This window comes from Actinomycetospora sp. ABD4_176, assembly GCF_056311855.1.
In genome coordinates this window covers 3,276,079-3,329,840 of record NZ_CM149974.1, presented here as the reverse complement: position 1 = coordinate 3,329,840, position 53,762 = coordinate 3,276,079, and the positions used below count along the sequence as shown (strand labels likewise).

63 protein-coding genes (1 of these 63 running past the window's edge) are annotated in these 53,762 nt (G+C 73.4%); 31 read left to right on the top strand and 32 right to left on the bottom strand.

Annotated elements, in window-relative coordinates; all coding sequences use genetic code 11:
- Positions 1–198: 198 nt before the first annotated feature.
- The 4 genes from ACYX4T_RS16150 to ACYX4T_RS16135 all read right to left on the bottom strand — a co-directional run bounded on the left by ACYX4T_RS16150 (position 199) and on the right by ACYX4T_RS16135 (position 2,113).
- Complete coding sequence (locus ACYX4T_RS16150; RefSeq protein WP_476010311.1) at positions 199–600, bottom strand: hypothetical protein; 402 nt, start codon at positions 598–600, stop codon at positions 199–201.
- 215 nt (positions 601–815) lie between these two features.
- Positions 816–1,166 (bottom strand): hypothetical protein, encoded by a 351-nt coding sequence (locus ACYX4T_RS16145; protein ID WP_476010310.1) that lies wholly within the window; start codon positions 1,164–1,166, stop codon positions 816–818.
- A gap of 212 nt (positions 1,167–1,378) precedes the next feature.
- Positions 1,379–1,699: a hypothetical protein gene (locus ACYX4T_RS16140; RefSeq protein WP_476010309.1), complete on the bottom strand. Its 321-nt coding sequence runs from the start codon at positions 1,697–1,699 to the stop codon at positions 1,379–1,381.
- A 117-nt stretch (positions 1,700–1,816) separates the two neighbouring features.
- A complete protein-coding gene (locus ACYX4T_RS16135) occupies positions 1,817–2,113 on the bottom strand; it encodes a hypothetical protein (protein WP_476010308.1) in 297 nt (98 codons plus the stop codon).
- 436 nt (positions 2,114–2,549) lie between these two features.
- Between ACYX4T_RS16135 and ACYX4T_RS16130 the strand changes: the two genes are divergently transcribed.
- On the top strand, positions 2,550–3,428 hold the full coding sequence (locus ACYX4T_RS16130; protein ID WP_476010307.1) for an acyl-CoA thioesterase: 879 nt from the start codon (positions 2,550–2,552) through the stop codon (positions 3,426–3,428).
- 24 nt (positions 3,429–3,452) lie between these two features.
- Here ACYX4T_RS16130 and ACYX4T_RS16125 read toward each other — a convergent pair whose 3' ends face one another.
- From ACYX4T_RS16125 to ACYX4T_RS16115, 3 genes are read right to left on the bottom strand one after another with little or no spacing between them, the layout of a single operon-like run.
- Positions 3,453–5,090, bottom strand: a complete 1,638-nt coding sequence (locus ACYX4T_RS16125; RefSeq protein ID WP_476010306.1) for a flavin-containing monooxygenase — start codon at positions 5,088–5,090, stop codon at positions 3,453–3,455.
- The gene (locus ACYX4T_RS16120; protein WP_476010305.1) at positions 5,068–6,066 is read right to left on the bottom strand and encodes an alpha/beta fold hydrolase; all 999 of its coding nucleotides are present in this window, start codon (positions 6,064–6,066) and stop codon (positions 5,068–5,070) included. Before ACYX4T_RS16120 ends, ACYX4T_RS16125 begins: the two co-directional genes overlap by 23 nt.
- Positions 6,067–6,094: 28 nt before the next feature.
- Positions 6,095–7,009, bottom strand: a complete 915-nt coding sequence (locus tag ACYX4T_RS16115) for an AurF N-oxygenase family protein (protein WP_476010304.1) — start codon at positions 7,007–7,009, stop codon at positions 6,095–6,097.
- Positions 7,010–7,116: 107 nt separating this feature from the next.
- Here ACYX4T_RS16115 and ACYX4T_RS16110 point away from each other — a divergent pair, with 107 nt between their 5' ends.
- Genes ACYX4T_RS16110 through ACYX4T_RS16100 form a run of 3 tightly spaced genes read left to right on the top strand, consistent with a single transcriptional unit; the run spans position 7,117 to position 8,821 of the window.
- A complete protein-coding gene (locus ACYX4T_RS16110; protein WP_476010303.1) occupies positions 7,117–7,929 on the top strand; it encodes a TetR/AcrR family transcriptional regulator in 813 nt (270 codons plus the stop codon).
- On the top strand, positions 7,926–8,267 hold the full coding sequence (locus ACYX4T_RS16105; protein WP_476010302.1) for a DUF4873 domain-containing protein: 342 nt from the start codon (positions 7,926–7,928) through the stop codon (positions 8,265–8,267). Before ACYX4T_RS16110 ends, ACYX4T_RS16105 begins: the two co-directional genes overlap by 4 nt.
- Positions 8,267–8,821 carry a hypothetical protein gene (locus ACYX4T_RS16100; RefSeq protein WP_476010301.1) on the top strand — a complete coding sequence of 185 codons (555 nt, stop codon included), beginning with the start codon at positions 8,267–8,269 and terminating at the stop codon, positions 8,819–8,821. The genes ACYX4T_RS16105 and ACYX4T_RS16100 overlap by 1 nt, the downstream gene beginning before the upstream one ends.
- Positions 8,822–8,872: 51 nt before the next feature.
- Here ACYX4T_RS16100 and ACYX4T_RS16095 read toward each other — a convergent pair whose 3' ends face one another.
- From ACYX4T_RS16095 to ACYX4T_RS16085, 3 genes are all read right to left on the bottom strand, one after another.
- On the bottom strand, positions 8,873–10,402 hold the full coding sequence (locus ACYX4T_RS16095; RefSeq protein ID WP_476010300.1) for an FAD-dependent oxidoreductase: 1,530 nt from the start codon (positions 10,400–10,402) through the stop codon (positions 8,873–8,875).
- 10 nt (positions 10,403–10,412) lie between these two features.
- Positions 10,413–11,339, bottom strand: a complete 927-nt coding sequence (locus ACYX4T_RS16090) for an AurF N-oxygenase family protein (RefSeq protein ID WP_476010299.1) — start codon at positions 11,337–11,339, stop codon at positions 10,413–10,415.
- Between the two features lie 211 nt (positions 11,340–11,550).
- Positions 11,551–12,924, bottom strand: coding sequence for an FAD-dependent oxidoreductase (locus ACYX4T_RS16085; protein WP_476010298.1), 1,374 nt, complete (start codon positions 12,922–12,924; stop codon positions 11,551–11,553).
- Between the two features lie 207 nt (positions 12,925–13,131).
- On the opposite strand from ACYX4T_RS16085, the gene ACYX4T_RS16080 reads away from it, so the two are divergent.
- The gene (locus tag ACYX4T_RS16080) at positions 13,132–13,410 is read left to right on the top strand and encodes a hypothetical protein (protein WP_476010297.1); all 279 of its coding nucleotides are present in this window, start codon (positions 13,132–13,134) and stop codon (positions 13,408–13,410) included.
- Here ACYX4T_RS16080 and ACYX4T_RS16075 read toward each other — a convergent pair.
- A complete protein-coding gene (locus ACYX4T_RS16075; RefSeq protein WP_476010296.1) occupies positions 13,407–14,153 on the bottom strand; it encodes a class I SAM-dependent methyltransferase in 747 nt (248 codons plus the stop codon). The genes ACYX4T_RS16080 and ACYX4T_RS16075 overlap by 4 nt on opposite strands.
- A gap of 196 nt (positions 14,154–14,349) precedes the next feature.
- On the opposite strand from ACYX4T_RS16075, the gene ACYX4T_RS16070 reads away from it, so the two are divergent.
- Both ACYX4T_RS16070 and ACYX4T_RS16065 read left to right on the top strand, forming a co-directional pair.
- The gene (locus ACYX4T_RS16070; protein WP_476010295.1) at positions 14,350–14,592 is read left to right on the top strand and encodes a hypothetical protein; all 243 of its coding nucleotides are present in this window, start codon (positions 14,350–14,352) and stop codon (positions 14,590–14,592) included.
- A 76-nt stretch (positions 14,593–14,668) separates the two neighbouring features.
- Positions 14,669–14,932, top strand: coding sequence for a hypothetical protein (locus ACYX4T_RS16065; protein ID WP_274235032.1), 264 nt, complete (start codon positions 14,669–14,671; stop codon positions 14,930–14,932).
- A gap of 292 nt (positions 14,933–15,224) precedes the next feature.
- Here the strand turns inward: ACYX4T_RS16065 and ACYX4T_RS16060 are convergent, their stop codons facing one another.
- A complete protein-coding gene (locus tag ACYX4T_RS16060) occupies positions 15,225–16,826 on the bottom strand; it encodes an IS1182 family transposase (protein WP_476010294.1) in 1,602 nt (533 codons plus the stop codon).
- Positions 16,827–16,945: 119 nt separating this feature from the next.
- On the opposite strand from ACYX4T_RS16060, the gene ACYX4T_RS16055 reads away from it, so the two are divergent.
- A protein-coding gene (locus ACYX4T_RS16055) for an IS5 family transposase (RefSeq protein ID WP_476015295.1) occupies positions 16,946–17,832 on the top strand; the annotation gives its coding sequence in 2 pieces (ribosomal slippage) (positions 16,946–17,315 and positions 17,315–17,832; 888 coding nt in all).
- Here the strand turns inward: ACYX4T_RS16055 and ACYX4T_RS16050 are convergent.
- Positions 17,829–18,041: a DUF2795 domain-containing protein gene (locus ACYX4T_RS16050; RefSeq protein ID WP_476010293.1), complete on the bottom strand. Its 213-nt coding sequence runs from the start codon at positions 18,039–18,041 to the stop codon at positions 17,829–17,831. The genes ACYX4T_RS16055 and ACYX4T_RS16050 overlap by 4 nt on opposite strands.
- Positions 18,042–18,110: 69 nt before the next feature.
- Between ACYX4T_RS16050 and ACYX4T_RS16045 the strand changes: the two genes are divergently transcribed.
- The 4 genes from ACYX4T_RS16045 to ACYX4T_RS16030 are packed head-to-tail and all read left to right on the top strand — an operon-like array spanning position 18,111 to position 21,415.
- Complete coding sequence (locus tag ACYX4T_RS16045) at positions 18,111–18,899, top strand: FkbM family methyltransferase (RefSeq protein WP_476010292.1); 789 nt, start codon at positions 18,111–18,113, stop codon at positions 18,897–18,899.
- Entirely contained in the window at positions 18,896–19,609 is a 714-nt protein-coding gene (locus tag ACYX4T_RS16040; RefSeq protein WP_476010291.1) for a CDP-alcohol phosphatidyltransferase family protein, read from the top strand. The genes ACYX4T_RS16045 and ACYX4T_RS16040 overlap by 4 nt, the downstream gene beginning before the upstream one ends.
- A gap of 17 nt (positions 19,610–19,626) precedes the next feature.
- Entirely contained in the window at positions 19,627–20,094 is a 468-nt protein-coding gene (locus ACYX4T_RS16035; RefSeq protein WP_476010290.1) for an HAD family hydrolase, read from the top strand.
- Positions 20,095–20,098: 4 nt separating this feature from the next.
- Positions 20,099–21,415 (top strand): DNA polymerase IV, encoded by a 1,317-nt coding sequence (locus ACYX4T_RS16030; RefSeq protein ID WP_476010289.1) that lies wholly within the window; start codon positions 20,099–20,101, stop codon positions 21,413–21,415.
- A gap of 32 nt (positions 21,416–21,447) precedes the next feature.
- Here ACYX4T_RS16030 and ACYX4T_RS16025 read toward each other — a convergent pair whose 3' ends face one another.
- Positions 21,448–22,008, bottom strand: coding sequence for a TetR/AcrR family transcriptional regulator (locus tag ACYX4T_RS16025; protein WP_476010288.1), 561 nt, complete (start codon positions 22,006–22,008; stop codon positions 21,448–21,450).
- A 65-nt stretch (positions 22,009–22,073) separates the two neighbouring features.
- Between ACYX4T_RS16025 and ACYX4T_RS16020 the strand changes: the two genes are divergently transcribed.
- Entirely contained in the window at positions 22,074–23,135 is a 1,062-nt protein-coding gene (locus ACYX4T_RS16020; RefSeq protein ID WP_476010287.1) for a zinc-binding dehydrogenase, read from the top strand.
- Positions 23,136–23,186: 51 nt separating this feature from the next.
- Here the strand turns inward: ACYX4T_RS16020 and ACYX4T_RS16015 are convergent, their stop codons facing one another.
- The gene (locus ACYX4T_RS16015) at positions 23,187–24,350 is read right to left on the bottom strand and encodes an epoxide hydrolase family protein (RefSeq protein ID WP_476010286.1); all 1,164 of its coding nucleotides are present in this window, start codon (positions 24,348–24,350) and stop codon (positions 23,187–23,189) included.
- 164 nt (positions 24,351–24,514) lie between these two features.
- Here ACYX4T_RS16015 and ACYX4T_RS16010 point away from each other — a divergent pair, with 164 nt between their 5' ends.
- From ACYX4T_RS16010 to ACYX4T_RS15985, 6 genes are all read left to right on the top strand, one after another.
- Positions 24,515–24,766, top strand: a complete 252-nt coding sequence (locus ACYX4T_RS16010; RefSeq protein WP_476010285.1) for a hypothetical protein — start codon at positions 24,515–24,517, stop codon at positions 24,764–24,766.
- Positions 24,767–24,870: 104 nt separating this feature from the next.
- Entirely contained in the window at positions 24,871–26,487 is a 1,617-nt protein-coding gene (gene mdlC, locus ACYX4T_RS16005) for a benzoylformate decarboxylase (RefSeq protein ID WP_476010284.1), read from the top strand.
- A gap of 136 nt (positions 26,488–26,623) precedes the next feature.
- The gene (locus tag ACYX4T_RS16000; protein ID WP_476010283.1) at positions 26,624–27,637 is read left to right on the top strand and encodes an ABC transporter ATP-binding protein; all 1,014 of its coding nucleotides are present in this window, start codon (positions 26,624–26,626) and stop codon (positions 27,635–27,637) included.
- Complete coding sequence (locus ACYX4T_RS15995; protein ID WP_476010282.1) at positions 27,634–28,440, top strand: ABC transporter permease; 807 nt, start codon at positions 27,634–27,636, stop codon at positions 28,438–28,440. Before ACYX4T_RS16000 ends, ACYX4T_RS15995 begins: the two co-directional genes overlap by 4 nt.
- The gene (locus ACYX4T_RS15990) at positions 28,440–28,985 is read left to right on the top strand and encodes a dimethylsulfonioproprionate lyase family protein (protein ID WP_476010281.1); all 546 of its coding nucleotides are present in this window, start codon (positions 28,440–28,442) and stop codon (positions 28,983–28,985) included. Before ACYX4T_RS15995 ends, ACYX4T_RS15990 begins: the two co-directional genes overlap by 1 nt.
- A gap of 57 nt (positions 28,986–29,042) precedes the next feature.
- Entirely contained in the window at positions 29,043–29,756 is a 714-nt protein-coding gene (locus ACYX4T_RS15985; protein WP_476010280.1) for a DUF2267 domain-containing protein, read from the top strand.
- 51 nt (positions 29,757–29,807) lie between these two features.
- Here ACYX4T_RS15985 and ACYX4T_RS15980 read toward each other — a convergent pair whose 3' ends face one another.
- The gene (locus ACYX4T_RS15980) at positions 29,808–30,416 is read right to left on the bottom strand and encodes a maleylpyruvate isomerase N-terminal domain-containing protein (RefSeq protein WP_476010279.1); all 609 of its coding nucleotides are present in this window, start codon (positions 30,414–30,416) and stop codon (positions 29,808–29,810) included.
- Between the two features lie 192 nt (positions 30,417–30,608).
- Between ACYX4T_RS15980 and ACYX4T_RS15975 the strand changes: the two genes are divergently transcribed.
- The 3 genes from ACYX4T_RS15975 to ACYX4T_RS15965 all read left to right on the top strand — a co-directional run bounded on the left by ACYX4T_RS15975 (position 30,609) and on the right by ACYX4T_RS15965 (position 34,388).
- Positions 30,609–31,682 carry a tyrosine-type recombinase/integrase gene (locus ACYX4T_RS15975; RefSeq protein WP_476010278.1) on the top strand — a complete coding sequence of 358 codons (1,074 nt, stop codon included), beginning with the start codon at positions 30,609–30,611 and terminating at the stop codon, positions 31,680–31,682.
- Positions 31,683–31,775: 93 nt separating this feature from the next.
- The gene (locus tag ACYX4T_RS15970; protein WP_476010277.1) at positions 31,776–32,150 is read left to right on the top strand and encodes a helix-turn-helix domain-containing protein; all 375 of its coding nucleotides are present in this window, start codon (positions 31,776–31,778) and stop codon (positions 32,148–32,150) included.
- Positions 32,151–32,942: 792 nt separating this feature from the next.
- Complete coding sequence (locus ACYX4T_RS15965; protein WP_476010276.1) at positions 32,943–34,388, top strand: hypothetical protein; 1,446 nt, start codon at positions 32,943–32,945, stop codon at positions 34,386–34,388.
- A gap of 261 nt (positions 34,389–34,649) precedes the next feature.
- Here the strand turns inward: ACYX4T_RS15965 and ACYX4T_RS15960 are convergent, their stop codons facing one another.
- The gene (locus ACYX4T_RS15960) at positions 34,650–35,054 is read right to left on the bottom strand and encodes a DUF732 domain-containing protein (RefSeq protein WP_476010275.1); all 405 of its coding nucleotides are present in this window, start codon (positions 35,052–35,054) and stop codon (positions 34,650–34,652) included.
- A 714-nt stretch (positions 35,055–35,768) separates the two neighbouring features.
- Between ACYX4T_RS15960 and ACYX4T_RS15955 the strand changes: the two genes are divergently transcribed.
- On the top strand, positions 35,769–36,476 hold the full coding sequence (locus ACYX4T_RS15955) for a hypothetical protein (RefSeq protein ID WP_476010274.1): 708 nt from the start codon (positions 35,769–35,771) through the stop codon (positions 36,474–36,476).
- A 250-nt stretch (positions 36,477–36,726) separates the two neighbouring features.
- On the opposite strand, the gene ACYX4T_RS15950 is transcribed toward ACYX4T_RS15955, so the two are convergent.
- The 5 genes from ACYX4T_RS15950 to ACYX4T_RS15930 all read right to left on the bottom strand — a co-directional run bounded on the left by ACYX4T_RS15950 (position 36,727) and on the right by ACYX4T_RS15930 (position 39,654).
- Positions 36,727–37,095 carry a hypothetical protein gene (locus ACYX4T_RS15950; protein ID WP_476010273.1) on the bottom strand — a complete coding sequence of 123 codons (369 nt, stop codon included), beginning with the start codon at positions 37,093–37,095 and terminating at the stop codon, positions 36,727–36,729.
- 272 nt (positions 37,096–37,367) lie between these two features.
- Complete coding sequence (locus ACYX4T_RS15945) at positions 37,368–38,144, bottom strand: hypothetical protein (RefSeq protein WP_476010272.1); 777 nt, start codon at positions 38,142–38,144, stop codon at positions 37,368–37,370.
- 27 nt (positions 38,145–38,171) lie between these two features.
- Positions 38,172–38,561: a hypothetical protein gene (locus ACYX4T_RS15940; protein ID WP_476010271.1), complete on the bottom strand. Its 390-nt coding sequence runs from the start codon at positions 38,559–38,561 to the stop codon at positions 38,172–38,174.
- 17 nt (positions 38,562–38,578) lie between these two features.
- Positions 38,579–38,755, bottom strand: a complete 177-nt coding sequence (locus ACYX4T_RS15935) for a helix-turn-helix domain-containing protein (RefSeq protein ID WP_476010270.1) — start codon at positions 38,753–38,755, stop codon at positions 38,579–38,581.
- Positions 38,756–38,991: 236 nt separating this feature from the next.
- Positions 38,992–39,654, bottom strand: coding sequence for a hypothetical protein (locus tag ACYX4T_RS15930; protein ID WP_476010269.1), 663 nt, complete (start codon positions 39,652–39,654; stop codon positions 38,992–38,994).
- Between the two features lie 446 nt (positions 39,655–40,100).
- On the opposite strand from ACYX4T_RS15930, the gene ACYX4T_RS15925 reads away from it, so the two are divergent.
- Positions 40,101–40,256 carry a hypothetical protein gene (locus ACYX4T_RS15925; RefSeq protein WP_476010268.1) on the top strand — a complete coding sequence of 52 codons (156 nt, stop codon included), beginning with the start codon at positions 40,101–40,103 and terminating at the stop codon, positions 40,254–40,256.
- A 277-nt stretch (positions 40,257–40,533) separates the two neighbouring features.
- Here ACYX4T_RS15925 and wrbA read toward each other — a convergent pair whose 3' ends face one another.
- Positions 40,534–41,151: an NAD(P)H:quinone oxidoreductase gene (gene wrbA / locus ACYX4T_RS15920; RefSeq protein ID WP_476010267.1), complete on the bottom strand. Its 618-nt coding sequence runs from the start codon at positions 41,149–41,151 to the stop codon at positions 40,534–40,536.
- Positions 41,152–41,276: 125 nt separating this feature from the next.
- On the opposite strand from wrbA, the gene ACYX4T_RS15915 reads away from it, so the two are divergent.
- Together ACYX4T_RS15915 and ACYX4T_RS15910 are read left to right on the top strand one after the other, a co-directional pair.
- Positions 41,277–42,629: a PucR family transcriptional regulator gene (locus tag ACYX4T_RS15915; protein WP_476010266.1), complete on the top strand. Its 1,353-nt coding sequence runs from the start codon at positions 41,277–41,279 to the stop codon at positions 42,627–42,629.
- Positions 42,626–44,551 carry a homocysteine S-methyltransferase family protein gene (locus tag ACYX4T_RS15910; RefSeq protein ID WP_476010265.1) on the top strand — a complete coding sequence of 642 codons (1,926 nt, stop codon included), beginning with the start codon at positions 42,626–42,628 and terminating at the stop codon, positions 44,549–44,551. The genes ACYX4T_RS15915 and ACYX4T_RS15910 overlap by 4 nt, the downstream gene beginning before the upstream one ends.
- Here the strand turns inward: ACYX4T_RS15910 and ACYX4T_RS15905 are convergent.
- Positions 44,541–44,777 carry a hypothetical protein gene (locus ACYX4T_RS15905; RefSeq protein ID WP_476010264.1) on the bottom strand — a complete coding sequence of 79 codons (237 nt, stop codon included), beginning with the start codon at positions 44,775–44,777 and terminating at the stop codon, positions 44,541–44,543. The two genes, ACYX4T_RS15910 and ACYX4T_RS15905, sit on opposite strands and share 11 nt — an antisense overlap.
- A gap of 161 nt (positions 44,778–44,938) precedes the next feature.
- Positions 44,939–45,676, bottom strand: coding sequence for a tyrosine-protein phosphatase (locus ACYX4T_RS15900; RefSeq protein WP_476015294.1), 738 nt, complete (start codon positions 45,674–45,676; stop codon positions 44,939–44,941).
- A gap of 127 nt (positions 45,677–45,803) precedes the next feature.
- Here ACYX4T_RS15900 and ACYX4T_RS15895 point away from each other — a divergent pair, with 127 nt between their 5' ends.
- From ACYX4T_RS15895 to ACYX4T_RS15880, 4 genes are read left to right on the top strand one after another with little or no spacing between them, the layout of a single operon-like run.
- Positions 45,804–46,361 carry a GNAT family N-acetyltransferase gene (locus ACYX4T_RS15895; RefSeq protein WP_476010263.1) on the top strand — a complete coding sequence of 186 codons (558 nt, stop codon included), beginning with the start codon at positions 45,804–45,806 and terminating at the stop codon, positions 46,359–46,361.
- A gap of 6 nt (positions 46,362–46,367) precedes the next feature.
- A complete protein-coding gene (locus ACYX4T_RS15890; RefSeq protein WP_476010262.1) occupies positions 46,368–47,201 on the top strand; it encodes a GNAT family N-acetyltransferase in 834 nt (277 codons plus the stop codon).
- Between the two features lie 33 nt (positions 47,202–47,234).
- Entirely contained in the window at positions 47,235–47,972 is a 738-nt protein-coding gene (locus ACYX4T_RS15885) for a Clp protease N-terminal domain-containing protein (RefSeq protein ID WP_476010261.1), read from the top strand.
- Between the two features lie 32 nt (positions 47,973–48,004).
- Entirely contained in the window at positions 48,005–48,535 is a 531-nt protein-coding gene (locus ACYX4T_RS15880) for a hypothetical protein (protein WP_476010260.1), read from the top strand.
- Here the strand turns inward: ACYX4T_RS15880 and ACYX4T_RS15875 are convergent.
- The 7 genes from ACYX4T_RS15875 to ACYX4T_RS15845 all read right to left on the bottom strand — a co-directional run bounded on the left by ACYX4T_RS15875 (position 48,507) and on the right by ACYX4T_RS15845 (position 53,443).
- A complete protein-coding gene (locus tag ACYX4T_RS15875) occupies positions 48,507–48,938 on the bottom strand; it encodes a TIGR03618 family F420-dependent PPOX class oxidoreductase (protein WP_476010259.1) in 432 nt (143 codons plus the stop codon). The genes ACYX4T_RS15880 and ACYX4T_RS15875 overlap by 29 nt on opposite strands.
- Before the next feature lie 21 nt (positions 48,939–48,959).
- A complete protein-coding gene (locus ACYX4T_RS15870) occupies positions 48,960–49,691 on the bottom strand; it encodes an energy-coupling factor ABC transporter ATP-binding protein (protein WP_476010258.1) in 732 nt (243 codons plus the stop codon).
- Positions 49,688–50,452 carry a cobalt ECF transporter T component CbiQ gene (gene cbiQ / locus ACYX4T_RS15865; protein ID WP_476010257.1) on the bottom strand — a complete coding sequence of 255 codons (765 nt, stop codon included), beginning with the start codon at positions 50,450–50,452 and terminating at the stop codon, positions 49,688–49,690. Before cbiQ ends, ACYX4T_RS15870 begins: the two co-directional genes overlap by 4 nt.
- A 2-nt stretch (positions 50,453–50,454) precedes the next feature.
- Positions 50,455–50,811 carry a PDGLE domain-containing protein gene (locus tag ACYX4T_RS15860; RefSeq protein WP_476010256.1) on the bottom strand — a complete coding sequence of 119 codons (357 nt, stop codon included), beginning with the start codon at positions 50,809–50,811 and terminating at the stop codon, positions 50,455–50,457.
- Entirely contained in the window at positions 50,808–51,485 is a 678-nt protein-coding gene (locus ACYX4T_RS15855; protein ID WP_476015293.1) for an energy-coupling factor ABC transporter permease, read from the bottom strand. The genes ACYX4T_RS15860 and ACYX4T_RS15855 overlap by 4 nt, the downstream gene beginning before the upstream one ends.
- A 173-nt stretch (positions 51,486–51,658) precedes the next feature.
- Entirely contained in the window at positions 51,659–52,054 is a 396-nt protein-coding gene (locus tag ACYX4T_RS15850) for a VOC family protein (protein ID WP_476010255.1), read from the bottom strand.
- A 21-nt stretch (positions 52,055–52,075) separates the two neighbouring features.
- Entirely contained in the window at positions 52,076–53,443 is a 1,368-nt protein-coding gene (locus tag ACYX4T_RS15845; protein WP_476010254.1) for a cytochrome P450, read from the bottom strand.
- Positions 53,444–53,622: 179 nt separating this feature from the next.
- On the opposite strand from ACYX4T_RS15845, the gene ACYX4T_RS15840 reads away from it, so the two are divergent.
- On the top strand, positions 53,623–53,762 hold the 5' portion of the coding sequence (locus ACYX4T_RS15840; protein WP_476010253.1) for an isochorismate synthase. It continues 1,063 nt past the right edge of the window; only the first 140 of its 1,203 coding nucleotides appear in the window; its start codon is at positions 53,623–53,625; the stop codon falls past the right edge of the window.

Sequence of the window (53,762 nt, the reverse complement as noted above, 5' to 3'; positions counted from 1 at the left end):
CTGGATGGCTGGGGAGTACGCCCCCACGCTCGGACGGCTCAACGAGGTGGTCATGCCCGTGTTACCGCTTCTCGTCCCGATGCCCCCGATCGTGGGATGGAGATCCGGGAACACGGCGCCGATGCAGGACGCGGACAGACGACGGCCCGGCCACCCGTGGGGTGGCCGGGCCGTCGTGGTCCGCGTCGGGAGGACCGGTCAGGTGATGGCCAGAGCCTCGTCGGCGTCCGGGATCCCGTTGCCGTCGATGTCGTCGGGGTCGATGTCGACCTCGTCGCCCTCCTCGGCCTCGTCCTCGTCCGCGCTGAGGACGCTGACCTCGACGGTGTTGCCGCTGAGGTTGTCGTTGAGGATGTCGTTGCAGACGATGTTCAGGGCGTTGGCGCCACCGACCGGGGCCTGCGCGAGCAGGTTGCCGGCGAACGAGTCGCCGTCGATGCCGCCGTTGGCCTCGGCCGAGCCGCCGGTGACGTTGCAGGAGCCGGAGCTCTGGTGCTCGCCGTCGTGGTGGTGGCCGCCCTCGGTGGCGGAGGCGAACGGCGCGGCGGCCATCAGGCCGGCGGTGACGCCGACGGTGACGACGCCCATCTTCTTCAGCATGCGAACTCCAGGAGTGTCTGTCGGGGAGCGGGCGTCGGCCGAGCGGATGAAGAGCGCTCGGGCACGCCTCGGACGGCTCAACGAGGGCGGGACGTCGACGGCACGACCCGACGCCCCGGGTCGCCCGATCGAGGGACACGGTGCCGGGAGGGCCCCGACAGCACGAAGGCCCGGCCACCGCGTGGTGACCGGGCCTTCGGGGAGTCCGTCGGGACCTACAGCGGGAGCTCGGGCAGCCCGGGGAGGAGGCCGCCGCCGATCTCGACGTCGACGGTGTTGCCGCTGACGTTGTCGTTGAGGATGTCGTTGCAGACGACGTTCAGCGCGTTGGCGCCACCGACCGGGGCCTGCGCGAGGACGTTGCCGGCGAACGAGTCGCCGTCGATGCCGCCGTTGGCCTCGGCCGAGCCGCCCGTGACGTTGCAGTCCGAGCTCTCCGCGCCGTGGCGCTCGTGGTCCGAGTCGTGGTGGGAGTCGTGACCCGACTCGTGGGCGGAGGCGAACGGCGCGGCGACCATGAGGCCTGCGGTGACGCCGACGGTGACGACGCCCAGCTTCTTCAGCACGAGAACTCCAGATGGTGTCGGGGGAGCGGCGGCGGGACCGAATGGCCGAGCCCGCCTCGAACGGAGCAACGAGGACGGGACGCGTTGGTGACGTCCTCGCCCGGGCTGACGCCCGATCGGGGCGTGCGCAGGGACGATCCCGGAACGCACGAAGGCCCGGCCACCGATCGGATGGCCGGGCCTTCGCGGAGCTGACGGACGTCGTCAGGACCTCAGAGCAGGTCGAGCGCGACGTTGTTGCCGCTGAGGTTGTCGTTCAGGATCTCGTTGCAGACGATGTTGCCGATGTTGGCCCCACCGACCGGCGCCTGGGCGAGGACGTTGCCCAGGAGCGCGTCGCCGCCGATGCCGCCGTTGGCCTCGGCCGAGCCGCCGGTGACGTTGCAGTCGGAGCTGTCGTCGTGGTGGTGGCTCTTCTTCTTGTGGTCGTGGTCGTGGTCGTCGCTGTGCGCCTCGCCGGCCGAGGCGAAGGGCGCGGCCGCGAGCAGACCCGCGGTGACGGCGACGGTGACGACGCCGGCCTTCTTGAACATGGTTCCCCCAGGGAGATCGTCGGTACTGCTCGGGTGGTCGTGCCGGTGACGGATCGAGTCCTGACCCGCCGGGAGGGCCACGCGTCCGCGCGGCCCCTCCGCTCGTCGCGCCGTGCTCTAGAGGACGTCGACGCCGATGTTGTTGCCGCTGGCGTTGCCGTTGAGGATGTCGTTGCAGACGATGTTGAGCGCGTTGGCGCCACCCACCGGCGCCTGCACCAGGGCGTTGCCGAGGACCGAGTCACCGTCGATGCCGCCGTTGGCCTCCGACGAGCCGCCGGTGACGTTGCAGGAGCCGGAGCTCTTGTGCTCGCCGTCGTGGTGGTGCCCACCCTCGGTGGCGGAGGCGAACGGGGCGGCGGCCATGAGGCCGGCGGCCACGCCGACCGTCACGACACCCAGCTTCTTGATCACGTGAACTCCTCGTCGTGCTGTGTCGGGGAGCGGGACGACCGGATGGGTCCGCCCGCCTGCTGCGGGCACGGACTGCGGACGGTGCGTCCTCGCGAAGCCACCGCCCGGGGCCTCGATGGGTCCCGGGGGTGACGTCAGGGGGTCAACGAGCCGGTCACGGGACGGTTACGCAGGGAATCGGGAAGCCGAATTTCGGTGACGGTGAGTGCTCGCGCTCTGCTGCTCGACGCTGCGGTCCGTGACCCGTTCGGGCAGGCGTTCAGGCTCTGTCGGCCTAGCGGATCGATCGCGCGGCGTCGGCGCGGACGATCATGCAACCCGAACGGCGGTCTCGATGTAGCGAGCGCCACCGACGCGCTGGGTGACGGGTCGGGGGCGCGCTCGGCCGGTCGTGCGCGACGATGACCGCCGGTCGGCGGGACGAGAGGCGGTCGGTGTGGGGCAGGCGCTGCGGGAGCTCGTCGACGACGTGCTCGACCTCGAGCGCATCGAGCGCGACATCTTCCGGGGCCGGAGCCCCCGCGAGTCGCTGCTGCGCGTCTTCGGGGGTCAGGTCGCCGGGCAGGCGATGGTGGCGGCCGGGCGCACCGTCGACGACGACCGGGACGTGCACTCGCTGCACGGGTACTTCCTGCGCCCCGGCGACCCGTTCGCCCCGATCGTCTACGAGGTCGACCGCACCCGCGACGGGCGCTCCTTCACGACGCGCCGCGTCACCGCCGTCCAGCACGGCGAGACGATCTTCACGATGTCGGCGTCGTTCCAACGTCCCGAACAGGGCGTCGACCACCAGGCGCCGATGCCCGAGACGCCCGCGCCCGACGGCTTCCCCCGCCGCGACATGCCGCCGGCGCCGCGCGACGAGCCCGCCCACACGACGACGGGCCGGGCGCTGACCTGGCCGCTCGACGTCCGCTACGTCGACCACTCGCCGTGGGACGAGACCGAGGACCGCGACCCGCGCAACCGCGTGTGGGTGCGCGCCGACGGGGAGCTGCCCGACCCGGGATCGTCCGGCGGGCGCCTGCTGCACGTGTGCGTCCTGACCTACGCCAGCGACCTGACGCTGCTCGAGGCGGCGGTGTTCCCGCACGTCGTCGGCGGGGCGGCCTCCGGCGAGGTCAGCCTCGCGAGCCTCGACCACGCCGTCTGGTTCCACCGCCCGTTCCGCGCGGACGAGTGGCTGCTCTACGTCCAGGAGTCGCCGAGCGCCGGCGGCGGGCGGGGTCTCGCGGCGGGCCGCTTCTACACGCGCGACGGGGTGCTCGTCGCGTCCGTCGTGCAGGAGGGGCTCATCCGGCGGCGGGGCGCCTGACCCGGCGCGGCGGGGGTGGCCGGCTCAGGCCCTCCGGCCCTCGGTCCCGGCGCCCACGCTGACGGCCGCGGGTGGCGTGCCGCCCGGTGCCGCGGTGTCCGCCCCCGCCCGGCCGCCCGCCTGCCCGCCGGCCTGCTCGACCCCGTCCACCGCGTCGGCCGCGCGGCCGAAGAGCTCGAAGTCGGTCGGGTCGAAGCGCCGGGTCTCCCACCAGTACCGCACGGTGAACCCGGGCCAGATCGTGCGGTTGATCCCGGCGGCGTCCAGGTACCAGCTCGTGCACCCGCCGCGGGTCCAGATGCCCTTCTGCAGGCGGTGCTGCACCGCGGCGTTGGAGCGCTGCTGGACCTCGGCGCGGACGTCGAGCCCGCCCATGCCGCTCGCGTGCACCGCCGTGATCGCCTGCGCGACGTAGCGCGTCTGGCACTCGATCATGAACACGACCGAGTGGTGGCCGAGGCCGGTGTTGGGGCCGAGCAGGAGGAAGAGGTTGGGGAAGTCGGTGACCGTCATCCCCAGGTGCGTGGCCATGCCCTCGGCGGCCCAGGTCTCGCGCAGCGTCCGCCCGCCGCGACCGGTGATCGCGAGGCCGTCGTAGGCGTCGGTGACGTGGAAGCCCGTGCCGTAGATGATCACGTCGACGTCGCGCTCGACCCCGTCGGCGTCGACGATCGAGGAGGCGCGCACCTCGCGGACGCCGCTGGTGACCACGTCGACGTCGGGCCGCGCGAGCGCCGGGTAGTAGTCGTTGGAGACCAGCACCCGCTTGCAGCCGATCGAGTAGTCCGGGGTCAGCTTCGCGACCAGCTCCGGGTCGTCGATCGAACGCTCGATGTTCTTCGTCGCGAGCCACTCGACGGGCCGCAGCAGCGCCGGGTTCGCGTGGAAGCCGACCGCCCGCGACTCCAGCGCCGCGTACATCGCCGCGCGGTAGGCGCGGTGCACGCCCGGGTGGCGGGTGAGGAAGCGCCGGCGCGCGCCCGACAGCGGCCGGTCGCCCTTGGGCAGCACCCAGGCCGGCGTGCGCTGGTAGAGCTGCACCTCCGCGGCGACCCCGGCGATCCGCGGGACGAACTGGATCGCGCTCGCCCCGGTGCCGATCACCGCGACCTTCCGGCCGCGCAGGTCGACGTCGTGGTCCCAGCGGGCGGAGTGGAAGGAGGCCCCGGTGAAGGTGTCGGCGCCGGGCAGGTCCGGCGTCTTCGGCAGGTGGAGCGCGCCGACCCCGGACACGAGGAACCGGGCGGTCCAGGTGCGCCCGGCGCGGGTGTGCACCGTCCAGGTGCGGCGCTCCTCGTCCCACGTCGCGCCGGTCATCTCCTGGCCGAAGCGCACGTGCCCGCGCAGGTCCTCGTCGTCGGTGACCCGCTCGAGGTAGGCGCGGATCTCCGGCTGCGGGGAGTAGGACCGCGACCAGTCGGGGTTCGGGACGGTCGAGAGCGAGTACATGTGCGACGGGATGTCGCACGCGCACCCGGGATAGGTGTTGTCGCGCCACGTGCCGCCCAGCGCGTCGGCCTTCTCGAGCAGGACGACGTCGGTGACGCCGGCGCGGCGCAGCGCGAGGAGCTGGGCGAGCCCGGCGAACCCGGAGCCGACGACGACCACCTCGTGGACGCGGCCCCGGTCGGCGACCGGCTCAGGCGTCGACGGGCTCGCCACGGGCGGTGTCCTCCTCGGTGATGACGGCGGTGGGGGCGGCCGGCGCTGCGAGGAGCCCGGCGAGGTGCGCGGCGACCTCGTCGGCGCGCTCGAGGTTGATCATGTGCCCGGCGCCGGGCAGCAGCACGATCCGGGCGTCGGGCAGCGCCTCCGCGATCGCCCGCGCGTGGCGCTGGGGGCAGAGCCGGTCGTGGTCGCCGACGAGCACGACGGTCGGCGTGCCCCGCAGCGCGGTGAGGAACGGTCGCCGGCGGTGCTCGGCGATCGACATCCGGAACGCCGCGACGCTCGGCGGGTGCGCCGCGAGGGCCTGCTCGGCGACGGACAGGACGTCGGCCCGGCGGGGGCGCCGGCCGAAGACCAGCGCGCGGACGACCCCCGCGATCGCCGTGGCGCGGGCGCGCGGGCGGGAGCCGCCGGCGCGGCCGACGTCGCCGATCTCCCCGGCGGGCGCGCGGTGACCGAGGCGGGCGGTCAGCGGGACGAGCAGGTGCTCCCCGCGGGCCACGAGCCGGCCCGGCCGGCCGGAGAGCCCGAGGTCGAGCCGGTCCATGTCGTCGCTGGCGGTGGCCACGAAGGCGACCCCGACGACCCGCTCGGCCACCAGCTCGGGATGGCGCTCGGCCAGGGCCATGAGCGTCATGCCCCCCATGGAGTGGCCGGCCAGCACGAGCGGGCCGTCGGGGATGCGGTCACGGATCAGCGCGGCGAGGTCGTCGGCGGCGGTGCCGATGGTCGCCGTGTCCTCGGGCGCGGCGTCGGACCCGCCGTGACCGCGGTGGTCGTAGCGCACGATGCGGGACCCGATGCCCGTGCGGCGCAGGTCGTCGACGACCCGGTCCCACGTCCGCAGGTCCTGCGACCACCCGTGCACCAGCACGAGCGTCGGGCGGCCGTCACGACCGTCCTCCCCGGCGTCGCCGACACGCAGCCGCGTGCCGTCCGGGGTGGCGAACCGGTCGACCTTCTCCCGCACCACGCGGCTCCCCTCGACGTGCCGGTGCTCAGCTCTCACCCAGCAGGAACGACCGGCGCCACCAGGTCATGCCCGGGCGACCGACGAGACCCGCCTGGTCGAGGAACGGCATGATCTTCTCGCCGGCCCACCGGATCATCTCGTGGTGGTGGGGGTTGCCCAGCGCGGCGCGGCGGCCCTCGGCGGGGTCGATGCCGACGGCGGCGTAGACCTTGGGGTTGATGAGGCTGCGCGTCACGAACATCGAGATGTAGGCGATGATGAAGCGCTGGTAGGCCTTCTCCGCGCGCGAGAGCTGCGCCATCCCGCGGGTGACCTCGTCGCGGGCGAAGGAGACGTGGCGCGCCTCCTCCATGATGTGGATGCGGTTGACCTGGCGCATGAGCGGCTGGATGCGCTCGTCCTCGGCCTGCTCGCGCTGCAGCCGGTCGAGCACCTCCTCGGCGACGAGGATCGCGCCGTAGGCCGCCGGCCCCCAGCTGACCACCGAGAACAGCTTGCCGAGCCGGCGGATCGACTCCCGCGGCCCGTAGGGCTCGACCCCGGCGGTCTCGACCATGCGCGCGAACATCTGCGAGTGGCGGCACTCGTCGGCGACCTCGGTGAGCGCGAACTGGGCGCGCGGCGTCGTCGGGTCCTCGGCGTAGAAGTCCTTGAGCAGGCGCTGCATGAGCAGGACCTCGAACCACAGGCCGACCGAGGCGACGCTGCAGGCCTCGTGCTTGCCGAGCTCGACGCGCTGCTCGGGCGTCATCCGCTCCCAGAGCTCGGTGCCGTAGAGCGAGATCCGGTGCTCGGGCACCCAGATCTTGTCGGTGGGCAGCGGGGCGTCCCAGTCGATGTCGACCGCCGGGTCGTACGACTTCTTCGCGGACGACTTCAGCAGCCGCGCGGCCGTGACATGGCGATCGGCTGCGTGGCGGTCCGCCGTGGGGGCGCTCATGGCTGGGGGTCCTCCTGCTGGCCGGTGCCTGTCTGGAACACGAGGTAACCCGCACTCGCTGTACGTCTTACCCGTGGTAACTGTAACTGGTGGTAGCCTGCGGAACCGTGCCGGACGATGTCAAGCCGAACCGCCCCGGGAACGCCCCCTCGCGTGACGGGCGTCGCACGCGCTGGGAGAAGCACCGGGCCGAGCGCCGGGCGGAGTTCGTCGAGGCCGCGATGCGGGTGCTCGCCGACGTCGGGCCGGACTTCGGCATCGAGCAGGTCGCGCTCGAGGCCGGCGTCACCAAGCCGGTGCTCTACCGGCACTTCTCCGACAAGGCCGACCTCGTCGAGGCGATGGGCGAGCGGGCCACCGAGATCCTCCTGGACCGGCTGATCCCCGCGCTGAACAGCGAGGAGGCGCCGCTCCCGCGCATCCGCAAGTCGATCGACGCCTTCTTCGGGACGCTGGACGACTACCCGAACCTCTACTGGGTGCTCGCCCGGCACACGCCGATCGACGGCCGCGGCAACGACGTGGTGCGCGAGGACAAGGAGATCATCGCGACCGCGCTGTCGGCGATGCTGGGCGACTACCTGCGGGCCTTCGGCCTCGACTCCGGACCCGCCGAGCCGTGGGCCCACGGCGTCGTCGGGTTCGTGCAGAACACGGCGGAGTGGTGGCTCGACCGCCAGTCCATGAGCCGTGAGAGCGTCACCGAGTACCTGACGACGCTGGTGTGGGCGGCCATCGACGGCTTCGCCCGCCAGCACGGCGTCACGATCGACCCCAACGTCCCGCTCGAGATCAACAAGGTGGTCCAGCTCCGAGCGGGCAGCGACCGGGTCCCGGCGCCGCCGGGCACCGGTCGGGCCGGTGGTCGCACGGCCACCGGGGGCAGTACCGATCGAGCAGTGAGGAGCCGGGAGCGATGACGCCAGCGGCAACACCCGAGCACGACCGGCACGACCACCACGACGAGCACGACGAGGACGGCCACCGCGGGCCGGCCACCCTCGTCGTCGACGGCGTCCCCTACGCCGTCGACGTGACGCTCGTGGGGCACTTCGAACCCCTCGACGGCCGCTACCACTGGTACGGGCGCGTGGCGGCGCACGACGCGCTGCACGCGGCGCTGGGCGGGAAGAAGCACGCCGCCCGCGTCACCACGCCGTCGGGCGCCGCCGACGGCGAGCTCTCCGACGTCGACCCGTGGGGCCGCTATCGGCTCGCGGGCACGTCGACGCCGCCGTTCACGGTCGGGGCGCTCTGATGGCGGCCCCCGGCGAGCGCGCCGAGGGCCGGGCGATCGCCGAGCGGGAGGCCGCCGCACACGGCCTGTCGCTCGACGAGGTCCTGGCCGTCGCCACCCCGCAGCGCGCGGTCGCCGTCGTCACCGGCCTGATCGGGCCGACCGTCGACTTCGGCCCCGTCCCCGCCGGCCCGCACGGCATGGCCACCGCGTCGGCCACCGGCCGGGTCGGGCGGCTGACCGCCTGGCGCGACGGGGTCACCCGCGTGATCGTCTGCGTCCCGGTCGCCCTCGACGTCACCGTCGTCGTCGGCTCGCGCTCGATCCCGGCGGAGGTCGACCTCGTGGTCCGCGTGGGCCTCGTCGGCCGCGCCGCGCCGGGCGCGGTGGAGATCGACGTCGATCCCGTGTGCAGCGAGGACATCGACGCCGACATCCGCACCCGCGGCGTCGGCGGGGTGTTCCTGCGCCGCCTCGGCGACCTGGACGCCGAGATCCGCCACCACGTCGGCGTGCACGTCGCCACCGTGCTCGCGACACCCGAGGCCGTGGCGGAATGCCGGATCGCAGTCTGACCCTGCCCATGTGAGCACTTTCCTGCCCTATAGGGCAGGAAAGTGCTCACATCAAGCGCGGCGCAGGAAGCCCCGGCGGCGGGGTCTGGTGCCGACGAGGTGCTGCTTGCCGTCCTCGACGAGGGCGGCCACGGTCTCGGCGGCGTCGCGGCGGTTGGTGCCGATGCCGCCGCCGGGACCGCGCTTGATCCAGCCGACGACGTAGGTGCCCGGGCGTCCCTCGACGCGCCCGGCCCGGTTCGGCACCGTGCCGGTCTCCTCGTCGAACGGCAGGCCCGCGAGCGGGCGCCCGCGGTGGCCGATCGCCCGCACGACCAGACCGGTCGCGAGCTCCGCGGACCCGTCTGGCCCGCCCACACGGACCGCCGTCACCCGGTCGTCGCCGACCAGGGCCCTCGGCGGGGCGTGGAAGCGCAGGACGATCCGCCGGCGGTCGCCGGGCGGGGGGACGTCGTCGACCCGCACCCGCGGCACGCCCTGCAGCAGCGCGGCGTGGTCCCGGGGCCCCGCGGCGTCGATGGCCGCACCGACCCGCGGGTCGTGGTCGTCGACAACGACGTCGAGGTCGTCGCGGCGCAGCAGGGCGAGCAGCTCGCCGCGCGTGTAGGCGGCGTGCTCCGGGCCCCGCCGCGCGAGCAGCACCACCTCGCGCACCCGGCTCGCCCGCAGCCGCTCGTGTACCGCCGCGTCGAAGGAGCCGGCGAGACGGGCCGGGTCGGCGGCGAGGACCCGCGCGATGTCGAGCGCGACGTTGCCGGTACCGACCACGACGACCCGCGCCGGGTCCAGCGTGTCCACCGGCACCGCGCCGGCGTCGATCTCGGGGTGGCCGTTGTACCAACCGACGACGGTGGTCGACGCCAGGTGTCCGGGCAGGTCCTCGCCGGGCACGCCCAGCGTCCGGGCCGTCGGGGCGCCCACGGCGTAGATCACCGCGTCGTGGCGCCGCGCCAGCTCCTCGGCCGTGATCGATGCCCCCGTCGCTCCGCTCGCCCCGCTGACGTCGTGGCCGACCTCGACACCGAGCCGCAGCCGCAGCCGGTGGTGGTCGTGGTAGCGGGCGAACGACTCGCCGATCCGCTTGGTGCCGGGGTGGTCGGGGGCGACGCCGAAGCGCACGAGCCCGCCCGCGACCGGCAGCCGGTCGTAGAGCGTGACCTTCGCCGTGGTGTGCAGCAGCAGGTCCTGCACCGTGTACATCCCGGCGGGCCCGCTGCCGACCACCGCGACGTCGAGGGTCGGGAAGTCCGCCGGCAGCACCCGGTCGAACCGCACCGGCCCCCACGCGTGGAACAGCGGCGAGCCCTCCGGCGGCCCCGCCGGCTCGGTGCCGGCGAAGTGCTCGGCGTTGATCGCGGGGTAGTCCGCGAGCGCGCCGGTGAGCACCTCGGCCGGGAACACCGCGTCGACCGGGCACACCTCCGCGCACGCCCCGCAGTCGATGCACGTGCGCGGGTCGACGTAGAGCATGTCGGTGGTGCCGAAGTCGGGCTCGTCGGGCGTCGGGTGGATGCAGTTGACCGGGCACGCCGTGACGCACGAGGCGTCCGTGCAGCACAACTGCGTGATCGCGTACGGCACGGCGCGCCGTCTACAGGACGTGCGCGGCGCGGTAGAGCACCTTCGCCGGCGCGGTGAGCAGCCCGGCCGAGGCGAGGAACTCCATCAGCCCCGCGCAGCTCGAGCGCAGCAGCGCCCGGTGGTTCTGGTTGCGCTTCGCCTCGCGGCGCGCGCGCTTCGGGTCCAGGCCCGCGTTCTCGTAGACCTTGCCGTTCCACATGCTCGTGACGATGAAGAAGCCGGCGAAGGCGACGACGAGCGCGTCGAACTGGCGGCGCAGCGCGCTCGCGCCCTGCAGGCGCTCGCGGGTCTCCTCGCGGGCGAAGCGCATGTGGCGCGCCTCCTCGACCACGTGGATGTTGTTGATCGTGCGCGCGAACGGGGCGACGCGCTCGTCGCGCATCCAGTCGCGCTGCATGACGTCGAGGACCTCCTCGGCCACGAGGATCGCGGCGTAGGCGGCCTCGCCCCTCGCGAGGGTCTTGAACACGCGCCCGCCCTCGATGACGTGGCGCGGCGGGCGGTACGCGGGGGCACCGAGCTTCTCCGCCCCGCGGGCGAACATGATCGAGTGCCGGCACTCGTCGGCGATCTCGGTCAGCGCCCACTGGAACGCCGGGTCCGTCGGGTCCTTCGCGTAGAAGTCCCGGATGACCATCTGCTGCAGGATCATCTCGAACCAGATGCCGGTGCTCGCGACCGACGCCGCCTCCTGGCGGGTCAGGGCCGCGCGCTGCTCCTCGGTCATCTCGTCCCAGTAGGCGGTGCCGTAGAGCGTGCTCCACTCCGGGCTCGCACCGTGGTGCAGCGGGTCGACCGGGCTGTCCCAGTCGACCTCGCGCAGCGGGTCGTACGACAGCTGGTCGGACGAGTCGAGCAGCCGTTCCGCGACGTCCGTCCGGTGCTCGCGGTGCTCGCGGTGCTCACGGTGCACGGCGTCCTGCTCCGCGGTCGTCATGTCTCCTCCTGGCCGGACTCGAGGTCACCGTTACCTGCAGTAGGTGATACCCAAGGTAACAGTGACACCATGTCCGGCCGGAGCGAGGTGTGGTCGCGGTCACCGAGGGCGCGGTCATGCCCCCGGCGGTGACCGCGACCACGTCCGGCTCCTCGGCCTCGCGAGCGCGGACTTCGCGCGCGTAGAAGCAGCGAGCAGCGCGTTCGCTGCGTCAGGGGCGGCTGAGCTTCGTGAACTCCGTGCGGTCGACGACCTTCACCCGCGGCCGGCCGTGCGGCTCTCCGCGCCCGCGCTCGTGGGCGTCGATGGCCTCCCACCCGGTCTGGTCGACGAGGTCGGTGCAGCGCTCGCGCAGCCAGCTCTCGACGGCCGCGTGGTGGTCGTCGTCGCGCTCGGCGGGCTCGCGCCCGGCCAGGTCCGCGACGAGGTGGCGGACGGTCTCGTTCGCGTCCTTCTTGTTCGTGCCGATGATCCCGGTGGGCCCGCGCTTGATCCAGCCGACGACGTACTCGCGGTCGCGGCCGGTGATGCGGCCCTCCTCGTGGGGCACCGTGCCCGTCTCGTCGTCGAACGGGACGCCGGGCAGCGCCATCCCGCGGTAGCCGACGGCGCGCAGCACCAGCCCGGTCGCGACGGTCTCCCGCTCGCCGGTGTCGACGGCGCGCGTGCGGCCGTCCTCGCCGGTCTCGAGCCGGTTGACGCCGAGCACGATCTCCTCGACGCGGTCGTCCCCCCGCAGCTCGACCGGCGACCGGTAGAAGCGGAACTCCATCCGGTGCCGCGCGTCGGGGTCGGGGGCGTGCTCGGCGAACCCGCGCAGGATCTCCAGGTTGCGGCGGGTGGCCTTGCCGAGCGTGTCGTCGTCGGCGATGCCGGCGGGGACCTGCGCGGGGTCGGCGACGACGGACAGACCCTCGATGTCGTTCAGCTCGCGCAGCTCGGTGGTGGTGAACGCGGCCTCGCGCGGCCCGCGGCGCCCGCAGATCAGGGCCTCGCGCACGCTCGAGGCGACGAGCGCGTCGAGGGCGTGGTCGGCGGTGTCGGTGGCGCGCAGGTCGGCCTCGGGCAGCAGCACCATCCGTGCGACGTCGAGGGCGACGTTGCCGGCCCCGATGACCACCGCGCGCTCGGTGTCCAGCGGCGGCGCGAGGTCGACGTGGTCGGGGTGGCCGTTGTACCAGCCCACGAAGTCGACCGAGGCGATGCTGCCGGGCAGGTCCTCGCCGGGGATGCCCAGGCGGCGCTCGGTCTGCGAGCCGACGGCGTAGACCACGGCGTCGTAGCGCTCGAGCAGCTCGTCGCGGTTGATGTCCTCCCCGAGGTGCACGTGCCCGAAGAACCGGAAGCCCTCGCGGCGGGCGGTCCTGTCGTACTGCGCCGACACCGACTTGATCTTCGGGTGGTCGGGGGCGACCCCCGCACGGACCAGGCCCCAGGGCGTGGCCAGCCGGTCGAACATGTCCACCCGCACGTCCAGCCCGGCATCCGATTCGGCCGCGTCCAGTAGCGCGGCCGCGGCGTAGAAGCCCGACGGCCCGGAACCGACGACGGCGACGTGGTGGGGTCGCGTCGCGTGATTCTCCACGCGATCATCGTGGCCCACCCGGACGCAGGGCGCACCCGTCTGCTCCGTTCCGTGATCCCCGGGTGGCGCCGCCACGCCGGGCCCGACACGCCGACGGACGAGTGATCCCGAGCCGGGGCGTGGCCCGGCGACGCCTCGGTCGAGTGGTCACTCCATGGGATCACCGAGCGCGAGAAGGGCCCGTCACCAGGGCTAACGTCGTCCGCGATGATCAGCGACGAGAACGGCGCGCTCGAGGACGCGGTCGCGGCGGCCACCCAGTGGCGCCGCGGGCTCGACGTCCTCGACGACTACGCCGGCGGTGGCGTGCTGTCCGAGGAGCTCGCCGACGACCTCGTCAACGACCTCGTCGGCCTGGTCGGCGCCACGCGCCCCCGCCGGCACCGGCGCAGCCCGCACCACGGGGCCCGGCCCGGCCCGCAGCCCAGCCGTCCCGCGGTCACCCCGCCCGCGATCCGACCGCGGCTGACGGTCGTCCGGGACTAGCGCTTCACCGCGACGAGCACGAGGTAGTACAGGTCGTTCCCGGCCATGCTCACCCGGTGCCGGAACCGGCGCCGCACGACGATGTGCGACGGGTGGGCCGAGCCGGCGGTCGCCTCGATCATCGCCTCGACGTCGGTGATGTCGTGGTCGGCCTCCCCGCCGGCCAGGGTGAGCGCGAGGAACGACCCGGGCGGGAACGCCTCCCACAGCTGCGCGAGGGCGTCCACCGGGACGTGGCCCTCGCCGACGGCACCGGCCGCGACGAGCGCGGTGAGGGCCTCGTCGCGCACCAGCTGCGTCACCTGCTCGACGTCGAGCCGCTCGCCGACGAGGTAGTGCCGGTAGAGCCCCGGTCGGTCGCGGTGCGCGGCGTCGCGGGCCTCGGGGATGCCGTCGGCGCCGGCGACGACGGTGACGCCCCGGTCGCGCAGCTCCTCGCCGACGACGCCGTTGCCGGCGCCGAGGTCGAAGGCGCGCAGCTCCCCGACCGGGCGGCCCTCGGCCTCCGCGGCCTCGACGAGCGCGCCCGCGACCGTCCCGGGCGACGCGCACTCCAGGCGGCGCTGGACGACCTCCTCGTACAGCCCGGGCACGTCGTAGACCCGCGCGTAGTCGTGCAGCGTGATCCGTTCCTCGGTGCCGTCGGGGTGGTGGAGCAGGAACTCCTCCTGCGCCTGACGACGCCCGGGGGTGTCGTCGAGCTCCACGGTCCAGCCGGCCGCCGGCTCCCTCGCTGTGGCCATGGCGGTCATCATGCAGGGCCTGCGCGGTCCGTCGCTGTGGCGAACGTCCCCGTCACCGGCCCTGTGGCCTGGGTCCCCTGTCGTTTCCCCCGGGATCCGCTGCGGTCACCCTCGGATCGTCAGCCAGCGCGTCGACGTCGCCGCCGCACACGACCCGGGTCGCCGGTGCGCCGACGACCGCAGGGGGAGGTCCGTCATGAGTGCTGTCCCCGCCCACTCGCCCGTCGCCCAGCTGATGCGGCCGGGCGCGCGCCCGACGCCCGCGGCGGTCACCGCGGACGACCGCGAGCACGCCGTCACCGTCGTCTGCCACCTCCTGCACGCCGAGTGCGAGCAGTGGAGCTGGACCACGCACCAGGCCGAGGCGCACCGCCGCGAGGCCGTCCGCATCGTGGGCGCCCTCACCCGGGAGGGGTGGGCGCCGCACTCGGCCGCCTGACCGGTCCTGCTGGTCAGGCCGGACGGGCGGTAGATTGCTGCTCCGAACGGCTCATTCCGAGCCGGAAGGGGTGGGCATGGCCATCGAGGTGGACGGCGTCGAGATCCACGAGACGTCCCGCGGGTCCGGCGCCGCCTGGCGCTGGAGCTCCGCGGGCCCCTCGACGATCGACTACGAGATCCAGTGGGTGGAGAACAAGGACACGTTCCTGTACTCCACCCGCGTGCGGCCCGGCGGCTGGAACGTCTCGCAGCTCGACCCGAACACCTGGGTCGGCGACGGGACGCTCGAGGGCGCCCGGGACATGGTCTCCCGCGGTCTGCCGACGCTGCCGCACTGAGACTCGCCCGTCCGGAGCAGCGCCTCCCGGCGTCCGCGCGCGTCCGGAGCGAAAGAACGGCGCTCTCGCTGCTACGGAAGCAGCGAGAGCGCCGTTCGTTCGTCGGGCGGGGCCGCGGAGGGCCTAGGAGCCCGCTGAAGAAGTGGGTTGGTGGGCGGGGCGCCTCGGCAGTCGTGCTGCGGTCAGCACCCGTGGGTGCGACAAGAGGTCGCCCCGCCCGGCGCTGATAGTGGCGGGTTGTTGATGGGCTGTCGAGGCCGTAGCCGGGCCGGTAGTCGGCTGGGTCCTCGGATCAGCTTGCGGCCAGGGCCCATCGGCCGTGGTCGAGGTGCAGTCCGAAGGTGATCATTCGGCGGAGGTTGAGCGCGGCGACGCGGGTGTGCAGCCAGGCGTTGTTCTTGACCACGCCGCGGTGGGGGACGCGCCGGTTGCCGCGGGTCAGCCAGGCGATGGAGCGCTCGACCATGGGCCGGTGCCGACGGTAGGACTCGAGGTGCTCGGGGGTGCTCGCCCGGGCGCGGTGTGCTCGTTGCAGCGCGTGGTGCGGCCCGAGGTGCAGGGTGCGCCCGTAGGTGGCGGTGGTGCATTGCGCGCGCAGTGGGCAGTCGCGGCAGTGCGCCCCGAAGATCGCTGCTCCGCTCGCAGTGATCGGGCGGGTGATCCCGTTCGGGCAGGTCATGGTGCTCGCGGCCGGATCGTGGGTGAAGTCGTCGATGGTGAACCCGCCGGGGACGGTCGGGCGCAGCGGCCACGGCTTGATCACCGCGGTGTGCCCGGCCGCGGCGAGCGCGGCCAGGGCGTCGCCGGTGCCGTAGGCCGAGTCGGCCAGCACCTCCAGCGCCTCGCCCGGCTCGCTGGCGGCGGCCTCGAGGTTGGGGTCGCCGGTGAGCAGGGCGATACCGACAGTGGCGTCGCTGTTGTCCGGGCCCGAGGCTTGGGTGAGCCTGGTGTTGGTGATCAGCCCGGTGTCGGGCTCGACCACCACGTGCGCGCGGTAGCCGTCCTGGCGGCGCTCCCGGGACTTGTGCGCGTGGCGGGTGTCGGGATCGACGGTGGAGATCACCCGGTCCGGGGCCACCTTGGTCGCGATGCGCCAGCGCCCGTCGGTGCCATCGGAGCCCTCGGCAGGCTCGACGTCCTGCCCGGCGACCAGCGCCAACAACGCCACCGCCTGACTGGCGCGCTCGTCGAGCCCGGCCCCGCCGGGGTGGCGCGTCTCCAGCTCGGCGAGTACCGCCAACGCGTCGTTGACCAACGCGGAGACCAGCTCGTCACGGGCCGCGGGGTCGTCCCAGGCGATCTGCGGCTTGCCCGGGTGGGAGTAGTCATGCCCGCTCGTGGTGACCGCCGTGACGACCTCGGCGCCGGCACCGACGTCGCGGGCGACCCGGCGGATCGCGGCGATCAGCTGGGTCACGGTGTCCTGGCGGGCCACCGCGTCATCCAGAATCGTCGAGTCCAGCGCCCGGCGGGTCTTCCCCGCCACCGCACCAGTCTCGGCGACCACCGCGGCGACGGTCTCGAAGATGCGGTTCGGGCTGTTCGAGGCGGCCAGCCGGCGTCGCCAGTAGGTCAGCGTCGAGGCGTCGAACGCGGTGTCGGTGATCGCCAGCCCGCAGGCGGCTTTCCACCGCAGATCGAACGTGAGTGCCTCGACAGCTTCCCGGTCCGACAGGCCGTGCAGGGCCTGCAGAACCAGCACCGTGGCCACCACCTCCGGCGGCACACTCGGCCGGCCGCGGCGGGTGGGAAACAGGTCGGCGAACAGCTCCGGGGCGAACAGCCGGGCCCGATGCGCGGCCAGGAACGCGAACACGCTGCCCGGCTTCAGCAAATGCCCGGCGACCGACTCCACATCCAGCAACTCACGCTGATCATCAGAGCGACCCTGCACCCGACAAGGATCCCAGCCCACCCGCCGACCACCAGCCTCGACGCGCTGACTTCTTCAGCAGTCTCCTAGGGCGTGTCCTGCGGATCATGTGAGGGGTTGTCGGTGAAGATCTTCTCGTGGTGGGGCGAGGAGAGCTGACCGACGCGGCGTGGGCGCGGATCGAACCGCTGCTGCCCGCGGCCGGTGGCCGCGGGGGACGTTGGCGTGAGCACCGCCAGGTGGTGAACGCAATCCTGTGGAAGCTGCGGACCGGGGCGCCGTGGCGCGACTTGCCCGAGCGCTACGGGCCCTGGAAGACCGCCCATGAACGCCTGCGGAAATGGACCGCGGACGGCACCTGGGACCGCATCCTCGAGCACGTGATCGTCAAGGACGACGCCGTCGGCGCCGTGGAGTGGACCTTCAGTGTCGACTCCAGCTCGGTGCGGGCCCACCAGCACGCGGCTGGAGCCCGGAAAAAGGGGGCTGCAGTGCCGCTGTCGAAGCCCTCGCCGTCGACGGGGAACACCTCAGACGATCCCGCGGCGGACTGACCAGCAAGATTCACCTCGCCGTCGACGGGCGCGGGCTGCCGATGAGCTGTGTGCTCGGAGCCGGCCAAGGCGGAGACAACCCGCAACTGCTGCCGCTGCTCGACCAGGTCAGCGTGCACCGCGACGGACCCGGCCGACCCCGGCAACGTCCCGCCCGAGTGGTGGCCGACAAGGCCTACTCCCACCCCTCGACCCGCGACGCGCTGCGCGCTCGCGGAATCAGTTTCACCTGCCCCGAGCGCCGCGACCAGATCGCCCACCGCAAGAGCAAAGGAACCCGCGGCGGCCGCCCACCAGCCTTCGACCAGGCGATCTACGCCGGACGCAACGTCGTCGAGCGCTGCTTCAACCGCCTCAAGCAGTTCCGCGACCTCGCCACCCGCTACGCCAAACGCTCCGCCTACTACCGAGCCGAGATCACCATCGCCGCCATCGTCCTATGGCTACGAGAAGATCCACGGGACAGGCCCTAGTTGCTGCTGCCGCCCAGCACGCCGGACTCGCTGAGCTTCGCCATGACGGCGTTGGGGCCGTCGAACTGCTGCTTGTCGAGGCCCTTGAGCGTGTCGACGAGCTGCTGGTCAGCACCGTTCGAGCTCGCGTGCGAGGCCAGCTCCTCGGGCCCGCCCGGGTACTGGAAACCGGCGAGCGTCTTCTGCACCTGCGTGACGTCGTAACCCATGGGCCGCGGGTAACCAGCCGGCCCGACCGACAACCGTGCGCTGACGCCCGCTCGCCTACCCTCGTCCGGGTGCTGGCCCGAGCCGCCGGGATCGCCCGGTCCCTCGCGATGTACCACGGCATCCCGGGCCGCCAGCGGCGGATGCGGGCCTTCTACCGGCAGTTCCTCGCTCCCGGCGACCTCGCCGTCGACGTCGGCGCGCACGCCGGCAACCGGGTCCGGGCGTGGCGGGCGCTGGGCGCGCGGGTGGTGGCCGTCGAGCCGCAGCCCGACTTCGTGCGCCTCCTGCGCCTGTTCTTCGGCCGCGACCCGCAGGTGACCGTGCTGCCCTCGGCGCTGGGCGCCACGCCGGGCACCGCCGAGCTGGGCATCTCCCGCGCGACGCCGACGGTCTCGACGGTGTCGGCGGCGTGGCGCGAGACGGTGTCGGACGACGCCGGGTTCACGTCCGTGCGCTGGCCGGACACGGTGACGGTGCCCGTCACGACGCTCGACGAGCTCGTCGCCGCGCACGGCGTCCCGGCCTTCTGCAAGATCGACGTGGAGGGGTTCGAGGCGGAGGTGCTCGCGGGCCTGTCGCGGCCGTTGCCGGCGCTGTCGTTCGAGTACCTGCCGGCGGCCCACGACGCCGCGCTGGCCGCGCTGGCCCGCGTCGAGGCGCTCGGGCCGCACCGCTACCGCTACTCGCCGATCGAGACGATGCGCTGGGACACCACCGCCGGCGACCGCTGGCTCGACGCGGACGAGCTGGTGGCGCTGCTCGACCGGCGCCGCCCGCTCGGGCGCTCGGGCGACGTCTACGCCCGCCCGCACGGCGGTGTCGCGTCCCCGGGGATCCGGCATCCTGGACGGTCATGATCCACCGGTCCCTCGCCACGCCCGTGGGCGTCCAGCTCGCCGCGGCGGCGGCCCTGCTGGCCGGGGTGCTCGCGCTGCTCGCGGCGGTCGTCGGCGTCGGTGCGGTCGGCGTCGCGGTCGCGGTGCTGGTGGCCGCCGTGGCCGGCGTGCTCGTGGCCCAAGCGGCCGCCGGTGCGGGTGTCGCGACGCTCGGGCCGGCCGGGAGCGTCACGCTCGCGCGCGGCGCGCTCGTCGTCGCCGCCGTCGCCCTCGTCGGGCGGGACGCCGCGTCGGTGGCGCTGGTGACGCTGGCGGTCGTCGCGCTCGCGCTCGACGGGGTCGACGGCCCCGTCGCCCGGCGCACCGCCACGGCCTCGGCCCTCGGCGCCCGCCTCGACGTCGAGTTCGACGCGCTCCTGCTGCTGGTCCTGGCCGTGCACGTGGCCCTGGTCGACGGCGCGCCGTGGGTGCTGGCGGTGGCCCTGCTGCGCTACGCGTTCGTCGCGGCCGCGCGGGTCCTGCCGTGGTTGCGGGGCGAGCTGCCTGTGCGGCGGTCGGCGAAGGTGGTGGCGGCGCTGCAGGCCGTGGCGCTCATCGTCGCGGCGGCCGGGGTGCTGCCGGTGGGCGTCGAGCTGACGCTGGTCGCGGTGGCGCTGGTGGCGCTGGTGTGGTCCTTCGGGGTGTCGGTGGTGTGGCTGTGGCGGGCCGCCGGGGCCCGCACGATGGGCTGAGCCCACACTCGGCCACCGTGACGCCCCCGTTCCCCGCCGTCGTGCTCGACCTCGACGGCACGCTCACCCTCCCCGGCACGACCCGGCCGGCGCCGGGGGTGGTCGGGCTGGTCGGGGGGCTGCACGCGCGCGGGGTGCCGCTGGCCGTGGCGACGTCGGCGTCGACGCGGGTGGCGCGCCGGGTGCTCGACGAGCTGGGGCTGCTCGGGTGCGTCGACAGCGTCGCCGGGCGTGGGCCCGACGGCGTCGACGCCGGCAAGACCGCAGTGGTGGGCGAGGCGCTGCTCGGCCTGGGGATCACCGCGGCGGCGCCGGGCACGCCGATGCTGGGCGACGGCCCCGGCGACATCACCGCCGCGCTCGCCCACGACCTCCTGGCGATCGGCGTGGCCTGGGGCGGCTCGCGGCCCGCGGTGCTGCGCGAGGCCGGGGCGCGCGTCGTGCTCGAGCACCCGGACGAGCTGTGGGCCCTCGGGGCATCCTGAGCACGTGCCCCGCTGGGTCCTGCACCTCGACCTCGACTCGTTCTTCGCCTCCGCCGAGCAGCTGACCCGCCCGACGCTGCGCGGGCGCCCGGTGCTCGTCGGCGGGCTGGGGCCGCGCGGGATCGTGGCCGGCGCGAGCGGCGAGGCCAAGGCCTCCGGCGCGCGGTCGGCGATGCCGATGGGGCAGGCGCGCCGGCTCTGCCCGCACGCCACCGCGCTGCCCCCGCGCACCGCGCTCTACCGGGTGCTCTCCGAGCGGTTCTTCGGCGTCGTGCGGTCCTGGGCGCCGGTGCTCGAGCAGATCGCCTACGACGAGACGTTCGCCGAGCCCGAGGCGCTCGCCGACGCCGACGCCGACGACGTGCGCGCCTTCGCCGACCGGCTGCGGGCGGAGGTCCGCACCGAGACGGGACTCGCGGTGTCGGTGGGCGCGGGCTCCGGCAAGCAGGTCGCCAAGATCGCGTCGGGGCTCGCGAAGCCCGACGGCGTGCACGTCGTCGCCCAGGGCGGGGAGCGGGCGCTGCTCGACCCGCTGCCGGTGCGGGCGCTGTGGGGCATCGGGCCGGTCGCCGAGGCCACGCTGCACCGCAGCGGCATCGAGACCGTGGCCGCGCTCGCCGCGATGGACCTCGCCGACGTCACCGCCTTGCTCGGCTCGGCCGTGGGCACCGGGCTGCACCGGCTCGCGCGCGGGCTCGACGACCGCCCGCTGGTGGAGCGGGGCGAGGCGAAGCAGGTCAGCGCGGAGACGACCTTCGACGCCGACCTCTCGGACCTCGGCGCCGTGCGGGCCGCCGTCGCCGAGCTGGCCGAGGGCGCGCACCGGCGCCTGGTCGCCTCGCACCGGGCGGCGCGCACGGTGAGCGTGAAGATCCGCAGCGCGTCGTTCGGGACGACCAGCCGCGCCGAGACCCACGCCGACGCCACCACCGACCTCGCGACGCTCACCGACACCGCCCAGCGCCTCGCCGTCGCCGCCCTGCCCGACGCCGGCGTCCGGCTCGTCGGCGTCTCGTTCTCGGGGCTGACGACCGCGGTGCAGGAGGCGCTCTTCCCCGGCACGCCCGCGCCGTCGCCGGCCCCGGCGCCGACGCCCGTCGCGGTGGAGGCGCCCGAGGAGCCCGAGCCGGGACGCGAGTGGCGCACCGGCGACGACGTCGCCCACCCCGGGCACGGCCACGGCTGGGTCCAGGGCGCCGGGCACGGCCGCGTCACCGTGCGGTTCGAGACCGCCACGTCCGGTCCCGGCCGCGCCCACACGTTTCGCGCCGACGACCCGGCCCTCACCCGCGCCGACCCGGTGGCCGCGCTCGGCACGTGAGCACTTTCCGGGCCTATAGCCCCGGAAAGTGCTCACATGACGTGCCGGACGAGCGCCCGCGCGGCCGCCAGCGCCACGCGCGGAGCGTCCGGGGTCCCCGCGACGGCCGAGGCGACCATCGCGCCCTCGTGCAGGACGAAGAGCTGGAGCGCGAGGTCGGGGTCGGTCGTCCCCGCCCGCGCCAGCTCGGTGGCGAACAGCTCGCGCAGCCAGCGCTTCTCGTCGTCGATGACCGCGCGGCCGGGGTGGTCGGCGCGGTCGAGCTCGGCGAAGGCGTTGACGAACGCGCAGCCGCGGCGGGCGTCGACCATCCACGTCTCGAGCACCACGAACGGCGCGAGCGCGCGGCGCACCGGGTCGGTCTCGGCCTCGACGGCGCCGACGACCCGTTCCCGCCACCGCGCGTCCCGGGCGCGCAGGTAGGCGGCGACGAGCTCGTCCTTCGACCCGAAGCGGTCGTAGAGCGTGCGCTTGGTGACCCCCGACTCGGCGGCGATCGTGTCCACGCCGACCGCGTGGATGCCGTGCGCGTAGAAGAGCTCGGAGGCGACCTCGAGGATGCGCCGGGCGCCGGGCGTGAGGGGCGTCGTCATGCCTGGTGACTCACAGACCTGTGTACCGTGGAGGGTTCACAGGTCAGTGTAGTCGAGGAGGGGTCATGGCGGCGGTGCCGGAGACGATGCAGGCCGCGGTGCTCACGGGCTTCGGGGGCCCGGAGGTGCTGGAGGTCCGCTCGGTGCCCGTGCCGCGGCCCGGGGCGGGCGAGGTGCTCGTGCGCGTCGGCGCGGCGGCGCTGAACAACACCGACATCTGGACCCGGCAGGGCGCCTACGGCCTGCCCGGCGACCCCGGCGCGCTCGCCGGGTGGCGCGGGCCCGTCGCCTTCCCGCGCATCCAGGGCGGGGACATCGCCGGCGAGGTCGTCGCCGTCGGCGAGGGCGTCGACCCCGCCCGGGCCGGCCGGCGGGTGCTCGTCGACCCCGCGTTCTACGACGGTCCGGGCCGCGACGCGAGCCCGGTCGGCCTGCTCGGCAGCGAGGCCGACGGCGGGTTCGCGCAGTACGCCGTCGTCGCCGACGGGCGCGCGCACGACGTCACCGGCTCCCCGCTGTCCGACGAGGAGCTCGCGGCCCTGCCGGTCGCGTCCGGGACGGCGGCGGGGATGCTCGCGCGCGGCGGGATCGGCGCGGGCGAGACCGTGCTCGTCACGGGCGCCTCGGGCGGCGTCGGCCTGGCGGCGGTGGCGCTGGCGACGGCCCGGGGCGCGCGCGTCGTGGCGCTGACCGCGCCGGCCAAGGAGCAGGCCGTGCGCAGGGCCGGCGCGGTGGCCGTCGTGCACCGGGGCCCGGACGCGGCCGCGGTCGCCGACGCCGTGCGGGAGGCCGCCGGCGGTCCGCTCGACGCCGTCGTGGACGTCGTCGGCGGGGCGCTCCTGCCGGCCCTGCTCGAGCACGTGCGCGACGGCGGCCGGTGGGTCGTGGCCGGCGCGACCGGCGGTGCGCGCGTCGACCTCGACCTGCGCCGGCTCTACCTGCACAACGTCGGCCTCGTCGGCTCCTCGATGCACACCCCCGCGCACTTCGACGAGCTCGTCGCCGACGCCCGCGCCGGGCGCGTCCGCCCGCTGGTCACCGCGTCCCACCCGCTGGCGGCGATCCACACCGCGCAGGAGGAGTTCGCGGCCGCCGAGCGCGTCGGGAAGATCGTCGTGCGGCCGTGATCAACGGGGACTTCGGGCGCGTAGAGGCAGCGAGATACCCGTTCGCTGCGACTACACGCGCGCGAACGCCGTCCGCAGCTCGTCGACGAAGTCGCCGGGGACCTCGAGCGGGGCGAAGTGCCCGCCGGTGGGCAGGACGTTCCAGTGCCGCAGGTCGCGGAAGCGCGCCTCCACCCAGGCCCGCGGCGGCTTGACCATCTCCGCCGGGAAGATCGAGACCGCGCTCGGGACCGTCACCGGGGAGTCGACGTCGGTGCCCCCGAAGCTCTCCCAGTACAGCCGCGCGGAGGAGGCCCCGGACGCGGTGAGCCAGTAGATCGCCGCGTTGTCGAGGACCCGGTCGCGGGGCACGCCGCCGAAGCCGTCGCCGTCGGTCCAGGCCACGAACTTCTCGGCGATCCAGGCGAGCTGGCCCGCGGGGGAGTCGACGAGGCCGTAGCCCAGCGTCTGGGGGCGGGTGCGCTGCTGGGCCGAGTAGCCCGACCCGACCCGGCGGAACTCCTCGACCCCGGCGAGCCACTGCCGCTCGGTGTCCGACAGCTGCGACATCGCCGCGTCGTCGAACCCCGCGGGGCGCCGGGCCATCGGCATCGTCGTGTGCATCATCGCGACGCGGTCGGGGTGCCGGACGGCGAGCGCGGTCGTGACCATCGCGCCCCAGTCGCCGCCCTGGGCGAGGAAGCGGTCGTAGCCCAGCCGCCCCATCAGCTCGGCCCACGCGTCGGCGATGCGCTCGACACCCCACCCGGTCCCGGTCGGCTTGTCGCTGAACCCGTAGCCGGGCAGCGACGGCGCGACGACGTGGAAGGCCGGCAGGGAGTCGTCGCCGGGGTCGACCAGGGCGTCCAGGACGTCGAGGACCTCGACCACCGAGCCGGGCCACCCGTGGGTGACGAGCAGTGGCCGAGCGTCACGACGAGGTGACCGTACGTGCAGGAAGTGGATGCCGAGACCATCGATCGCGGTCCGGAACTGACCGCGTCGGTTGAGCTCGTCCTCGACGCGGCGCCAGTCGTGCTCCTCGAGCCAGGCGCGGCAGAGCTCGGCGACCGCGTCGAGGCCGATGCCCTGCGACGGATCGGTCGCGGGCTCGGGCAGGCGGACGCGCCGCAGTCGTTCTCGCAGGTCAGCGAGCTGCTCCTCGGGGACGTCGAGGACGAACGGCACGACCTCGACGGCCGGATCGCCGGCGGGCACGGGAGCGTCAGCGGCCACGGGGGTGACCGTATCGACGCCGACGGAGGGCCGCCGGACGGCCGCCGGGCGATGCGTCCGATCCGGCGATGGTCGCGCAGCCGTGCGACACGCCGACGGCTGGAGTTCATGACCCGAACGAGCCAACTTCGTGTCGAGGTGTCACGCGGGGCCTCATCGTGGCGATGCACGAGGTGGAGGTGATCAGCGTGCTGAACGATCGATCGGCGTCCCTGCTCGCGGCGGCCGCGGACCTGGACGAGTGCGACGGCTACGTCGTCCTGATCTTCGACCCGGAGACCCAGGAGCTCGACGCGCACGGTCCTTACGAGGGCGTCGAGGCGACCCTGCGCGCCGAGGAGATGCGGCGCGAGTTCGACGGCGACGGCCTGCCGGACGTGCAGATCCGTATCTCGCGCCTGCACAGCCCCCGCTGAGGGCCGTCCCGACGGCGGATTCCCCCACCGCCACCGGGATGGCCCTGCGCGACCGGGGTACTCCCGCGACCGGACGTGGCGACGATCGACGGGAGAGCCCACGGATGGCGAGCGGACCCACGGTCCGGGAGGCCTCGTTCGAGGTGTTCCGGGCCCACGGCATGACGACCGTCTTCGGCAACCCGGGGTCCACCGAGCTCCCCATGCTCGCCGACCTCCCCGACGACTTCCGCTACGTGCTCGGCCTCCAGGAGGCCGCGGTCGTGGGCATGGCCGACGGCTGGGCCCAGGCGAGCGGACGCCCGGCGCTGGTCAACCTGCACACCGCGCCCGGCGTCGGCAACGCGATGGGCGCCCTGGTCAACGCGGCCGCGAACGGCGCGCCGCTCGTCGTCACCGCCGGTCAGCAGGTCCGGCCGATGCTCAACCTCGAGGCGCTGCTCACCAACCCGGACGCGACGACCCTGCCACGGCCCGCGGTGAAGCTCTCCCTCGAGCCCGCGCGCCCGCAGGACGTCCCCGCCGTCCTCGCCCGGGCGATCCACGTCGCCACGAGCCCGCTGTGGGGCCCGGTGTTCGTGTCCGTACCGATGGACGACTGGGACGCCGAGGTCGACCTGTCGACCGAGCCCGCGGGCCTCGTCGCCGGGCGCCGTGTCCACCAGCGCGCCGCGCCCGACCCGGTCGGGCTCGACGCGCTCGTCGAGGCCCTCGACTCCGCGCGGGCCCCGGCGCTCGTCGTGGGCGGCGACGTCGACGCCACCGGCGGCTTCCACGACGCGGTCGCGCTCGCCGAGCGCCTCGACGCCGCGGTGTTCGCCCCGCCCGTCGAGGGCCGGGTCGGCTTCCCCACCGACCACCCCCTATTTCAGGGCGCCCTGCCGATGGCCATCGCCCCCGTCGCCGAGGCCCTCGCGCCGTTCGACGTCGTGCTCGTCGTCGGCGCCGCGGTGTTCCGCTACTACCCCTACGTGCCGGGGGTGTTCCTGCCCGCGGGGACGCGGCTGCTGCACATCACCGCCGACGCCGACCAGGCCGCCCGCGCGCCGATGGGCGACGCCGTCGTCGCCGACCCGACGCTGACGGTGCGTGCGCTGCTCGAGCGCGTCGGCGACGGTCCGGCCGACCGCGCGGCGCCCCCGCGGCCCGCGGCCCTCGACGCGCCCCGCTCGGCGGGCGAGGGGCTGCTGACCGCCGAGGAGGTGTTCACCGCGCTCGCGGCGGAGTGGCCGGAGGACGGGGTGCTGGTCAGCGAGGCCCCGTCGCACCGCGCGACCCAGCAGGCGCGGCTGCCGATCAGGCGGCCCGGCAGCTCGTACTTCACCGCGTCGGGCGGGCTCGGGTTCGGGCTCGCGGCCGCGGTCGGGGTGGGGCTCGCCGAGCCGTCGCGCCCGGTGCTCGCGGCGCTCGGCGACGGGTCGTTGCAGTACGCGGTGCAGGCGCTGGCGACGGCGGCGTCGCTGCAGGTCCCGGTGACGGTGCTGGTCCTCGACAACCAGGAGTACGCGATCCTCAAGTGGTTCGCGGCGCGGGAGCAGACGCCGAAGGTGCCCGGCCTCGACCTCCCCGAGCTCGACCACCTCGCGCTCGCCGCGGCCTACGGCGTACCGGCCGAGAGCGTCGGCACCGTCGAGGAGCTGAGCGCGGCCGTGCGCCGCGGGTTCGCGGGTCCGGGGCCGCGTCTGGTGCACGTGCGGGTGCCGGCGTCGGGCAGCGCTTGACCTCGACCTCGCTGCAGGTCGCACGGTCGTGGTCATGGCCACGGTGGTCGGGAATCGACAAGAGGGGTGTCGGGCCCCCGGCGTAGCGTCGCGGGGGCGTTCGCCGAACGGTTCGGCGCACAGGGGAGGACCATCGGTGAGCACGCAGACCACCACGCGGCCGGCGGGCGGGTCGGAAGCCGGCGAGGCCGCGCCGGCGGTCGAGGTGGCCGACCTCGTCAAGCGCTACGGGCGCAGCGGCACGCCCGCGGTCGACGGGCTGAGCTTCGCGGTGCGCCGCGGCGAGGTGTTCGGGCTGCTCGGGCCGAACGGCGCGGGCAAGACCACCACGGTCGGCGTCCTCACCACGCGCGTCACCAAGACCTCGGGGCGCGCGACGGTGGCGGGCATCGACGTCAGTGCCGACCCGGTGGCCGCCCGCGCGGTGCTCGGCGTCGTCCCGCAGCGGCCGAACCTCGACCGCTCGCTCGACGCCCGCGGCAACCTCGTGTGGCACGCCGCGTACCACGGCGTGCCCCGGGCGCGGCGGCGCGCGCTCGCCGACGAGCTGCTCGAGCGGATGGGCCTCGCGGACAAGGCGACCACCAACCCCGACGAGCTCTCCGGCGGGCAGGCGCAGCGGCTGATCATCGCGCGCGGCCTCATGCACGCCCCGCGGGTGCTCTTCCTCGACGAGCCCTCCACGGGGCTCGACCCGCAGGCCCGCCTGTTCGTCCACGACCGGGTCGCGGAGCTCGCGGCGTCGGGCGTGACGGTCGTGCTCACCACCCACGACATGGACGAGGCGGCCAAGCTCGCCGACCGGGTCGGCATCGTCGACCATGGCCGGCTGCTCGCCCTCGACACCCCGTCGGCGCTGGTCGCGGCCCTGCCGGGCGAGGCCACCATCGACCTGACGCTCACCGGCGCCGACGTCGCGGGCCTGCGCGGGCGCATCGACGCGGTCCGCGGCATCGCCGGGGTGGAGGACCTCACCGGCGAGCGGCCCGACACCCACCTACGGGTGCGGTGCGACGGCGAGGCGGGCGCGGTGCTCGCCCCGGTGCTCGGCGCGGTGGCCGACGCGGGCGCCACGGTGTCCGAGGTCGAGCTCGGCGAGCCGACGCTCGAGGACGTCTTCATCGACCTGACGGGGAGGGGGTTGCGATGAGCGCGCCCACCACCGCCGGTGAGCAGGCCGGCCCCGGTCAGGCCCGCGCGTTCCTCGGCGTGCTGGGCCGCGACCTCGCGGTCACCGGCAAGGAGTTCGGCAGCTTCATCAGCCAGGTGCTGGTGCAGCCGTTCTTCCTGCTGTTCGTGTTCGGCGTGGTGCTGGGCCAGCTCGGCTACGTCACGCCGGGCTACGCCCAGCTGCTGCTGCCCGGGCTGCTGGCGCTCAACGCGTTCTTCGTCGCGGTGCAGGCGACGGCGCTGCCGCTGGTCATCGACTTCTCGTACACCAAGGAGATCGAGGACCGGCTGCTCGCGCCGCTCTCGACGCGGCTGGTGGCCGTCGAGAAGATCGTGTTCGGGGCGCTGCGGGGTCTGTTCGGCTCGCTGGTGATGATCCCGGTCGGCTACCTGGTGCTCGACGAGGTGGCCTGGGACCTCGCGGGGCTGCCGTTCGCGGCGCTGCTGCTCGTGCTCGGGTCGCTGGCGGGCGGTGCGGCGGGCCTCGTCATCGGCACGCTGGTCTCGCCCCGGCGGATCAACGTCGTGTTCGCGGTGGTGATCACGCCGCTGCTGTTCACGGGCTCGACGCAGTTCCCGTTCCTGCAGCTGGGGAACCTGCGCTGGTTCCAGGTGATCTGCGCGCTCAACCCGATCACCTACGTCTCCGAGGGGCTGCGCGGCGCGCTGACGCCGTCGGTGCCGCACCTCGCCGGGTGGGTCTGCCTGCTCGCGCTCGTCGTGTCGTGCGCGCTGTTCGGGGCCATCGGGATCCGGGGCTTCGTGCGTCGCGCGATCGACTGATGGGCGAGCTGTCGGCGCTGGTGGCGCGGCTCGCGGCGGCGCTGTCGGGGCACCCGTCGGCGGCCGCGGCGCTCGCCCGCGCGGTGGCGGTCGCGCCGGGTGACGCCGCCGAGGACCTCCCCGTGCTCGCCCACGTCGACGACGCCGTCGTCCGGGCGGGCGAGGAGGTGGACGGCGAGCTCGCGGCGGTCCTCGGGCCGCTCGCGGCGAGGGCGCCCTGGGAGCAGACCGCGTCCTACGTGCGCGAGCCGCCCGGGCCCGGGTTCCTCGACGGGTACGCCCACGCGACGCTGGCCGCCGGGGACGACGTCGCGGTCGGGCTCGTGCTGCTCGGGCCCCGGGTGCACTACCCGCCGCACCACCACCCCGCCGAGGAGTTCTACCTGCCCGCGGCGACGATCCGGTGGCTCCACGGCGTCGAGCCGGCCGGCGTCCTCCTCCACCACGCGCCCTGGCAGCCCCACGCGATGACGACCGACGACCGTCCCGCCCTGCTCGCCTACGTGTGGACCGGCGACGTCGCCACCCCGGCCGCCTTCTGCTGATCCGCCTCCCGATCACGACGGGCGTGCCGCGCCGGACCGGCGGGTAGGCCCTTCCCCATGCGACACCAGGAGTTCCTCGCGGGCGTGGCCACCCGAGGCGGCTTCGCCGACACCGACGACGCCCGCCGCGCGGCCGACGCCGTGCTCGCCACGCTGGCCGACCATCTGCCCGACGACGACCGCGACGCCCTCGCGCGGGCCCTGCCGAACCTCCTCGAGCAGGAGTCCGGCGTGGACCACCCGAGCCACGGCGGCGCGCCGAGCGAGGCCGACCTCGTCGAGCAGGTGGGCCGCCGCACCGGCTGGCCCGCCGAGCGCGCCCGCTACGCCCTGACCGCGGTCACCGGCCAGCTCGCGGCCGAGGACGCCGACCTCGGCGAGCGGATCGCGCGCGTGCTGCCCGCGGACCTGCGGGGCGCCGGCCCGACCGTCCCGCCCGACGCCGCGTCCGAGGGCGCGCAGGGCCGCCCGCAGCCCGTCGACGCCGACGAGCTCGAGCGCGTGCTCGGCCAGCAGCTGACCGCGTGGTCGGGCGACCTGTCCGGCATCCAGCGCACCGTCGAGCTGCCCTCGGAGCACCTCGACCTGCTGCTCGAGCGCCTGCGCGGTGTCGAGCGCGACACCGGCCAGCGGCTGCGCATCGTCGACCGGACGCCCACCTCGCTGACGGTGCGGGCGCGCTCCGAGCGCCAGGAGGTCGTGACCGCGATCGACCTCGACCTCGCCGCGCGCTTCGACGACCTCGTCAGCACGGTGGGCTCGGCGGCCTGACCCATGTGAGCACTTTCCGGGCCTATAGCACCGGAAAGTGCTCACGAGGGATCAGACCATCGAGAAGCCCGGCGGGAGGGGCGCGCGGCCGGTGAGGGCGCGGAGGAGGAGCCCGCCGTGGCCCAGGCGGACGGCGGTGCGGGCGAGCACCGTCGCCACCTGGGTCGTGGTGTGCGTCGAGAAGCTGACCTCGAGGCCCGTGGCGGCGGCGATGTCGTCCCCGTGCACCACCAGCTCGATCGTGCGGGTCGGCACGTACGACGCGACCCGCAGCCCGCCGACGACCGTCATGATGAGCATGTCGGGATCGGCGGCCCGCGCTGCGCCCACCGCCCGCTCCGCGAGCGACGCGAACGCCGCGGCCGGGTCGTCGCCGAGCGCGAGACCCGCGTCCCGCCCGCGCCGCGCGACCGACGCCTCGTCGGTGCCCCCGCCGGTCAGCGCCGGCAGCACGGCGTAGTAGCCCTCCGGCGAGTCGACGTCCTCGGTGTCCGCGGGCCGGTCCAGGTAGGTCAGCACGGTGACGAACGACCGGCTCGCGTGCCCGACCAGCGCCCGCAGGTCCCACTCCCCGAGCCCGGGGCCGTCCCACGCGTCGTCCGGTATCCGCCCGACCAGCTCGGTGACCGCCTCGGCGGCCTCGGCGTACCCCTCCAGCATGTGAGCGATTGTGGGGACGGCGTCGCTGGGGCGCATTGCCGCAGGTCGGGCGAGGTGTGATCGGCCGTCACCGGCCGCTGCGCCTACGTCGTTGCCTACGTCGACCCCGGCGGGCCGTCCTCACGGTCCCGAGGACTACGGTCCTTCCGTCAACGGGTGCCGCCTCGCGCACGACGCGAGAGGCGATCCCTCATGGGTATCAGCAGGACCAAGTACGGCAAGTTCCAGGCGACCCCAGTCGTCGGCGGCCGCAAGTTCCCGTCCCGAACGTTCGACACGCGGACGATGGCCGAGGTGTGGCACGACGGTGAGCGTGCGCGGATCGTCCGAGGGCTCGCCGACGCTGGGCTCACCGTGCCAGCGACGCGTGGCGCGCCGACGTTCCGAGTGCAGGCCGCGCGGTTCCTTCAGGGATACGTCCGCGAGGCGACGACGCGCACGGTCATGCGTCGCACGCTCGGAACGCTGAACGAGACATTCGGCGACATGCCCGTGACCGCGATTGGTCGCCGCGAGGTGAAGAACTTCGTGCGCGAAATGGCTATCCGGGGGCGGCCGAAGGCAGGCGGGCAGCGGTGGCAACTCAACGCACTTCGACAGGTTCTCGAATCGGCCGTTGATGACGAACACCTGAAGCACAATCCGGCAGCCGGGGTGAAAGTCGAGGGCAAGGACGTCCCCCGTCCCCAACGGATTGTGAGCGACGAAGAATTCTCCGTCATCACTGAGCACTTGGACCCGTGGCTCGTTCCGGCGGCTGTGCTGGCCCGAGAGGCTGGCCTGCGAGCGGGTGAAGTGCTCGGACTGCGGGGATTTCGCTTGACTCTGACTCCGGATGTGCACGGCAACGGCTGGGTCGAGGTTGCCGACGTGCTCACGACGGAGGGGTATCGGGAGTACCCGAAGGGCAAGGTCGTTCTCAGTGTGCCGCTGACGACTGTCGCCGTGAATGCGCTGTCCACGCATCGGGCCGTGTACGGCTGGTCAGACGACGACCGGGTTTTCGTCAACCAGCGAACCGGCCAGCCGACGACCTACTCCGCATTCAACAATTCATGGGTGGCTGCGCGGGAGCGAGCGGGCATCACGCGACGTCCGCCGCATTTCCACGACCTGCGCCACAGCTTCGCTACGAAGTTGGCGCGTGACGGCTGGTCGGCGCCAGATATTCGGGATATGTGCCGTCACGCGGACTTGCGGACGTCTCAGGGCTACGTGGACGCGCTCGATCGGGACGGCCTGTCGGAGCGCCTTTCTCGGCGGTGAGTCTCTGAAGTCGGCGGGCAGGCGGTCCGGCGTCCCTCTGCGGGTGCCGGGCCGTCGCGCGTTCCGGGCCGTGCAGCCGGTCCGCGACGTGACGTGCGTCATGCCCTCCTGAGGTGCAGGAACGGAGAACCGCCCGGACACGAGCAGTCGCGGACCGGCATTCTCCTCCCCCTTTCCCTGACAGAGCGCGGATCCACAATTTGTAGATCTGCGCCGACTCGTGATGTGCTCCGGGCCGTGACAATCGCAAGCGCTCGAACGCTCGTTTTTGACCGGCACCGCTTTGCAGAAATCTGCGACGAGTCCGGAATGAAGTCCCCCGATATCGGCCCGCTCGCCGGACTCAAGAGCCAGACAATTTACGCATACCGACAGGGCAGGGGCACGCCGTCGGCCAGCGCGCTCGGCCGCCTCGCGGTCGCACTCAACTGCCGCGTGGACGACTTCTATTCGTGGCGTGACGCGTAGTCCCGCGATCTCCCGGCGACAGCGAAGCTACCGAATCCATCCGCGACGTGGCACCCGTTGACACCGCTGCCCACGGCCGCTCAGACACTGACAGAAGCAGCGACACATGAATGATGCGCCGACACGGAAACGGCGCCCCGCCGATTTCGACGAGACGCCGCCCGAGATCACCGCCGGTCCCCACCGACACGATCGCGACGACGATACCGCGCGCCTGCCCGCCTCGTCGCCAGACGAGCCGTTGGACGCGGACGACGACCGCGTGCGAATTCTCGCTGAGTCCATCAAGGACCCGGGCAAATTTTCGGCCGAAGTTTGCCGGGCCCTCGCCGGGCCCGCGCCGACGGCCGACGCAGAGTCGTACCGCACGATCGGAGCGGTCCGCCGAGTGCAGGACCGACGGCGGGATCGGCAGGCGGAGTCGGACGACGCGGGCCGTTCTGCGCTCGCCTTATTCGCCGTTCCCGATTCCCGGGCCCCGGAGTGCAGGTCGGGCCCCTCGGAGCCGCAGGGATGCGCTCGGGCGCCGGAAAGGGGGTGTGGGCAGTGAACCTTCCGCCGCCGCCATCGCTGTCGGCATACGGGAAACGGACGGTCGCCAACATCACGCCCGGTGAGGAGAGGTCGCGCGTGTGGCCAGCGGAGCCCGACTGCGACTCCGATGGGTTCGCGGTCGCTGACGATCCGGATCTGGGCGTCCACCGACTACTCGATACCAAGGATGGCGGTGAAGATGGCGACACGGACGCTGACCGGGGGAACGGTGACGTCCCACCAAGTCGGCGATCGTCGGTGGCGACGCGCCTGGTTGAGTTGGCAAGCGAGCGCTATCGGATGTTGCTCGGCGAGGACGGCGCGCCCTACGCCGTCGAGCACAACGGGCCGAATGTCGCCTTGCCGCTACGAGGGCGTGAGGGTCTGCGACAACGGCTCGCGCACGCGTACTTCGCCCGCTGCGGGGCTGCCGCCTCCGCGTCCGCTCTGGCCGACGCGCTCGCGGTCCTCGAGGGGCAGGCCAGCAGGTGTGATCGGGAGCCGGTGGCGCTACGCCTGGCGCGCCACGGCAACGGGGTGATGCTGGATCTGGGAACCGCCGATGGGCGGTGCGTGCGGATCGATCCCGCCGGGTGGCGAGTGCTGACGCGCTCACCGGTGCTGTTCCGGCGGACCGCGCTGAGTGGTGAGCTGCCGGTGCCGGTAGCGGGCGGGTCGGTGGACCGGCTCGCTGCCCTTGTCAACGCCGACGAGGGCACGGTGCGCCTGCTGGTCGGGTGGTTGGTCGCCGGTCTGATGCCGGACTTGCCGCATCCGATTCTCGGGGTGTTCGGCGAGCAGGGCACCGCGAAGACCACGCTGTTGCGGCTGCTGGCGACCCTGATCGACCCGTCCCCGGCCCCGACCCGGACCGCGCCGCGCGACCTGGGCGGGTGGGCGGTGGCCGCGTCCGCCTCGTGGCTGGTCGGCATTGACAACATGTCCTCGATCTCTGAGTGGCTCTCAGATGCGATGTGTCGGGCGGTGACCGGCGACGCGGTCGCCGGCCGGGCGCTCTACACCGACTCAGATGTCTCGGTGATCGCGTTCCGGCGCCTGCTGGCGATCACCTCGATCGACGCCGGAGCGCTGCGCGGCGACCTCGGTGATCGGCTATTGCCAGTTGAGCTCGAACGGATCGCGCCTGCCGACCGGCGGACCGACGCCGAGATCACCCGCGCGTTCACCGACGCGGCGCCCGGCATCCTCGGCGGGCTGCTCGACCTGCTGTCGAGGGTGCTGGCCGTGGTGCCGAAGATCACACCGGCGGGCCTGCCACGCATGGCCGACTTCGCCGTGGTGCTCGCCGCGCTCGACCAGGTCACCGGATGGTCGACCGTCGCCGACTACGGCGCCACGGCGTCCGACATCGCCGAGACGGTAATCGACTCGGACCCATTCGCGTCGGCGGTGCGCGACCTCGCCGTCAAGCGTGGGCAGTGGGCGGGCACGGCTGGGGACCTGTTGTTCGCGCTGACCCCGGACCGCCCACCGCAGGGGTGGCCACGGACCCCGAAGGCCGTCGGCGGGGCGCTCCGGCGGGTGACACCCGCGCTCCGGTCAGTCGGGGTCGAAGTTGTGCAGGGCGAGCGCGAGGGACGCGAGCGCAAGCGCATGGTGCGGCTGCGCCACGTGGACGACGACGCGGACGGTGCGGACCGTGCGGACGGTGGCGGCGCACTTCCCTCTGTTGACCTCGCATGAGAGCGAGGAAACGCCCCGCCGATGGACGGGGATAGAAGGCGCTCCGGACCGTCCCAATCGTCCGCACCGTCCGCATCGCGTGCTGACCTGCGGAAACGCGCGGACGGTTCGAGAGGCCGACCGTCCGCGAGGGGTGGCCAGGCGGCGGCGGACGATTGGACCTGTCCGACCGTCCGCAGAAACTAAAGCGCTGACCAGCACGAATGGCAGGCATGCGGACGATGCGGACCGTCGGGACGGTGGTTCGCACCTTCTATCCGGTCAGAAGCCTTCACCCTGCAATTCGGGGCAGTACGCGACGATGCTCGTCGCCCAGACCTTCATTGCCTGGTCGTCGGTGAGGTATCCGGTCTGCCCGTTTGTGAAATTCTCTTGGATATCCCACGGATACATTCCCGCCCTCATCTCCGCGCATGTGCGGGTTCCCTGTCGTATCACGAGACTGTCGGCAAGGCCTCGGTATTGCGGCACGTGACTTCGGACGACCGTCAAGAATGTGCGGTCCGTCGAGGACACCGCCGGAGCGGCCGCGGCCGAAGCAGCGACCGGCGCAGGTGCGGTTGGCGGCGCCGGGGCGGAGGCTGGGGCAGCGGTACATCCGGCGACCGCGAGCGCGACGAGGGCACTGAGTAGGCCAGAGGCGAGGACGAGGCGAGGGTGGGTCATGCGGAGATCTTCGATGGGGGCGAACCCTCGTTAGCGTCAGCGACGTAACGGTCCGGCGCGCACCGCATGCGGGAACGGAAATCGCAGGTCAGCGACCCCAGGCTCGGCCGCAGGTATACCTGATCGAGTGAGGGCACGTCTGCCCCGCACATCCCGGGAGTAGCGGGCTACCGTGCCTGGCCGAAGGCCAGGCTGGGCAGGGCGCTATCCGGGCCGCGCCCGACCGAAGGCTCCGAGGGCGCACCGCCGTCGAAGTGCGAACGCGCTGCGCCCGCACGGCCGCCCGACTCATAACCGGCCGCCGCGTGTCGTGCGCCTACTCGTCCGGGGTGCACCGGAGAGGCGGCGGACCGGCGGGTCGGCGCCCGGTTGGCTGCGGACCGTGTGGCAGGCTCCGTATGTGACGGGCGACTCGTGGCGGAACCGGCTCGACTACGGCAACGACCTCGATGTATTTCGGGGCCACATCGCCTCCTGTTCGGTCGGTCTCGCGAATTTCGACTCGCCGCTAAAGTCTGGGTGGTCCGCTGTCCACTTTAATGAGGGTTCTGGACGTGGGCGCTTGTCATGACTCCTGCATGGGTCACGATCGTATCGTCTGTCGTTGTCGCCCTGGCATCCATCGGTGCTGTGATCGTGACGGCCCGGTCGACGCAGAGACGTGAGCATCGCTTGCGAATGTGGGAAAAGCAGGTGGAAACCTACGAAGCGGCCGTGAAGTACATCGACGGCCTCCGCGAAACGCGAGATGCCGAAGATGAAATTCCCAATCCGTATCAATATAGAGAAATTGTCGAGCAGTCAACCAATCACTTTGAACGCGGTGAATTTCGGGACGTACGGCGAGGTCTCTCCTTATATGGCTCCCGGACCGCCCGTGCGGCCTTCGATCGTTCCCTCCGCTTCCACGACCTGTGGGCTAAGACGCTGTGGGAGCAGGCGGTCAGAGGCGAGAGTGGAGTCCGGTACGCAAGAGCGCAGCAGGCCGACGCCGATCTCATGGCCGCGCTTCGCGACGACTTATACGACCTGGACAAGAGCGAGTCGACTACGAACTCGTCTTACGCATTCGTATCCGCCGCGCTGCCGTTCCCTCTAGAAAATGTCATTGCTGCCGGAAAAGAGGTATCCGGCCTTCTAGAGACTTTTGATAAGGAAGCGGTCGAACAAGCTCTGTATCGCAGCATCTCGCGAGTCGAGGACGTAAAGCATGTCGGTTGGCGTAAATGGGAAGTTGACCGGCTGCAGTGGCCGAAGGAAAGTCCCCAAAAGGTGACCGTTCGTATATCCCGCCGTTCAAACGGTTGGGTGGTAGAGGCTCAAGACGATTACGGCCGTCGATCCCAGAGCACTCAAGAACCCCTCGGCGCGCACGTCGCAGTGGACGCAATGGACTGGCTTTTTCTCGACCGGGACCTCTAATGCGCCCTATCACTGCCGCGACGTCTTGTTGCCGCAGACCTCGCACCGGCAACCGCCACACCTACGCGGCCTCCACGAGATTCTCTGCTCGGCAATCTTGGCGCCGTGCTGGCGCACGTCAAAGGCCCAGCGCTGGAAAGCGTAGTAGTGCACCGTAAGCGGGTCTGAGTAGTCCTCTCCCTGCCGCAACCACGCGGCCGGATCGAATACGGCCAGGCGTTCGGGCAACTCCGGAGCGGCCCGTCCACGCCTACGCACCTCGCACGCCCCACCGAGCACGGGCAGCCTTGCGCGCCTGCTCGCTTCGCTCAGCGGGACTGCGGGCCGGTGTGTCGTCCTCCTCCGGAATTTTGAGTTGCTTCAACAGCGCGGCAAGGACCGAGCGGTGCTGTCGGATTTCGGTGAGCAGCGGCGAGGGCACCGGTTGGCCCTGCGAGCCGCGAGCGGTCAGCGCGCCGTCACTCAGTTCCTTCTCGATGCGTTCGACGATATCAACCTGACGGCACGCGTCCTCCAAAATGCGCGCCTCATCCGGGCGCAATTCGTGCCGATCGGTAATTTCCTCCCACAATTTCAGCGCTTTCGGATCGAGACCATCGGGTGCACATTCGGCGGTCACGCTCGGTCACTCCTACGCGGGGTCAGAGGGTCGGAAACAACGAGAAATTGGCACGCAGAACGGCTGGTGCATTACGGCGGCGGTCGGCGGCCCGGCATGGGGGGAGGCACCCGCCACCGTCCGTAATTGCCGATTCCGGCGAGGCGCAGCGTCCGCATTCGGAGGAAAATGCCGGGGTGGCCGCTTGGCTCCATCTCGGGGGAAGGCGAAGGAAAGGCCGAGATGGTGACTTTGACGCCTACCGAAACCGCGCTGTGAAGTTGTCCGGGAGGTCACGCCGTTGCAGCGTGCGGCAACCGCTCCCGTTCCGCACGAAAGGTGCGGACGTCGTCGACGCCGTAAATGCCCGGCTCTGCACCGAGTCGGGCCGCTTCGGCAATGTGTAGAGGCCAAGGGACGTCACAGAAATGCCATGGGTCGATCAGGTCGGGATACCGATACCGGTACTCGTTCCCCAGATACGTAGGCCATCCCTGCTCTACGTGAGGTAGTGCTCCATTAACTCGTAGCTCTTCTACGATCTCATGGATTGCGCACCATCTCAGATACAGCCTCTTCATCTGTGCCCATGCACTCGCTGCCTCTGTGCCTGCCTCTACTGCATTCTCGTCATTCTTCACCCTCGTAGGGATGGACTCTGCGCCCTTGACGCTTTCCTCGATGAGCTCTCGCATCATGTCGTGCAGGTCTGTCACGAGTCCATCACCATGAGATGTCACGGCATTCCATGACAGCACTGTCGCACGAGCACCCGCATCCTTGAGCAGAGAGGGAATCGCTCCTGTCTGGTCTGCTACACGAGAGATGTCAGCCATACGCTCGATTGCCTGTAGCGGCTCGATCTCCCCTGACACGAGATCGTCAAGCACTGCTCGCCGGTCGACGTCGAATCGATCTGGTGCGTCGAGTCGTGCGGTCCGCAAATCCTCCGCCCGGTCGAAGTACCTGCGCGCGTCGGCGAGGAGACCACCGCGCCCGATTGAGTCGAGCCGGTCGAAGGTTCGCGCGAGCACGTTTCCCATCTGCGCCGCGCTGGTCGCTTTCTCCACACGCTGTAATTCCATGGTGGCCTACCTCTATCGCGGGATGGACGGGATGTCGTCACGCATCGCGTCGGCACGCGTCATCCGCGATGTTCGGCCAGTGCGAGGGACACGATCGGCCAGGACCCGGGGATCGTCTTTCTCGTCCTCGCCGATGTACTCGCCGAGTTCATCCACCGCCTCGCGAACCAGGGTCCGCGCGTCGCCGTTCTGACCGGCTTGCACCGCTTCCAGAATTTCTGCCGTGTAGTCCTCGACCCGCTCGCGGACGTCCCGTTCCTCGTCGGCGGTGAGCCCGTCGATGAGCGGGAGCGCATCGATGTCGGCGCGCTTCGCTTCCCGCTTCGTCACTAGGATGCCGTCAAGTAGATCCCGGAGCGGACGGGCCCGGTCGTTCACCGTTCTCTTGCTCGCCGTCGTCATTGGTTGACTGCCTTTCGTTACGCCGTGTCCCGCAGGTTGCGGATTTCGTCATCGGGAATGCGGACCACGCGGCCCAAGCGGATGACGCTCAACGTGCCGTCCGCGATCCACCGCCGGACCGTGCGCGGGGAGACACCGAATATCTGCGCCACTTCGGTGATGCGGTAAAGCCGTGGAGTCTGACCGACCGCCACTCGCACCACCGCCGAGTCCCCACGACCCATGACTATGCGTCCTTTCGCGAGAATGATGTCAGGCGCTGGCCGCAACTGACAACATCAGTCCGCGAAAGGCGAGTGCGTGGTCAACGAATCTGATTGGCGCCGTTCGACCGATTCCGTAGAGGCCGATGTAGGCGAAATTGCCGGTCGGCTCAATCGCGGCGTCGTGGGCGTCTCTGTGCGCTATTCGTCGGCAGAGGCAAGGTGGCTCAAAGGCTTGGAACCGACGCATTCAGACGGCGCTCGCGCCGGGTTAGGAAATCTTCTTGCGACATCATCTGCCAATTGATCCAGTCCTGTGTGGCGTCCGGAAGTAATTCCGGCGCTCGTTCGATCGGGTCTCCTGCCCAGTTCGAGATCTTGACGTCACTGCAGAAGACGGCCCGACCCGAAAGCCGAAAGCCTGCTGCTCGATCCGTCACATGCGCGAGGACGTCGGCGACGTGGTAGAGGTATCCAAGTCCGATATCGGTATTGACCTGCTCGGGAGTTTCGAAGAACGGCGAGAAAGAGCACCTCTGCGCAAAGGTGAACCCATAGAGAAGGGTCGGTTGCCCCTCCGGGCGCAGGCTTCCGACGATCACTCGGCGCTCGCCACCTGGCCGTCTTCTATTGAGCCACGTCCGTGCGGCCGATTCGTCGGTAGGTTCCTCGGGATGGAGGCGACCTGAGACACCTGCCTGGTGTGCGAGGGGAAATCCGGTCCACTCACCGGTAGCGTCGCGATGCACGATGTCAGGGCAGATGGTGAAGTAGAAGCGGGCAGCCTCCAAGAAGGTCTCGGTGACTTCCTTTCCGTTCAGGTGTCGGTCGTAGTGGGGCTTCAAAGCCTGTGTACCCGGGTAGAGTTTCCGGTGTACGTCGTTGGGCACCTCTTGCCCAAATCGCGTAGATACGCATTCCAACCTCGGTCCCGCCAATAAGAGCTGATGCTCTAGGTTTCACGGGATGGAGGAGATGTTGGGTTATGTGTCTTGCATACCTGAATGCTTGTATGATTTCGATTCTTGTGTCTATCGGGCTCGCAAGCATCGAGGAGTAGTCGGCTCTCGCCGGGCTCTCCTGACCTGCGAGGAGGTCGTTCACCCTCTGGATGAACCCAACACAGGTCCGCACACGGGTGGCGAGTGCATCCAAATCGTCAGTGCGGGCCGTCTCTCGGTAGTAGTCGCCGATCGTGGTCTGGACGTCCCTCATAGCGGATCGCCATGCGCCCAACTCCGACGCGGGAACCGGAATCGGATTTTGGAGAGTGGCCATGCGGACGGATTCTAGGTCTGCGGACCGGGTCCCGACTGCCAACTTTCCAGCGCTCGCGGTGCACGTCGCCGACCTCACGGGCGCGAGCGGATCGGCCCTCAGCGACGCCCGGGTCGCGCTGCTCGCCGACCGGCTCGCGCCGCACCGGACGCAGCGGGAAGGGGCCGCGTTCCTCGACCGCCACGACCACCCCGCCGAGCGCGCCGACGAGTGACTCCGCGCCCTCCGAGATTCGGGAGCGATGCGAGCACCGGGCACCGCCCAGACCAGCGACGGGACGTAGGCACCGACAGTGATCCACTTCGTAGGCACTGCGTAGGCATACATGCGTCCGACAGGGTGTTAGCGGGCGCCAGGTAGACAGTTGCCGTTGACAGGGAAAGTGCTGGTCACGACCATGCGCGGGTCCAGAACTGCAGGTCAGAGCGAGCGGCCCCACAAGTGAGCGATCTTCACGGCTATCGCCGGGAAAATCACTCACATCAGGCCGGTCAGGCGATCAGCTTGGCGGCCACCTGGGCGAGGCGGGTGCCCTGGACGCGGGCGGCGAGCAGGGCGTCGTCGTCGGGCGCGGCCGACTTCCGCGACACCCACGACGCGCCGTACGGGTTGCCCGACGACATCAACGAGGGGTCGGCGGCGTAGCCGAGCGGCATGACCAGCGCGCCCCAGTGGTAGAGCACGTTGTTCATCGACAGGATCGTCGCCTCCAGCCCGCCGTGGCCCGTCGAGGCGCTGGTGAACGACGTCCCGACGAGGCCGGCGAGCTTGCCCTGCGCCCACAGCCCCCCGGTGGTGTCGAGGAACGCCTTGAGCTGCTCGGCGCTGTTGCCGAAGCGCGTCGGGCTGCCCAGCGCGAGACCGTCGGCCCACTCCAGGTCGTCGAGCGAGGCGAGCGTGTCGTACGGGTTGTCGTCGACCCACGCCTTCCACCGCCGGTTGGCCTCGATCGCCTCGCGCGGGGCGCGCTCGGCGACCGGCCGCACCCGGGTCTCGGCGCCCGCCTCCCGCGCGCCCCCGGCGAGGGCCTCGGCGAGCGCGGCCACGTTCCCGGTCGCGGAGTAGAAGACGACGGCGATGCGTGGCGCCCTGCCGGACGGGTCGGTCACGGGTCCTCCCGGGTCGGTGTGGGGCACCGATCATGACCCGTCCTCGGGTGCGCGGCCGCGCGGGGCCCCGCAGCTCCCGGCGAGGACGGCCCGCGCGCGGCGCCGCCGCGTAGCAGGATGAAGGCGTGACGACGGGGGAGGCGCGGGCGATCGGCCCCGCACGTCCGGACTCCACCCGGGACACCACACGGGACACCACACCGGAGACCGCACCGAGCGCCGGGCCGCGCGGGCTCGTCGGGCTCTACCGCCGGCTCTCGGGCCTCGTGGCCGGGCCCGCCGCGGACGCCCAGGCCGTGGCGACGGTGATGGCCGGCGAGCTCGGGGTGCTCGCCGCCGTCGTCGGCCCCGCCGGCGAGGTGCTCGCCGCGGCCGCGCCGGGCACGGGCCCCGCCGAGGCGTCGGCCCTGGTCCGCGCCGAGGCCCGCACCGCCGTGTGGCCGCGCACCCTCGACGTCGCCGCGAGCGCGGGCCGCGCGCTGCGGGTCCCGGGGCCGGGGCACCTCGTGCAGGTCGTCGCCCCGGTGCTGCTCGGTCGCGAGGTGCCCGCGTTCGTGCTCGCCGAGGAGGACACCACCGCCCGGGACCGCCCCGACGCCCTCGCCGGCGACGACGCCCTGCTGCTGGTCGCCGAGCACGCCGCGACCGTGGTCGGCGTCCTGGCCGGGCGCGACCGGGTGCTCGCCACCGCCGCCGGCCAGGTGCGCGGCGACCTCGTCTCGGGGCTCCTGCTCGACCGCGCGCGTGACGCCGACCAGGCCGCCCAGTGGGCCGAGCACGTCGGCTACGACCACGGCGTCGCGCACCGGGTGGTGGTCGTGTCGCCCGACGACGACGCCGTCGACGGCGCCGGGCCGGCGAGCCTGCTCGGCGACGCCGAGGAGCACCTGCTCGCCACCGCCCCGACCGCGCTGACCGTCGTCCGCGACACCGAGACCGTCGCCGTCGTCCCCGAGGCCGCCGACCCGGCCGCCGTCGGGGCCGCCTGCGCCCGCCGCCTCGCCCGCGGCCGCGTGCCCGACCCGGACGCGCGCTGGCCGGTCACCGTCGCCGTCGGCGGCACCGTCCGCGAGCCCGGCGAGATCGCCACCTCCTACGACCAGGCCCGGCGCACCCTCGTCGCCGCCCGCCGCCTCGGGCGCAGCGGCCGGGTGCTGCGCTTCGACGACCTCGGCGTGCACCGCCTGTTGCTCCAGATCTCCGATCCCGAGGCCGCCCGCGCCTTCGCCCACGAGGTGCTCGGGCGGCTCGCGACCGACCGGTCGGAGCGCACCGTCGAGCTGCTGCGCACCCTCGCCCGCTACTTCCTCGAGGACGGCAGCCCCCAGCGGGTCGCCAAGGCCCTCAACGTCCACCCGAACACCGTCGGCTACCGGTTGCGGCGCGCCGAGGAGCAGAGCGGGCTCGACCTCGACGCCTACCGCGACCGCCTCGCCGCCCAGGTGGCACTGGAGATCCTCGGGGAGATGGAGGCGTGAGCGAGTCCTTCGCCGACGCGCTCGCGCGCCGCGTGCTGCTCGCCGACGGCGCGATGGGCACGCTGGCGCGGGCCAGCGGCGGGCGGGTCGAGGGCCACGGGGCCGAGCTCTGCGTCGTCGCGCCGGAGCTGGTCACGGCCCTGCACGAGCGCTACCTCGCCGCCGGCGCCGACGTCCTGCAGACCCACACCTTCGCCGCCTCCCGGCCCCGCCTCGAGCGCCACGGGCTCGCCCGCCGGGTCCGCGAGATCAACCTGGCGGGCGCCCGGCTCGCCGCCGCGGTGCGCGACGGGGCGGGCCGCCCGGCCTGGGTCGCCGGGTCCGTGTCGCCGGTGACCCCGCCGGGCCAGACCGCGCCCACCGACCCCGTGCGGGCCGCGGCCGCGGTCCGCGAGCAGGTCGAGGCGCTCGTCGAGGGCGGCGTCGACCTCGTCGTGCTCGAGACCTTCAGCCGCGCCGACGAGCTGCTCGCCGCCGTGCGGGCGGTGCGCGAGGTGACCGACCTGCCCGTCGTCGCCCAGGCCACCTTCGTCGACGAGGACGCCGGGCACGTCACCACGGCCGGGGAGTCGCCCGCCGCCGTCGTCGCGCGCCTGGCCGGGGCGGGCGCGGTCGCGATCGGCACCAACTGCACCCTCGGCCCCCAGGGTCTGCTCGACGTCGTGCGGCGGATGGGCCCGACCGACGGGCCGGTGCTCTCCGCCCAGCCCAACGCCGGGCTGCCGCACGTCGTCGCCGACCGCAGCGTGCGCTTCGCCGGCGACGCCGAGCACTTCGCCCGCTACGTGCTGCGCTACGTCGAGGCCGGCGCGCGCCTCGTCGGGGGGTGCTGCGGCACGACGCCCGAGCACATCGCGGCGGCCGCGCGGGCGCTGACCACCCACGACGCCTGGTCCCCGCCCGCGAGCCCGCCGGGCCCGGGCGCCCCGCCCGCACCCCGCCGGCCCGCGAGGCCGTCGGCGCCCGCGCCCGTGCCCGAGGAGACCGCCGACGGCGCCGGTCCCGGACGCGGCGCCGTGGAGCGCTGGCTGCGCCCGCGCCGGTCGGGCCGCGAGTTCCTCGTCGCCGCCGAGGTCGCGGGCGCCGGCGGCCCCGACGAGCACCTCGCCCGCGCCCGCCGCGCCGTGGCCGGGGGCGCGTCGGTGCTGTGGGTCAGCCGCTCGCGGACGCGGCGCGCCAGCACGAGCACCGCGGCGCTCGGGGTGCACCTGCACGACCGCGTCGACGTCGACACCGTCCTGACCGTCACGAGCTGGCAGACGAGCATGCTCGCGCTGCAGGCCGACCTGCTCGGGCTGCACGCGCTGGGCCTGCGCACGCTCGTCTGCGAGACGGGCAACCCGCCGGTGCACGCCGAGCAGGCCGTCCGCGACGGCGTGTGGGAGGTCGACGGGCTCGCCCTCCTGCGGCTCGCCGCCGGGCTCGGCCGCGGGGTCGACGCCGACGGCGCCGAGCTCGGCACGCCGACCGCGTTCCGCCTCGGCGCCCGGGTCACGCCCGGCACCGACGACCTCGCCCACGAGGCCGAGCGGGCCGTCGCGAAGGTCGAGGCCGGCGCGGAGTTCCTCGTGACGCGCCCGGTGTTCGAGATCGCGCGGCTGCGGGCGGTCGTCGAGACTCTGGAGGCGGCCGGGCGGCGCGTCCCGGTGCTCGCGTCGGTGGGCGCGCTGACCGGCTACGCGCAGGCCGAGCACCTGCACCACGAGGTGCCCGACGTCGTCGTGCCCGACGCCGTGGTCGAGGCGATGCGTCGCGCCGGCGACGGACCCGGCGCCGCCGACACGGGCCTGGCGCTCGCGGCCGACCTGGTGGCGGAGGCCGCCGACCTGGTCGAGGGCGTCGTCGTGCGCTGGCCCGGGCCGGATCCCGCGACCGCTCTCGCGCGGCTGCGCGCGGCGGCCGGCGGGCGGGTCAGGCGCTGACGGCCTCGGTGTCGACGGCGGTGCCGACGGCGGCGCTGACGGTCTGGCCGGTGCGCGGCAGGGGCAGCACCGTGGGCCGGGCGACGCCGCGCAGGCGGGCCACGGTGGCGCGCAGGTAGGCCACCTCGCGCGTCAGCGACGCGACGGTCTCGCCGTCGAAGTCGTAGGACATCTCGGGGGGCATGACCACGACCCCGCAGCACGGACACGTCGTCGGGGGGTTCATCGTCGTCACCTCGAGCTGGTTCGGCGCCACCGGGCGGGGGCCCGGGATGACCTCCAGTCTTCGGGCCCGCACCCGCCCCGGGCACTGTGCCGACGCACAGAGATCACGACGGCGCCGTTGTGCCCCGCCACAGCGTCTCGGCGCGGTGCGTCCGGATGGACCTAGGCCGGTCCCTCGACCAGGCGAGCGCGCCAGGCCTCGATGTCCGCGTCGGGCACGCCCGCCTCGTGCAGCGGGGCGCGCGGGTCGTCGTCGACGAGGTCGAGCACCGGGTCGAGGTGCGCGGGCGTGACCCCGATCCGGCTCGCCTCGACGCCCGGGTCGACCGCGCCCTGGGCCACGAGGCGGTCGCGCAGGGCGACGCGGTGGTCGTTGGTGGCGGCGAAGTCGGCGGCCACGGTGGCCCGGTCGACGCCGGCCGCGCGCAGCAGCAGGGCGACGGCGACGCCGGTGCGGTCCTTGCCCGCCGCGCAGTGCACGAGCACCGGGCCCGGCCCGTGCGCCGCGACCCCGAACAGCTGGGGCAGCCACGCCTCGCCGATGCGCACGAGCAGCAGGTAGAGCTCGTCGACGCCCAGCTCGCCCCGGCGTCCGCGGGCCTGCTCGGCCGGGGCGAGGGCCTCGATGAGCGGGAGGGAGGTCAGCTCCGCGCCGAGGGCGGGCAGCGGGTGCGGGTCGCGGAGCTCGGCGGGGTTGCGCAGGTCGACGACGCTGCCGGGCGGCCACGCGAGCCCGCCGGGCCCGAGGGTGTCGTCGCCGGCGAGCGGGGCGTCGGCCCGCCACAGCACGCCGGGTCGGGTCCGGCCGCCGTCGGCGGTGGTCATCCCGCCGACGTCGCGGAGGTTGGCGAGGTGCCGGGTGACATCGGTGTGGGCGGCGGGGGCCTGGTCCGTGCGCATCGCGGACACCGCGGGTCTCCTTCGTCGGGACCTCCATCGTCCCCCGTCCGCCGCCTCCTCCCGGGCGAGGCGTGGGCCACTTCACCCTCGGCGTGCCGCGCGGCGGCGACGGGGCCAGGCTGGGCCGGTGGCCAGCCCCGACGCCAGCCCCGACACCAGCTCGTCCGACGACCTGGTCCTCCGCGCCCCGCGCCCGTCCGACGAATCGCTCGCGCGCGCGGCCCAGTCGGCGCTGGCCCCCGACGGCTTCGACTTCGGGCTCTGGCCCGACGGCGAACCGTGGCTCGCCTACCTCGACCGCCTCGACCGCGAGCAGCGCGGCGTCGACCTGCCGCCGGGCCGGGTGCCGATGACGTTCCTCTACGCCGAGGTCGGCGGGCGGGTGGTCGGGCGGACCTCGATCCGGCACATGCTCAACGACACCCTCTGCGTCGAGGGCGGGCACGTCGGCTACGCGGTCCTGCCCGGCGAGCGCCGGCGGGGCTACGCCACCGCGATCCTGCGCGGGAGCATCGCGCTGCTGCGCGCCCGCGGCGTCGGTCCCGTCCTCGTGACCTGCCGCGAGGACAACCCCGGCTCGCTCGCGGTCATCACCCGCTGCGGCGGGCAGCCCGACCCCGGGTGGCCGGCGTCGCGCCCGCACGGCACCGGCGCTCCCGCGACCCTGCGGTTCTGGATCGGCTAGCCGGCCATGGGCTGGACGGTCACCGACGACGTCGAGGAGTTCTGGGCCGCGGCCGCGGGCTTCCTCGCGGCGCACCGCGTGGCCGCCACGATCGAGCTGACGATCGTCGACACCCTGCGCCGCCGCGGCCCGGAGGCGTTCGGCGGGCCCAGCGCGCTGGCCTGGTGGGACGACGGTGTGGGCACGTCGGCCGTCCTCGTCCACACGCCGCGGCACCGCCCGGTCGTCTCGGCGATGCCGCCGGGGGCCGCCGTCGCGTGGGCGGCGCAGCAGCCCTGCCCGCACCGGGTGCTCGGCCCGGCCACGACCGTCGGCGAGCTGGCCGCGGCCTGGGACGCGACCTGGGAGCCGGTCGTCACCGAGCGGCTGCACCGCCTCGCGCGCCTGCGGCTCCCGGCCGACCCCACCTCGACGCGGCTCGCCGGTGACGCCGACCGCGACCTGCTGTGGTCGTGGCTGTGGGAGTTCCACCACCAGGCCACCCCGCAGGACCCGCCGCCGCAGCGGGAGGCGCTGGACGTGGCGATCGACGAGTCCCGGGTGGTGGTCGCGGTCCCCGACGGCCGGCCCGTCGGCTACGCGTCGGCGTCGCCGGTGGTGCTCGGGACCGCCCGGATCGGCCCCGTCTACACGCGCCCCGAGCACCGCGGCCGCGGGCACGGGGCGGCGGTCACCGCGGCGGCGGCACAGCAGGCGCGGGCGCGGGGCGCCGACGAGGTCCTGCTGTTCACCGACCTCGACAACCCGACGAGCAACGCGCTCTACGCCCGGCTCGGCTTCGTCGGGCTCGTCGACCTCGTGGACGCCGACCTGCGGCCGCGAGCGTCAATCGACAGTTGACGAACAGGGGTGTCGTCAACCTAGAGTGGACGCATGGCCGCTACGCCTCCGACCCCTGTCCGCCTCGACGACCTCATCAACGCGATCACCTCGGTCCACGCCGACACCCTCGAGCAGCTCCAGGACGCCGTGCTCGCCGCGGAGCACCTCGGCGAGGTCGCCGACCACCTCATCGGCCACTTCGTCGACCAGGCCCGGCGCTCCGGGGCGTCGTGGACCGAGATCGGCAGGCGCATGGGCGTCACCAAGCAGGCCGCCCAGAAGCGGTTCGTGCCCAAGGGCGCGACCGGCGACATCGACATGGAGGAGGGCTTCGGGCGCTTCACGCCGCGGGCGCGCAACGTCGTCGTCGCCGCGCAGGAGGAGGCCCGCCGGTCGCACCACGCCGAGATCACGCCGGCCCACCTGGCGCTCGGGCTGCTCCACGAGCCCGAGTCGCTGGCCGTCCTGACGATGACGGCCCTCGACGTGTCACCGGAGACGGTGCGCCGCACGCTCGTCGGCACCCTCCCGCCGCGGGCCACGGAGATCGGGGCGCTCATCCCGTTCGACGCGGCCAGCAAGAAGGCGCTGGAGCTGACGTTCCGCCAGGCCCTGCGCCTCGGCCACCACTACGTCGGCACCGAGCACATCCTGCTCGCGCTGCTCGAGCAGGAGGACGGCGCCGGCACCCTGACCGGGCTCGGCCTGGGTCGCGACGCCGTCGAGGGCCACGTGGTGCGGATGCTCGCCGCGTACTCCGGCGCCCCGCAGGACCCGGAAACGGAGTGAGGTCCGCCCCGCGCCCGTGGTCCGATGGCGGCGTGCACGTCGCGTTCACCCGGCGCCCCGACGGCGGGTCTCTCGCGGACATCGACCGCGGGGACGGCCTGCGGCTGCGCCTGCGCTCCTACGACCGCACCGGCACGGTGCCGCACGACGCCGTCCACCTCCTCGGCGAGCGCGCACTCGGCATGGAGCGTGGGCTCTGGGGCTCGATCCGCGCGGGCGCGCTGTTCGACAGCCTGGAGATCACCGGCGGGAAGCCGCGCCACGACCGGCAGCAGGTGTCCGGCGGGGTGCGTCGGGACCATGCCCGCGACCTGCGGCTGGCGGAGGTCGTCGTGGGCGTGCTCGCGCAGGGGATCGACCGCCGCGCCCCGGCCGTCGCCACGGCCCTCGACGAGGCATGGGGGATCACGGAGACCGGCCGCGCGCCGTTCACCGTCGAGCAGGTCGGCGTCGCGCTCACCGATCTCCGGGACCTGCGGGAGCGCTGGCGGCGGCTGGGCCCCGACGAGGTGCTGGCCTACACCTGGTGCGCTCCTAGACGCCGTACACGCGGCTCGGGGTGACGAGCACCGCGGCCCGGCGCTCGCGGGCCATCGTCTCGTCGTAGGCGATCCAGTCGTCGTGCTGGCCCCCGGCGGCGACGAAGACCTCGCGCAGCAGGGCGGGGATGTCGTCGACACCGCGCAGCGGGTCGTCCGGGCCCGCGATCTCGGCGCCGCCCTCGACGGTCGTCCAGCGCCAGCCGGAGCGCACGGTGACCGTCATCCACGGCCGCGCCCGCAGGTTCGCGAGCTTCACCGACCCGCCCGCCGCCACCAGCGCCAGGATCGGCGTGCCGTGCACCGGGTGGTCCATGACGCCGGCGTTGACGACGCTCGACTGGATCGACCCGTCCGCCCGGGCCGTCGACACGACGACCAGGAAGCTCTCGCCGGCGGCCCGCTCGCGGAAGTCGTCGAGGTCCATGCGCGCGAGCGTGGCACGCGCTCAGCCCGGCGCGAACCCGAACGGGAGCTCGAGGCGGTGAGCGGCGAGGAAGTCCGCGTCGGCGAGGAGCTCGCGGGTCGGGGCGTCGGCGACCACCACACCGCCGTCGATCACCACCGAGCGCGGGCAGAGCTGCAGGGCGTAGGGCAGGTCGTGGGTGACCATGAGCATCGTCCGGTCCAGCCCGAGCAGCACCTCGGCGAGCTCGCGGCGCGCGACCGGGTCGAGGTGGGTGGACGGCTCGTCGAGCACCAGGATCTCCGGGTCGCACGCCAGCACCGTCGCCAGCGCGGCGCGGCGGCGCTGCCCGCCGGAGAGGTGCATGGGCGAGCGGTCGGCGAGCTCGGCGACCCCGACCGCGTCGAGCGCCTCCTTGACCCGCAGCGAGAGCTCCGGCTCGGCGACCCCGAAGTTCGCGGGCCCGAACGCGACGTCGTCGGCGACGGTGGGCATGAACAGCTGGTCGTCGGGGTCCTGGAAGACGATCCCGACCCGCCGGCGGATCTCCTGGAGGTTCTCGCGTGTGACCTCGAGCCCGCCCACCCGCACCGCGCCCGCCCCGGCACGGTGCACGCCGTTGAGGTGCAGCACGAGCGTCGTCTTGCCCGCGCCGTTGGGCCCCAGCAGCGCCACGCGCTCGCCGCGCTCGATGCGCAGGTCCACGCCGAAGAGGGCCTGGTGGCCGTCGGGGTAGGCGAAGGCCAGGCCGGAGACCTCGAGGCTGGCTGTCACCAGGCCCAGTATCCGGACACCGCCAGCAGGGCGGCGGCGACCGCGGGCACCAGCGCCACCGACCACGTCGCCGTCGAGGCCGGTGCGGTGGTGAAGGCGGGCATGGTGCCGGTGTAGCCGCGCGACAGCATCGCCAGGTGCACGCGCTCGCCCCGCTCGTAGGAGCGCAGGAACAGCGCGCCCACCGAGCGCACGGTGGCCCCGAGCTGCCAGGCGAAGCGCGGGTCGTGGCCGCGGGAGATGCGGGCCAGGCGCATCCGCCGGGCCTCGGCGACGATCACCTCGAGGTAGCGCAGCATCAGCGTCGCGATCACGCACACCATCGAGGGCACCCGCAGCCGGGAGAGCCCGGAGACGAGGTCGCGCAGCGGGGTGGTCGCGGCGAGCGTCACCGAGACCAGCACGCCCAGGGTGCCCTTGACCAGGATGTTCCAGCCCGCGAGCAGCCCGTCGACGGCGAGCGACATCCCCCACCACTCGACCCGCGGGCCGCCGGCGGAGAACGGCAGGAGCACCGCGAGGACGACGAACGGCGCCTCGATCAGCGCGCGCGCCGCGAGCCAGCCGGGCGGGATGCGCGCGGCGACCCACACGCCCACGAGCAGCAGGAACTGCAGCCCGAACACCGCGAACGCCTCCCTCGGTGTCGCCACCACCGCGAGCACGAACAGGAACGCGACCACGATCTTGACGTGCGCGGGCAGCCGGTGGACGACCGAGTCGCCGGCGCGGTAGAGCGGGTGCGCGTGCCCGGCGGCCACCGCTACTCGACCCGGCTGGGGGTCTCGTCGCGCGAGCCCCGCCGGCGCAGGACCCAGAACAGCCCGCCCGCCACGACCAGCGTCAGCACCACCCCGATGACGCCCGCGAGGCCGGTCGTGCCCTCGGAGCCGCCGACGGTGTAGTCGGCGAGCGGGCTGGAGCCGGTGGCGTGCTCGCCGGCGTTCTGGGCGATGCACTGCCCGCCCACGGGCTCGCCGGACTCGTCGAGCTCGCACCCGGTCTGGGTCACCGCGTCCAGGCCGTCGGGGCTGCCGCTCGCGGCGTAGGACACCACGCCGGCGAGCAGCAGGGCGACGACGAGGAAGCCGGCGTAGAACGCCAGCGGCAGCTTCTTCACGCTCCCACTCCCTTGATCGTCAGCGACGGCGCGGCCGAGCGCGTCAGGTAGACGAGGTCGGGGCGCACGGACGCGACGGCGCCGACGGTGAGCGCGGTGATGACGCCCTCGCCGATCCCGATCAGCGCGTGGAAGCCCGCCATCAGCCCGAACACCGTGCCGAGCGCGAGGCCCTCGCCGCCGATCGCGTACTCGAGGACGAAGCCCAGCGACGCGGCGACCGTGTTCACCCAGGCCGCGACGAACGCGGTGAGCACGAGGCCGCCGCGGCTGCGCGTCGCGACCCGGCGCATCGCCACCGCCACGCCGTAGCCGACGAAGGTGCCGATCAGCGCCATGTTGGTGATGTTCAGGCCGAGGGCGGAGAGCCCGCCGTCGGCGAAGAGCAGCGCCTGGAGCAGCAGCACGATCGACACGCAGATCGCGCCGACCCAGGGCCCGACGAGGATCGCGCAGAGCGCGCCGCCCAGCAGGTGCCCGCTGACCCCGGGCAGGATCGGGAAGTTCAGCATCTGGACGGCGAAGACGAAGGCCGCGACGAGCCCGGCCATCGGCGCGGTGCGGTCGTCGAGGTCGCGCCGGGCGCGCGCGACGCACACGGCGAGGCCGAGGACGGCGACGATCCCGAAGATCACCGACGTCGGCGCGTCGACGATCCCGTCGCTCATGTGCATGGCGACGAGCCCGGTGTGCGGCTCCACGCGTCACCCCCGATCCGGCGGACCACCCGGGCGGGTGGCGTCGACCCGAGTGTGGCGCAGGTGAAGCCTTGTGGCACTAGTCCTGCGACAACCGAGGACTGGCCGAAGAGAGGGTGTGGCCGGGAGTCGTGTCGTGGTCGTCCGGTTCAGGACGCGAGGGCGAAGAACTCCAGCGCGTTGCCGTCGGGGTCGCTGAACGACAGCGCCCAGCCGTAGTCGGCCTCGACGACGCCGCCGTGCACGACGCCGATGAGGTCGAGGTGGGTCTGCCAGGCGGCGACCTCGGCCCGGTCGGCGCAGGCGAAGCCGACGTGGTCGAGACCGGGGGCGACGACGTCGAAGCGGTCGCCGGAGCGGGCGCCCTCGTGGGCGGTGAGCCCGAAGAGCTGCCCGCCGGCCAGGGCGAACACCTTCCGCTCGAACGGGCCGTCGGCCAGCGTCATCGCCGGCTCGACGCCGAACAGCCGCTGGTACCAGGGCAGGCTGGTCGCGAGGTCGGTCACCGACAGCGCGACGTGGGAGATCGAGGGCAGCTCGGGCACGCCGCGGACGGTAGCGCGCGATCAGTCGGCGCGGACCCCGAAGCGCCGCGGCCCGCGCAGGACGGTCGCGACGCGGGGGACGAACCGGCCCGCCGGCCGCAGGCGGGGGAGGCGCTGCGCGAGCATCTCCAGGGCCACCTCGCCCTCTATGCGCGCCAGCGCCGCGCCGAGGCAGTAGTGCGCGCCGCCGGAGAACGCGAGGTGGGTCGTGACCTGCTCGCGGTGCGGGTCGAAGCGGTCGGGATCCGGGTGCGCGGCGGGGTCGCGGCCGGCGCTCGCGAGCAGCACGAGCACCCCGGTGTCGCGGCGCAGCCGCTGCCCGCCGAGCTCGACGTCGTCGTGCGCGAAGCGGGCCGTGAGCTGGACCGGCGGGTCCCACCGCAGCGTCTCCTCGACCACGCCCGCCGCGAGGCCCGGGTCGGCGACGAGGTCGTCCCACGTGCCCGAGGTGTGCAGCGCGCGCACGGCGTTGCCGACGAGGTTGGTCGTCGTCTCGAACCCCGCGATGAGCAGCAGCTGCGCCAGCGACACGAGCTCGTCGAGGGTCAGCGTCCCCTCGTCGAGCGCGTGCACGAGCTGGGAGATGACGTCCTCGCCGGGGTCGGCACGGCGGCGCTCGACGAGGTCGGCGAACAGGGCGCGCAGGTCCGCGGTCGCCCGCGACAGGGCGTGGGCGTGGCGCACCGAGCGGACGCCGTCGAGCGCGGCGCCGACCACGCGGCCCCAGGCGGCGAACCGGGGGGTGTCGACGTCGGGGATGGCGAGCAGCTCGGAGATGACGCTGATCGGCAGCGGCGCGGCGAGCGCGCCGACCAGGTCGAACGGCGCGTCCGTCGGTGCCGCGTCGAGCAGCCGGCCGGTGACGGCGCGGGCGGTCTCGCGGTACTGCGCGAGGCGCTTCGGCGCGAACGTCGGCTGGGCGAGGCGGCGCAGCCGGGTGTGGTCGGGGGCGTCGAGACCCAGCAGGGAGAGGTCGATGGGCTCGATGAGCGCGGTGCCGGGGTCGGTCGGGTCGTGACTCGAGGCGGTGCTCGCCCCGTCGGTCGGGTCGAACGGCATCCGCCCGTCCGCGAGCCGCACACCGAAACGGCGGTCGCGCAGCACGGCCGTGCAGGCCTCGTGGGTGGCGACGGCGCGGATGCCGGTGCGGCTGCGCGCCACGCCGCCGGACGCGGCGCCGGCGGCCCGGACGCGCGCGTAGGTGGGATACGGGTCGAGGCGCCAGGGCTTGTGCATGAGGCGGGCGACGGGGTCGCCGCGCACCGCCAGGGCGAGGCCACCCGCGCGCATCGCGACGATCCGCGAGCCCAGGCGCAGGTCGGCCCGCCAGCGCGGCAGGGGCGACGGCGCGGTGCGCGGGTCCGCCTCGTCGGTGGTCCTCGTCGTCACGTACCCAGAGTATGACGGTGCGGCGTGTCACGCCCTCCCCGGCTGGACCGTCCGTCGGAGCGAGCGGAGGGTGGACGGTGACCGGGACATCCCGGACGGGCCCGAACGGGCACCGTCCGGGACCGTGGACCACGATGCCACCGAGGGCGGCACGCCCAGGCACAGACGGGGAGCCAGACGTGACGAGCACCAGCCCGGCTCCGCGCGCGCCGCTCGGCGTCGCCGACCCGGTGCGGCTGCTCCGCTCCTGGACGCCCGGCAGCGGCTCCTGGTTCTCCGGGCCCACCGGGTCGCTGCGCACCCGCGGCGTCCTCGCCCA

Excerpts from the sequence above, each read along its gene's own strand:
- ACYX4T_RS15960 (WP_476010275.1), bottom strand. The coding sequence starts at position 35,054 with ATGACCCACCCTCGCCTCGTCCTCGCCTCTGGCCTACTCAGTGCCCTC.
- ACYX4T_RS15885 (WP_476010261.1), top strand. The coding sequence starts at position 47,235 with ATGGCCGCTACGCCTCCGACCCCTGTCCGCCTCGACGACCTCATCAAC.
- ACYX4T_RS15995 (WP_476010282.1), top strand. The coding sequence starts at position 27,634 with ATGAGCGCGCCCACCACCGCCGGTGAGCAGGCCGGCCCCGGTCAGGCC.
- ACYX4T_RS16100 (WP_476010301.1), top strand. The coding sequence starts at position 8,267 with ATGGCGGCCCCCGGCGAGCGCGCCGAGGGCCGGGCGATCGCCGAGCGG.
- ACYX4T_RS15875 (WP_476010259.1), bottom strand. The coding sequence starts at position 48,938 with ATGGACCTCGACGACTTCCGCGAGCGGGCCGCCGGCGAGAGCTTCCTG.
- ACYX4T_RS15890 (WP_476010262.1), top strand. The coding sequence starts at position 46,368 with ATGGGCTGGACGGTCACCGACGACGTCGAGGAGTTCTGGGCCGCGGCC.
- ACYX4T_RS16080 (WP_476010297.1), top strand. The coding sequence starts at position 13,132 with ATGATCAGCGACGAGAACGGCGCGCTCGAGGACGCGGTCGCGGCGGCC.
- ACYX4T_RS15990 (WP_476010281.1), top strand. The coding sequence starts at position 28,440 with ATGGGCGAGCTGTCGGCGCTGGTGGCGCGGCTCGCGGCGGCGCTGTCG.
- ACYX4T_RS16065 (WP_274235032.1), top strand. The coding sequence starts at position 14,669 with ATGGCCATCGAGGTGGACGGCGTCGAGATCCACGAGACGTCCCGCGGG.
- ACYX4T_RS16050 (WP_476010293.1), bottom strand. The coding sequence starts at position 18,041 with ATGGGTTACGACGTCACGCAGGTGCAGAAGACGCTCGCCGGTTTCCAG.
- ACYX4T_RS15940 (WP_476010271.1), bottom strand. The coding sequence starts at position 38,561 with ATGACGACGGCGAGCAAGAGAACGGTGAACGACCGGGCCCGTCCGCTC.
- ACYX4T_RS16020 (WP_476010287.1), top strand. The coding sequence starts at position 22,074 with ATGGCGGCGGTGCCGGAGACGATGCAGGCCGCGGTGCTCACGGGCTTC.
- ACYX4T_RS15985 (WP_476010280.1), top strand. The coding sequence starts at position 29,043 with ATGCGACACCAGGAGTTCCTCGCGGGCGTGGCCACCCGAGGCGGCTTC.
- ACYX4T_RS15980 (WP_476010279.1), bottom strand. The coding sequence starts at position 30,416 with ATGCTGGAGGGGTACGCCGAGGCCGCCGAGGCGGTCACCGAGCTGGTC.
- mdlC (WP_476010284.1), top strand. The coding sequence starts at position 24,871 with ATGGCGAGCGGACCCACGGTCCGGGAGGCCTCGTTCGAGGTGTTCCGG.
- ACYX4T_RS16040 (WP_476010291.1), top strand. The coding sequence starts at position 18,896 with ATGATCCACCGGTCCCTCGCCACGCCCGTGGGCGTCCAGCTCGCCGCG.
- ACYX4T_RS15900 (WP_476015294.1), bottom strand. The coding sequence starts at position 45,676 with ATGCGCACGGACCAGGCCCCCGCCGCCCACACCGATGTCACCCGGCAC.
- ACYX4T_RS16105 (WP_476010302.1), top strand. The coding sequence starts at position 7,926 with ATGACGCCAGCGGCAACACCCGAGCACGACCGGCACGACCACCACGAC.
- ACYX4T_RS16025 (WP_476010288.1), bottom strand. The coding sequence starts at position 22,008 with ATGACGACGCCCCTCACGCCCGGCGCCCGGCGCATCCTCGAGGTCGCC.
- ACYX4T_RS16010 (WP_476010285.1), top strand. The coding sequence starts at position 24,515 with ATGCACGAGGTGGAGGTGATCAGCGTGCTGAACGATCGATCGGCGTCC.
- ACYX4T_RS16115 (WP_476010304.1), bottom strand. The coding sequence starts at position 7,009 with ATGAGCGCCCCCACGGCGGACCGCCACGCAGCCGATCGCCATGTCACG.
- ACYX4T_RS15905 (WP_476010264.1), bottom strand. The coding sequence starts at position 44,777 with ATGAACCCCCCGACGACGTGTCCGTGCTGCGGGGTCGTGGTCATGCCC.
- ACYX4T_RS16075 (WP_476010296.1), bottom strand. The coding sequence starts at position 14,153 with ATGGCCACAGCGAGGGAGCCGGCGGCCGGCTGGACCGTGGAGCTCGAC.
- ACYX4T_RS16140 (WP_476010309.1), bottom strand. The coding sequence starts at position 1,699 with ATGTTCAAGAAGGCCGGCGTCGTCACCGTCGCCGTCACCGCGGGTCTG.
- ACYX4T_RS15855 (WP_476015293.1), bottom strand. The coding sequence starts at position 51,485 with ATGCACATGAGCGACGGGATCGTCGACGCGCCGACGTCGGTGATCTTC.
- ACYX4T_RS15975 (WP_476010278.1), top strand. The coding sequence starts at position 30,609 with ATGGGTATCAGCAGGACCAAGTACGGCAAGTTCCAGGCGACCCCAGTC.
- ACYX4T_RS16150 (WP_476010311.1), bottom strand. The coding sequence starts at position 600 with ATGCTGAAGAAGATGGGCGTCGTCACCGTCGGCGTCACCGCCGGCCTG.
- ACYX4T_RS16090 (WP_476010299.1), bottom strand. The coding sequence starts at position 11,339 with ATGACGACCGCGGAGCAGGACGCCGTGCACCGTGAGCACCGCGAGCAC.
- ACYX4T_RS16070 (WP_476010295.1), top strand. The coding sequence starts at position 14,350 with ATGAGTGCTGTCCCCGCCCACTCGCCCGTCGCCCAGCTGATGCGGCCG.